Origin of the sequence: Latilactobacillus curvatus JCM 1096 = DSM 20019 (assembly GCF_004101845.1) — a bacterium.
GTDB classification, from domain to species: Bacteria; Bacillota; Bacilli; order Lactobacillales; family Lactobacillaceae; genus Latilactobacillus; species Latilactobacillus curvatus.
The window spans coordinates 1-57,671 of sequence record NZ_CP026116.1 but is presented as its reverse complement, the minus strand read 5'-3'; the positions used below and the strand labels follow the sequence as shown (position 1 = coordinate 57,671).

The 57,671-nt window shown below is 43.1% G+C and carries 46 protein-coding genes, 32 tRNA genes, 5 rRNA genes, 1 pseudogene and 1 riboswitch (1 of these 85 running past the window's edge); of the genes and pseudogenes, 8 read left to right on the top strand and 76 right to left on the bottom strand.

What is annotated here, in order from left to right:
* The 8 genes from LCU_RS00420 to LCU_RS00385 all read right to left on the bottom strand — a co-directional run.
* Positions 1–91 carry the 5' portion of a helix-turn-helix domain-containing protein gene (locus LCU_RS00420; protein ID WP_039099350.1) on the bottom strand. Its footprint begins 833 nt before the window's first position, so 91 of the gene's 924 nt are visible here — the first part of the coding sequence; the start codon lies at positions 89–91; the stop codon falls past the left edge of the window.
* Positions 92–173: 82 nt separating this feature from the next.
* A complete protein-coding gene (ymfI, locus tag LCU_RS00415) occupies positions 174–902 on the bottom strand; it encodes an elongation factor P 5-aminopentanone reductase (RefSeq protein WP_004270241.1) in 729 nt (242 codons plus the stop codon).
* Entirely contained in the window at positions 895–2,205 is a 1,311-nt protein-coding gene (gene yfmH, locus LCU_RS00410) for an EF-P 5-aminopentanol modification-associated protein YfmH (protein ID WP_056965966.1), read from the bottom strand. The genes ymfI and yfmH overlap by 8 nt, the downstream gene beginning before the upstream one ends.
* Positions 2,195–3,466, bottom strand: a complete 1,272-nt coding sequence (gene yfmF / locus LCU_RS00405; RefSeq protein ID WP_004270245.1) for an EF-P 5-aminopentanol modification-associated protein YfmF — start codon at positions 3,464–3,466, stop codon at positions 2,195–2,197. Before yfmF ends, yfmH begins: the two co-directional genes overlap by 11 nt.
* A gap of 259 nt (positions 3,467–3,725) precedes the next feature.
* The gene (locus LCU_RS00400; protein WP_056965968.1) at positions 3,726–6,074 is read right to left on the bottom strand and encodes an FtsK/SpoIIIE family DNA translocase; all 2,349 of its coding nucleotides are present in this window, start codon (positions 6,072–6,074) and stop codon (positions 3,726–3,728) included.
* 141 nt (positions 6,075–6,215) lie between these two features.
* Positions 6,216–6,617 (bottom strand): DUF1149 family protein, encoded by a 402-nt coding sequence (locus tag LCU_RS00395; protein WP_056965970.1) that lies wholly within the window; start codon positions 6,615–6,617, stop codon positions 6,216–6,218.
* A 12-nt stretch (positions 6,618–6,629) separates the two neighbouring features.
* Positions 6,630–7,139: a tRNA (uridine(34)/cytosine(34)/5-carboxymethylaminomethyluridine(34)-2'-O)-methyltransferase TrmL gene (gene trmL / locus LCU_RS00390; protein ID WP_054644125.1), complete on the bottom strand. Its 510-nt coding sequence runs from the start codon at positions 7,137–7,139 to the stop codon at positions 6,630–6,632.
* 253 nt (positions 7,140–7,392) lie between these two features.
* Positions 7,393–8,226: a methyltransferase domain-containing protein gene (locus LCU_RS00385; RefSeq protein ID WP_056965972.1), complete on the bottom strand. Its 834-nt coding sequence runs from the start codon at positions 8,224–8,226 to the stop codon at positions 7,393–7,395.
* A gap of 211 nt (positions 8,227–8,437) precedes the next feature.
* On the opposite strand from LCU_RS00385, the gene LCU_RS00380 reads away from it, so the two are divergent.
* From LCU_RS00380 to LCU_RS00370, 3 genes are all read left to right on the top strand, one after another.
* Positions 8,438–9,394 (top strand): magnesium transporter CorA family protein, encoded by a 957-nt coding sequence (locus LCU_RS00380; RefSeq protein WP_054644123.1) that lies wholly within the window; start codon positions 8,438–8,440, stop codon positions 9,392–9,394.
* 195 nt (positions 9,395–9,589) lie between these two features.
* Positions 9,590–10,567 (top strand): GMP reductase, encoded by a 978-nt coding sequence (locus tag LCU_RS00375; protein ID WP_004270229.1) that lies wholly within the window; start codon positions 9,590–9,592, stop codon positions 10,565–10,567.
* 170 nt (positions 10,568–10,737) lie between these two features.
* Positions 10,738–11,169: a GNAT family N-acetyltransferase gene (locus LCU_RS00370; protein WP_035186296.1), complete on the top strand. Its 432-nt coding sequence runs from the start codon at positions 10,738–10,740 to the stop codon at positions 11,167–11,169.
* 46 nt (positions 11,170–11,215) lie between these two features.
* On the opposite strand, the gene LCU_RS00365 is transcribed toward LCU_RS00370, so the two are convergent.
* On the bottom strand, positions 11,216–12,361 hold the full coding sequence (locus LCU_RS00365; protein WP_054644122.1) for an AI-2E family transporter: 1,146 nt from the start codon (positions 12,359–12,361) through the stop codon (positions 11,216–11,218).
* A gap of 17 nt (positions 12,362–12,378) precedes the next feature.
* The gene (locus tag LCU_RS00360) at positions 12,379–12,768 is read right to left on the bottom strand and encodes a PTS glucitol/sorbitol transporter subunit IIA (protein WP_004271184.1); all 390 of its coding nucleotides are present in this window, start codon (positions 12,766–12,768) and stop codon (positions 12,379–12,381) included.
* A 148-nt stretch (positions 12,769–12,916) separates the two neighbouring features.
* Here LCU_RS00360 and LCU_RS00355 point away from each other — a divergent pair, with 148 nt between their 5' ends.
* Positions 12,917–13,942: a lactonase family protein gene (locus LCU_RS00355; RefSeq protein WP_054644119.1), complete on the top strand. Its 1,026-nt coding sequence runs from the start codon at positions 12,917–12,919 to the stop codon at positions 13,940–13,942.
* 34 nt (positions 13,943–13,976) lie between these two features.
* Here the strand turns inward: LCU_RS00355 and LCU_RS00350 are convergent, their stop codons facing one another.
* Entirely contained in the window at positions 13,977–15,446 is a 1,470-nt protein-coding gene (locus LCU_RS00350) for an MDR family MFS transporter (RefSeq protein WP_056965974.1), read from the bottom strand.
* Between the two features lie 97 nt (positions 15,447–15,543).
* A complete protein-coding gene (gene metK, locus LCU_RS00345) occupies positions 15,544–16,743 on the bottom strand; it encodes a methionine adenosyltransferase (protein WP_039099479.1) in 1,200 nt (399 codons plus the stop codon).
* Positions 16,741–16,826, bottom strand: a riboswitch (SMK box riboswitch). (Overlaps the previous gene by 3 nt.)
* A gap of 98 nt (positions 16,827–16,924) precedes the next feature.
* Between metK and LCU_RS00340 the strand changes: the two genes are divergently transcribed.
* Positions 16,925–17,635 carry a hypothetical protein gene (locus LCU_RS00340; RefSeq protein ID WP_056965976.1) on the top strand — a complete coding sequence of 237 codons (711 nt, stop codon included), beginning with the start codon at positions 16,925–16,927 and terminating at the stop codon, positions 17,633–17,635.
* A 55-nt stretch (positions 17,636–17,690) separates the two neighbouring features.
* On the opposite strand, the gene LCU_RS00335 is transcribed toward LCU_RS00340, so the two are convergent.
* From LCU_RS00335 to LCU_RS00270, 14 genes are all read right to left on the bottom strand, one after another.
* Positions 17,691–17,764: transfer RNA gene (locus LCU_RS00335), tRNA-Asp, on the bottom strand.
* A 3-nt stretch (positions 17,765–17,767) separates the two neighbouring features.
* Positions 17,768–17,840: transfer RNA gene (locus LCU_RS00330), tRNA-Val, on the bottom strand.
* Between the two features lie 7 nt (positions 17,841–17,847).
* Positions 17,848–17,919 (bottom strand) — tRNA-Glu (locus tag LCU_RS00325).
* A gap of 18 nt (positions 17,920–17,937) precedes the next feature.
* A tRNA-Ser gene (locus LCU_RS00320) sits at positions 17,938–18,027 on the bottom strand.
* Positions 18,028–18,037: 10 nt separating this feature from the next.
* A tRNA-Asn gene (locus LCU_RS00315) sits at positions 18,038–18,110 on the bottom strand.
* 8 nt (positions 18,111–18,118) lie between these two features.
* A 5S ribosomal RNA gene (rrf, locus tag LCU_RS00310) occupies positions 18,119–18,235 on the bottom strand.
* Between the two features lie 90 nt (positions 18,236–18,325).
* Positions 18,326–21,244, bottom strand: a 23S ribosomal RNA gene (locus LCU_RS00305).
* Positions 21,245–21,466: 222 nt separating this feature from the next.
* Positions 21,467–23,036, bottom strand: a 16S ribosomal RNA gene (locus LCU_RS00300).
* Together the 16S, 23S and 5S rRNA genes with 5 tRNA genes alongside form the textbook arrangement of a ribosomal RNA operon.
* 351 nt (positions 23,037–23,387) lie before the next feature.
* The gene (locus LCU_RS00295) at positions 23,388–23,825 is read right to left on the bottom strand and encodes a Fur family transcriptional regulator (RefSeq protein ID WP_035187021.1); all 438 of its coding nucleotides are present in this window, start codon (positions 23,823–23,825) and stop codon (positions 23,388–23,390) included.
* A 137-nt stretch (positions 23,826–23,962) separates the two neighbouring features.
* On the bottom strand, positions 23,963–26,020 hold the full coding sequence (locus LCU_RS00290; RefSeq protein WP_056966878.1) for an LTA synthase family protein: 2,058 nt from the start codon (positions 26,018–26,020) through the stop codon (positions 23,963–23,965).
* 217 nt (positions 26,021–26,237) lie between these two features.
* A complete protein-coding gene (locus tag LCU_RS00285; RefSeq protein WP_004271171.1) occupies positions 26,238–26,471 on the bottom strand; it encodes a YkuJ family protein in 234 nt (77 codons plus the stop codon).
* A 71-nt stretch (positions 26,472–26,542) separates the two neighbouring features.
* Entirely contained in the window at positions 26,543–27,421 is an 879-nt protein-coding gene (locus LCU_RS00280; protein ID WP_056966880.1) for an NAD(P)-dependent oxidoreductase, read from the bottom strand.
* A 12-nt stretch (positions 27,422–27,433) separates the two neighbouring features.
* Positions 27,434–28,450, bottom strand: coding sequence for a lysylphosphatidylglycerol synthase transmembrane domain-containing protein (locus LCU_RS00275; protein WP_004271175.1), 1,017 nt, complete (start codon positions 28,448–28,450; stop codon positions 27,434–27,436).
* Between the two features lie 80 nt (positions 28,451–28,530).
* Complete coding sequence (locus LCU_RS00270) at positions 28,531–29,733, bottom strand: glycosyltransferase family 4 protein (RefSeq protein WP_056966882.1); 1,203 nt, start codon at positions 29,731–29,733, stop codon at positions 28,531–28,533.
* Between the two features lie 418 nt (positions 29,734–30,151).
* Between LCU_RS00270 and LCU_RS00265 the strand changes: the two genes are divergently transcribed.
* Positions 30,152–30,583 (top strand): hypothetical protein, encoded by a 432-nt coding sequence (locus LCU_RS00265; protein WP_056966884.1) that lies wholly within the window; start codon positions 30,152–30,154, stop codon positions 30,581–30,583.
* Between the two features lie 380 nt (positions 30,584–30,963).
* Here LCU_RS00265 and LCU_RS00260 read toward each other — a convergent pair whose 3' ends face one another.
* From LCU_RS00260 to LCU_RS00175, 18 genes are all read right to left on the bottom strand, one after another.
* Positions 30,964–31,332 carry a DUF1634 domain-containing protein gene (locus LCU_RS00260; RefSeq protein ID WP_004270721.1) on the bottom strand — a complete coding sequence of 123 codons (369 nt, stop codon included), beginning with the start codon at positions 31,330–31,332 and terminating at the stop codon, positions 30,964–30,966.
* Positions 31,332–32,177 carry a sulfite exporter TauE/SafE family protein gene (locus LCU_RS00255; RefSeq protein ID WP_004270729.1) on the bottom strand — a complete coding sequence of 282 codons (846 nt, stop codon included), beginning with the start codon at positions 32,175–32,177 and terminating at the stop codon, positions 31,332–31,334. The genes LCU_RS00260 and LCU_RS00255 overlap by 1 nt, the downstream gene beginning before the upstream one ends.
* A 24-nt stretch (positions 32,178–32,201) precedes the next feature.
* On the bottom strand, positions 32,202–33,710 hold the full coding sequence (locus LCU_RS00250; RefSeq protein WP_056966653.1) for a DUF438 domain-containing protein: 1,509 nt from the start codon (positions 33,708–33,710) through the stop codon (positions 32,202–32,204).
* A complete protein-coding gene (locus LCU_RS00245; RefSeq protein ID WP_056966651.1) occupies positions 33,703–33,936 on the bottom strand; it encodes a DUF1858 domain-containing protein in 234 nt (77 codons plus the stop codon). The genes LCU_RS00250 and LCU_RS00245 overlap by 8 nt, the downstream gene beginning before the upstream one ends.
* A 20-nt stretch (positions 33,937–33,956) precedes the next feature.
* Positions 33,957–34,700: a 3-oxoacyl-ACP reductase gene (locus LCU_RS00240; protein WP_056966649.1), complete on the bottom strand. Its 744-nt coding sequence runs from the start codon at positions 34,698–34,700 to the stop codon at positions 33,957–33,959.
* Positions 34,700–34,924: a DUF2829 domain-containing protein gene (locus tag LCU_RS00235; RefSeq protein ID WP_039099039.1), complete on the bottom strand. Its 225-nt coding sequence runs from the start codon at positions 34,922–34,924 to the stop codon at positions 34,700–34,702. Before LCU_RS00235 ends, LCU_RS00240 begins: the two co-directional genes overlap by 1 nt.
* A 151-nt stretch (positions 34,925–35,075) precedes the next feature.
* Positions 35,076–35,444: a DUF956 family protein gene (locus LCU_RS00230; RefSeq protein WP_039099040.1), complete on the bottom strand. Its 369-nt coding sequence runs from the start codon at positions 35,442–35,444 to the stop codon at positions 35,076–35,078.
* Positions 35,445–35,664: 220 nt separating this feature from the next.
* Positions 35,665–36,576 (bottom strand): PTS system mannose/fructose/sorbose family transporter subunit IID, encoded by a 912-nt coding sequence (locus LCU_RS00225; protein ID WP_004270733.1) that lies wholly within the window; start codon positions 36,574–36,576, stop codon positions 35,665–35,667.
* A 17-nt stretch (positions 36,577–36,593) separates the two neighbouring features.
* Positions 36,594–37,400 (bottom strand): PTS mannose/fructose/sorbose transporter subunit IIC, encoded by an 807-nt coding sequence (locus LCU_RS00220; protein ID WP_054644529.1) that lies wholly within the window; start codon positions 37,398–37,400, stop codon positions 36,594–36,596.
* Positions 37,401–37,429: 29 nt separating this feature from the next.
* Positions 37,430–38,410, bottom strand: a complete 981-nt coding sequence (locus LCU_RS00215; protein ID WP_039099045.1) for a mannose/fructose/sorbose PTS transporter subunit IIA — start codon at positions 38,408–38,410, stop codon at positions 37,430–37,432.
* A 336-nt stretch (positions 38,411–38,746) separates the two neighbouring features.
* Positions 38,747–40,024, bottom strand: coding sequence for a dicarboxylate/amino acid:cation symporter (locus LCU_RS00210; RefSeq protein WP_039099047.1), 1,278 nt, complete (start codon positions 40,022–40,024; stop codon positions 38,747–38,749).
* Between the two features lie 37 nt (positions 40,025–40,061).
* Positions 40,062–40,748 carry a YjjG family noncanonical pyrimidine nucleotidase gene (locus tag LCU_RS00205; protein WP_056966647.1) on the bottom strand — a complete coding sequence of 229 codons (687 nt, stop codon included), beginning with the start codon at positions 40,746–40,748 and terminating at the stop codon, positions 40,062–40,064.
* A gap of 18 nt (positions 40,749–40,766) precedes the next feature.
* Complete coding sequence (locus LCU_RS00200) at positions 40,767–41,708, bottom strand: dihydroorotate oxidase (protein ID WP_004270727.1); 942 nt, start codon at positions 41,706–41,708, stop codon at positions 40,767–40,769.
* Positions 41,709–42,191: 483 nt separating this feature from the next.
* Positions 42,192–43,007: a WxLIP family cell surface protein gene (locus LCU_RS00195; RefSeq protein WP_052202743.1), complete on the bottom strand. Its 816-nt coding sequence runs from the start codon at positions 43,005–43,007 to the stop codon at positions 42,192–42,194.
* 87 nt (positions 43,008–43,094) lie between these two features.
* The gene (locus tag LCU_RS00190; RefSeq protein ID WP_128486069.1) at positions 43,095–44,369 is read right to left on the bottom strand and encodes a WxL domain-containing protein; all 1,275 of its coding nucleotides are present in this window, start codon (positions 44,367–44,369) and stop codon (positions 43,095–43,097) included.
* Positions 44,370–44,879: 510 nt separating this feature from the next.
* A complete protein-coding gene (locus LCU_RS00185) occupies positions 44,880–45,248 on the bottom strand; it encodes a RidA family protein (RefSeq protein ID WP_056966868.1) in 369 nt (122 codons plus the stop codon).
* A 170-nt stretch (positions 45,249–45,418) separates the two neighbouring features.
* The gene (locus LCU_RS00180; protein WP_039099564.1) at positions 45,419–46,381 is read right to left on the bottom strand and encodes an AEC family transporter; all 963 of its coding nucleotides are present in this window, start codon (positions 46,379–46,381) and stop codon (positions 45,419–45,421) included.
* A 32-nt stretch (positions 46,382–46,413) separates the two neighbouring features.
* Positions 46,414–48,054, bottom strand: coding sequence for a malolactic enzyme (locus tag LCU_RS00175; protein ID WP_076786344.1), 1,641 nt, complete (start codon positions 48,052–48,054; stop codon positions 46,414–46,416).
* A 121-nt stretch (positions 48,055–48,175) separates the two neighbouring features.
* Between LCU_RS00175 and LCU_RS00170 the strand changes: the two genes are divergently transcribed.
* Complete coding sequence (locus LCU_RS00170; protein WP_056966866.1) at positions 48,176–49,075, top strand: LysR family transcriptional regulator; 900 nt, start codon at positions 48,176–48,178, stop codon at positions 49,073–49,075.
* A gap of 53 nt (positions 49,076–49,128) precedes the next feature.
* Here LCU_RS00170 and LCU_RS00165 read toward each other — a convergent pair whose 3' ends face one another.
* The 3 genes and pseudogenes from LCU_RS00165 to LCU_RS00155 form a co-directional block, all read right to left on the bottom strand.
* On the bottom strand, positions 49,129–49,980 hold the full coding sequence (locus LCU_RS00165; RefSeq protein WP_056966864.1) for an alpha/beta hydrolase: 852 nt from the start codon (positions 49,978–49,980) through the stop codon (positions 49,129–49,131).
* Between the two features lie 127 nt (positions 49,981–50,107).
* Positions 50,108–50,422: a SemiSWEET family transporter gene (locus LCU_RS00160; RefSeq protein WP_056966862.1), complete on the bottom strand. Its 315-nt coding sequence runs from the start codon at positions 50,420–50,422 to the stop codon at positions 50,108–50,110.
* A 14-nt stretch (positions 50,423–50,436) separates the two neighbouring features.
* A pseudogene (locus LCU_RS00155) lies at positions 50,437–50,940 on the bottom strand (alpha-L-fucosidase); the annotation flags it as partial.
* 112 nt (positions 50,941–51,052) lie between these two features.
* Between LCU_RS00155 and LCU_RS00150 the strand changes: the two are divergent.
* The gene (locus LCU_RS00150; RefSeq protein ID WP_003592463.1) at positions 51,053–51,982 is read left to right on the top strand and encodes an IS30-like element ISLpl1 family transposase; all 930 of its coding nucleotides are present in this window, start codon (positions 51,053–51,055) and stop codon (positions 51,980–51,982) included.
* A gap of 107 nt (positions 51,983–52,089) precedes the next feature.
* Here the strand turns inward: LCU_RS00150 and LCU_RS00145 are convergent.
* From LCU_RS00145 to LCU_RS10005, 29 genes are all read right to left on the bottom strand, one after another.
* Positions 52,090–52,173, bottom strand: a tRNA-Leu gene (locus LCU_RS00145).
* A 34-nt stretch (positions 52,174–52,207) separates the two neighbouring features.
* A tRNA-Cys gene (locus LCU_RS00140) sits at positions 52,208–52,278 on the bottom strand.
* 34 nt (positions 52,279–52,312) lie between these two features.
* Positions 52,313–52,384, bottom strand: a tRNA-Gln gene (locus LCU_RS00135).
* An 8-nt stretch (positions 52,385–52,392) separates the two neighbouring features.
* Positions 52,393–52,465 (bottom strand) — tRNA-His (locus tag LCU_RS00130).
* A 59-nt stretch (positions 52,466–52,524) separates the two neighbouring features.
* Positions 52,525–52,595, bottom strand: a tRNA-Trp gene (locus tag LCU_RS00125).
* 8 nt (positions 52,596–52,603) lie between these two features.
* A tRNA-Tyr gene (locus LCU_RS00120) sits at positions 52,604–52,684 on the bottom strand.
* A 5-nt stretch (positions 52,685–52,689) separates the two neighbouring features.
* A tRNA-Phe gene (locus LCU_RS00115) sits at positions 52,690–52,762 on the bottom strand.
* A 9-nt stretch (positions 52,763–52,771) separates the two neighbouring features.
* A tRNA-Asp gene (locus LCU_RS00110) sits at positions 52,772–52,845 on the bottom strand.
* A gap of 3 nt (positions 52,846–52,848) precedes the next feature.
* A tRNA-Met gene (locus LCU_RS00105) sits at positions 52,849–52,922 on the bottom strand.
* A 9-nt stretch (positions 52,923–52,931) separates the two neighbouring features.
* A tRNA-Ser gene (locus LCU_RS00100) sits at positions 52,932–53,022 on the bottom strand.
* 31 nt (positions 53,023–53,053) lie between these two features.
* A tRNA-Glu gene (locus LCU_RS00095) sits at positions 53,054–53,125 on the bottom strand.
* An 8-nt stretch (positions 53,126–53,133) separates the two neighbouring features.
* Positions 53,134–53,221 (bottom strand) — tRNA-Ser (locus tag LCU_RS00090).
* 15 nt (positions 53,222–53,236) lie between these two features.
* A tRNA-Ile gene (locus LCU_RS00085) sits at positions 53,237–53,310 on the bottom strand.
* Between the two features lie 6 nt (positions 53,311–53,316).
* Positions 53,317–53,387: transfer RNA gene (locus LCU_RS00080), tRNA-Gly, on the bottom strand.
* A gap of 12 nt (positions 53,388–53,399) precedes the next feature.
* A tRNA-Phe gene (locus LCU_RS00075) sits at positions 53,400–53,472 on the bottom strand.
* A 9-nt stretch (positions 53,473–53,481) separates the two neighbouring features.
* Positions 53,482–53,555, bottom strand: a tRNA-Asp gene (locus LCU_RS00070).
* 2 nt (positions 53,556–53,557) lie between these two features.
* Positions 53,558–53,631 (bottom strand) — tRNA-Met (locus LCU_RS00065).
* A gap of 45 nt (positions 53,632–53,676) precedes the next feature.
* Positions 53,677–53,750: transfer RNA gene (locus LCU_RS00060), tRNA-Ile, on the bottom strand.
* A 15-nt stretch (positions 53,751–53,765) separates the two neighbouring features.
* A tRNA-Met gene (locus tag LCU_RS00055) sits at positions 53,766–53,839 on the bottom strand.
* Between the two features lie 38 nt (positions 53,840–53,877).
* Positions 53,878–53,951, bottom strand: a tRNA-Pro gene (locus tag LCU_RS00050).
* A gap of 5 nt (positions 53,952–53,956) precedes the next feature.
* Positions 53,957–54,030, bottom strand: a tRNA-Arg gene (locus LCU_RS00045).
* 14 nt (positions 54,031–54,044) lie between these two features.
* A tRNA-Leu gene (locus LCU_RS00040) sits at positions 54,045–54,130 on the bottom strand.
* A gap of 14 nt (positions 54,131–54,144) precedes the next feature.
* Positions 54,145–54,216 (bottom strand) — tRNA-Gly (locus LCU_RS00035).
* A 7-nt stretch (positions 54,217–54,223) separates the two neighbouring features.
* Positions 54,224–54,296 (bottom strand) — tRNA-Thr (locus tag LCU_RS00030).
* 35 nt (positions 54,297–54,331) lie between these two features.
* A tRNA-Leu gene (locus LCU_RS00025) sits at positions 54,332–54,415 on the bottom strand.
* Between the two features lie 23 nt (positions 54,416–54,438).
* Positions 54,439–54,511, bottom strand: a tRNA-Lys gene (locus LCU_RS00020).
* Between the two features lie 2 nt (positions 54,512–54,513).
* Positions 54,514–54,586 (bottom strand) — tRNA-Val (locus LCU_RS00015).
* Between the two features lie 10 nt (positions 54,587–54,596).
* Positions 54,597–54,713, bottom strand: a 5S ribosomal RNA gene (gene rrf / locus LCU_RS00010).
* 90 nt (positions 54,714–54,803) lie between these two features.
* Positions 54,804–57,671, bottom strand: a 23S ribosomal RNA gene (locus LCU_RS10005).

The following is a 57,671-nucleotide window of genomic DNA, read 5'->3' as shown; positions in this document are numbered from 1 at the left end:
GTTTTTGGATTTTTGTGATTTGTTGTAAATCATCGAGTGTGTAGCCCTTTTCAATTCGTGCTTCACGTAATTTTTGACCAATTTCATTCATAATCAATTCCACCCACTATTATCCCAGTATCATTATCCATAATTATAGCATATTGGTACGTATGTGCATTATTAAGATTTCTTTATTTTAACCAACCACCATTAACGTACAATGTCTGTCCCGTCATATAATCGGCTGCAGGTGCCATTAAACTCAATACCCAATAGGCAATCTGTGCTGGGGTTGCAAAAGCACCGGCCGGGATCTCCGCTACAACAGCAGCCCGTTCTGCTGTTGTGAACTGATTGTTCATTTTCGTATCAACTGCGCCTGGTGCAACCACATTAATTGTGATTCCAAGCGATGCCACTTCCTGTGCATAGGCGTTCACAAAGGCGGATTGTGCGCCTTTAACTGTACTATATGGCACTTCCATTGCACTGCCCCGGCCACCATAGATTGAACCAATTAAAACGACGCGTCCTAATGGACTTTGCGCTAGTTTCGCTTGCAGCTGCTGCATCAATAGCATTGGTGCTTTAACGTGCACCTGCCATAAGTGATCGAGTGCCGTTGCACTGACCTCTGGCAATAAGCCATACGTCGTCGCACCTGCTGTATAAATGACCGCATCGACTTGAAAAAGCTGGCCTGTCAATTTTCCAACAGCGTCCTCTTGGGTTAAATCAGCTTGAAGCGCAAAAAAATCCTGTTTTGGGTAGTCTTGCAACAATTGCTTTTGCAGCGTCGTAACCCGCGTCTGATTTTGATGATAGTGTAAATAAAGCGACCAACCGTCCGCCGCCATTTCAGTCGCAACCGTCATCCCAATATCACCGGATGCACCGATAATTAAGGCTGATTTAGGCATGGTTTGCTCCCTCCGGTAAGATGTGGCAGACTGTCATCGTTTCAATTTTGAAATAATCGGTTGCCATCTGTTGCAAGTCCGCTAAAGTCACTTGTTCGATCAAACCTAAGACATCAAATGGACTGATTTCGGTAAAGAATTCATCACTATATTGGTTCGCAATGGCTTCTAGCGAATTGAACGCTTGCAAGTATTCACCAATTGCGGCTCTTTTAACCAACGCCAAGTTATCCTCTGAAAAGTCAGGACTTTCCGTGGCATGTTCTAAGATATTAATAATCGCATCCGATAATTCTTGGGCATTGTCCGCATCGCCACCAAGGGTCACAAAATTAAATGACCGTTGAATGGCAAATTCGTAACCAAAACTATCATCAAGTGTGCCATCATCGTACAACTTTTGCACTTGCGTTGATGAATCACCAAATAGCAATTCAAGTAACAAGTTCATCTTCAACTTTGTTTCAAGTGCTAACTCACCTGTTCCGTAATCCGTTAAACCTTTAATCCCGACCATGCTCTTGCTACGCGCAATTGGCATTTCAAGTGACCGATACGGAATGATATCATGACCATCTTCAGCTTCTTCAGGCAATGAACGTACAATTTCTGTTGGTTGGGCAAATGTTTTTGCCGCTTGATTGGCGTTCAACCAATCAACCACTTCATCCGGATCATCAATTTGCCCAACGATAAAGAGGTTCATATTACTAGGCTGATAGAACGTTGCATGTGCTTGATAGAGCGCTTCTGGTGTAATTTGCGCAATACTATCCACCGTCCCAGCAATGTCCGTCCGCACTGGATGACTCGGATAGAGATTGCCAATCACTGTATAGAATAAGCGCCAATCCGGTTCATCATTATACATCTGGATTTCTTGGCCAATGATGCCCTTTTCTTTTTCGACCGTCTCAGTTGAAAAATAAGGTTCCTGCACAAAATCAAGTAGAATATCCAAATTTTCTTGCAAGTGACTGGTTGTTGAAAATAAATAACTCGTTCGCGTAAAACTCGTAAACGCATTTGAGCTTGCCCCGTAGCGACCAAACTTTTCAAACGCATCGTAATCTTTTTTCTCAAATAATTTATGTTCCAGAAAATGCGCAATCCCGTCTGGCACTGTCACATAATCCGTTTCCCCAGCTGGGATAAACGTCTTATCGATTGAACCATAATTCGTCGTTAAGATTGCATATGTCTTATGATAACCGCTCTTAGGGTATATTTTAACGGTCAAGCCATTCTCTAATTCAGTTTCATAGAGGGTTTCACCTAAGCGGGGATTTTGTCTAAGCTTCATCTGTATCGACCCCTTTCAGGAAGTAAATGGCTTGCAATTGCATCTTTGCGGCTTGTTCTTGAACCGCTTGTTTAGAAACCGCCAAGATGGCCTGTGTAAATCGCTCTGCATCAATTTCAGTTTCAGGCACAAACAAACGATTAAATTGTTGTTGCCCCAAATAGGCCGCACTATCGAGACTCGATTTAAATTGATTAATCAAGGCCAACTTAGTTTGTTCAAAGACCGCCTGTTCAAAGTCACCCGCGATAATCCGTTGACGTTGGGCTTCGATAATCTCTAAGACGCGATCTTTTTGGCGACTTTCAATCCCAGTCTGTACCGTAATGACACCCCGAAAAGCATCGATTGCACTTGAGGCATAGTAGGCTAGACTCGCTTTTTCACGCACATTGGTAAAAAGTAACGACAGCGGTGTGCCACCGAATAAGGCGTTCATCACCATTGTGGCATAATAATCAGCTTGATAGAAATAAGCTGGCATTTGATAGGCCATGTTTAACTTGCCTTGTTGCACCGTTTGTACTTCTGTTTTAGTTTGCACTTGTGGATATAATGATTGTTGATAAAAAATCGTTGGCAGTTCAACATTACGCGGTGCAAATGGCAATTGTGCCAAATCCGCGACCGTTTTGGCTTCGTCGATATTACCGACAAACGTCATTTGGACCCGATCGTTTGCAATCATCGATTGATAATACGCATATAGTTCATCCGGTGTGATGGTTGCTAAATCAGCTGCATCCCCATAATTGGGAATTTGTTGCGTCGCATCTTTAAAATAGAGTTTGCGTAATTCAACCGCCGCGTATGATTGCTTATCATCGGCAACACTTTCGATGTAACGCACTAAGTTCTCTTTTTCACGGTTAAAAATGACCGGATTGAACTGGCCATCAACCACATCTGGATGCAATAATAATTGCCCGATAAACGCAATCGCTTGCTCTTGCAAGTCGATTGTATCCCGTAGATATTGGGGGCTCACAATTCGCATTGAGATGCTAAAAATCGCCAAGTTTCCTTGTCGATAGGCATTCATATTAAAGCCGGCACCATACATGGCTTGTAATTCATTCGCAATTGCGACTTGGTCACGATAGGCTTGGCTACTAGCACCTAGAACGCTCGCTAATAATGAGCGTCGGGTCATCCCATCAGCTGTGACGGGCGCAATTAATTGAACGGTTAATCTAATTGTTTTAAATTGGTTAGTTTGTAAAATATTCAGGTAGACGCCATCCGTTATTTTCTGATTCACGTTATATTACTCCTCACTGTTTCAACAGTTAAAATGGCTCTTTTCAACTTATCCTTTTTCATAGCACGGATTCTATCATACCAAAAAAAGAAGGTGAACTCAAAAAAGGCCGCGACAAAAGTATTTTTTGTCGCGGCCTTTTTCATTTAATAGTTTAACCGAGTTCCATCAACCAGCGCCTTTCAGTTAATCCTGAATGTCAATCAATCGCTGACGCGCTTATTCGCCATTTTAGGCGATATTTGACTTATGTCACACGCTATTGTTCTGTTGGTTCTTCTGGTACGTTTTGTAATAACACCTTGCGTGGCTTACTACCTTCTGATGGTCCAATCACACCACGGCTTTCCATCTCATCAACCAAGCGTGCAGCCCGGTTATAGCCGACTCTAAAACGGCGTTGGAGCATTGATACGCTAGCGGTTTGCTGTTTAACGACCAATTCGACTGCCTCTTGGTAATATTCATCTTCTGGTTCTTCAGTTGATTGCTTTTCCTGCTCAGTGGTTGGAATCATTTCTTCGTCGTATTCAGCCGTTTGTTGTGCTTTAATAAACGACACGATACTTTCGACATCCTGACTCGAAATGAAGGCGCCTTGCACCCGTAATGGTTTGCTCATCCCGATTGGCATGTAAAGCATATCACCACGGCCAAGCAGTTTTTCCGCGCCACTGCCATCTAAGATGGTCCGTGAATCAATCCCACTGGATACAGCAAACGCGATCCGCGATGGAATATTGGCCTTAATCAACCCAGTAATAACATCGACAGATGGGCGTTGGGTAGCGACAATCATGTGAATCCCCGCCGCCCGAGCCATTTGTGCCAAACGAATAATCGCACTTTCGACTTCGTTGCTGGCAACCATCATCAAATCAGATAATTCGTCCACGATGACAACGATATAAGGCAGTGGTGCACCTTTAATTTCGCCGTCTTCGTTGTGGCCTTGAATATACTGATTATATTCAATCATGTTCCGCTGACCTGTATCGGCAAATAATTGATAACGTCGTTCCATTTCTTTTACAACCTTGTTCAAGGCGTTCGCAGCCTTTTTGGCATTCGTCACGACAGGAATCAATAGATGGGGCACGCCATTATAGACGTTTAATTCGACCATCTTCGGATCGATTAACATCAATTTAACTTCGTGTGGTTTGGCACTCATTAAAATACTTGTGATAATCCCGTTAATTGCAACGGACTTCCCACTCCCGGTTGAACCGGCGATTAATAAATGCGGCATCTTGGCTAAATCCGACATGATGACCTTACCCGAAATATCTTTACCTAACGGCACAGCGAGTGGTTTGCCTGGATGTGGGGGTTCTTGTTCAATCATTTCTCTAAAGGAAACGGTCGAAACGGTCGTGTTCGGCACTTCAATCCCGACATACGGTTTACCTGGAATTGGTGCTTCAATCCGAATATCCTTCGCCGCTAATGCAAGCGCCAAATCATCCGCTAAGTTAACAATTTTAGAGACCTTCACCCCAACTGCCGGTTGAATCTCGTACTTCGTTACGGCTGGTCCCAGACTAGCACTCTTAACCGTCACATCAACACCAAACGAATCAAATGTTTGTTTCAAGACCTGTTGATTTTTCTCGATAGCTTTATATTCCGCACTCTGATCAGACGCCGGAATTTGCGTTAATAATGCTGGTGTTGGCAATTCGTAATCATCATCCGTCTCGTTCAGTGGTGCGAGTTCTGCCACATCTGGAACATGCTCATCTTCGTCAGCCACCGGTTCGGGTGCAGTTGGTTCTGCTTGCGTCGCAATTGGTTTTGGTAGATCCTTGGGACCGTTTATTTTAAAAGGTTCCAATTTTTGCTTCGGTGCATTTTCTGGACCATCCGTTGCGACCATTTGCTCTTTAGTCTCTGACGTCTCTTCTGCTTGTTCAGTTGCATTTTGAACAGCTTTTTGCGTCTGTTCTTTTAAAGCACTGACTTGCGCTTTACCTTTTTCAGAGACCTTTTGGAACCCTGATTTCGTGTAGCTGCCAACTTTAAAGAGCCCATGCACAAACCGTTGTGTACTCTGAACAACGACGCTGAATGGAATATCTAAGAAAACAAAAACGCCGATAATCACAATCAAGACGGCTATCAGATAAGTCCCCATCTGCGCGAACAAGAAGTGAAAAACACCATACAACGCGGCGCCAATTAAGCCCCCACCAACTTCCGTCGTAACGGCCATCTTCTGGAAGTCTTCCAATAAAAGCTGCCATGTGGCGGCCAAGAAATGGTTATTGACCGCTTGATGGTGCAAGACGAATGCTGACAACCAAATTAAAATCCCGAGATACGCGATTGCAAATCCAAGCGTCTTTTGGTGCCATAAGGAGGGCTGCTTGCCATAAATCAACAAATAGACCCCCAAAAGGGCGAATAAAATAGCACTAATAATGAACGTATCGCCAACAAACAGACGGAATACGTTAGCGCAAAGCGCGCCGATAAAGCCCAGCTTTAAACCCGCAAATAAACTAATTAAAATAAAAATAAACCCGATGATGTTAACTGTGAAATCAGTTTGTTGTTTTTTCTTTTTGCGTGCTGCTGGTTTTCTTTTTTTACTTTTAGTGGCCATGAAAATCTCCTTCAACCTTAAATCCTACTATCCATTATACACGAACATCTGTACTACTAAACCCTTAAATGTCAGTCCCGTACCGTTTTTAATCACGGTACTAAAAAAGGCCACGGCAAAATTGCCGCAACCTTTCGCTGATTAGTCTTCGTTGGCTTGCGCTGTAAATTGGAGTTGAACGCCCCGATTTAAAGCAACCGCCGTCACTTGATACGTCAATGTTTCGATGTATTCAATCAATGGTCGTGAAAGCTTTATCATGTCTTTTTGATCAATTTCATTTGGTTCACTAAAGAAATCTAAGAGTTGAACCACTTGTGAAATTTGACCTGACACTGCAAAGCCACTCTTTTCTGGTGCAACTTGGAAAGGCGTCACAATTTGGTAAATATTCCCCGCGCTCAAATCAGCTTCTTGTAAATATGGATCTTCTTCGCTGATGGTGACTAAGCTGACTTGGATATTTTGTTGTGGTTCTACATCAGGTGAAACACGGTCATAATGAAAAGCATCAACAGTAATTGGATCTTTCTTCGTTTGCATCAAAAACACTCCCTATTTTAATTTATCATTGTCGTACAAATGACTCTTTTCGAGTCCTGGAAAATCTTGTTGGCGCAATGCCTCAAAGATCACTAATGCCGCACAGTTCGAGAGGTTTAATGCTCGAATATGGTCGGACATTGGGATTCGTAAACACCGATCTTCATTTTCACGCATGAAAGTTTCAGGTAATCCGGTCGTTTCCTTACCAAACATAAAATAATGATCAACACTTGTATCCGACACATCTTGATCAGAATAAGCTTGCTTAGCAAACTTCGTAATCAAGTATAAATATTGACGATCGGGCACAGTTGCTAAAAAGGCATCCAAGTTCTTGTGATAATTAATCTTAACTTGGTCCCAGTAATCAAGACCAGCCCGTTTTAAATGTTTATCATCGGTTTCAAAGCCTAATGGTTCGATTAAATCTAAAACAGTATCTGTTCCTGCACATGTCCGCGCAATATTACCGGTATTGGCAGGAATCAGTGGTTCGTATAATACAATATGATTAGTCACGGTCTAAACTTCCTTAAAAAAGATTCAGTAGATTAATTATACAATAGAATTCACAAAAGCTCTACCTTGCTTTGCAAATAAAAAAACGTAGTCCCTCGGTTATTCACGGCGAGAAACTACGTTAGTGTCATTTCATCACTAGCTTTTATCAAAATAAGTTCTGATAAAAGTTAGGGAAAAAATTCCTTAAAAACATTATAGCGCCCTTATTTTAGAGTTGCAATCAGATTTTTAAACTTTCTTTAAATTCTCATCATTTTCCCACTAAAATCGTGACATCTAATGAAATTTCAGGTAGCGCTTCTAACGTGATTGCCGCTAATTGTGCCTTAGAAGCCGTCCACGTCAATGGCGTCATTTCGACCAAATCGCGCAATGTCTCGGGTGTTAACGTCATTGTTTTTTGAACTTGCATTTCTTGATAATCTGGAAAATGTTGCGCAAACAATTCTAAGACCGGACCATGATCATAGCTTTCCTTAGCTTGACCATGATACAGTAACTCCCGTAACTCATGTAAGTAACCCGCATTGGGAATCACCTTAATTAGTTGACCGCCCGGTTTCAAGACACGTTTAAATTCTTGATATTGCGAAGGCGAAAAGATATTGAGCACCGTATCTAACTGGTGATCAGCAAATGGCATCCGCGCTAAGTCTGCTGCACAAAACCACGCATCGGCATTGTAATCACTTGCCAATTGAATCGCAGGTTTAGAAATATCAAACCCGATATAACGCGCGGAAACTTGCGCATTGAGCTGTTGCACTGGCGTTCCTTCACCACAACCGACATCAAGGACTAAACTATCGGGGGTAATCCGTGATGCAATTTCTTTTAAGAACGGTTGAAAGAACCCTGCTTGTAAAAAAGCCCGGCGATGTTGCAACATTTCCTTGGTATATTCAGACTTCATTTGCTTTGCTAAAAAATATAACGTGCCATTTTTAGCGAGGTCAAAACTATGCCCATTGACACAAAGTAATTGGTGCTCGGCTACACTTGCAAATACGTCCTGACAGATTGGACATTGTAATACGGCCAAGTTCGTCGTTAAAAACTGCTTGGCTAGCTCAATTTTTTTCAAATTTCTGATTCTCCTTGATTTAACGTGCTTTCAAAAGCATCCCGTTCCGGTTAGCTACATTAGCCAAACAATCGGCTACGCCGCTTATTCGTCTAATTAGGCTAATCCTCAAAGGATACCCGGTTTGAACGCACTTCTTTTATACCGCACTTTACATTCTTAAAATATCCGGTAGACTTAACAGTAAGTTATTGATGAAGGAAGTGACACCATGCTCGAAACCTATCGCTTCGACAGTGCTAAGAAAAAGCTCACCAAACATGCTAAAATCCAGTCCAACAGTTGGATTAACGTAACTGATCCCTCGACTGAAGAAATTGAGCTTCTCACTAAGAAGCTCCACATCCCATCTGATTTTATCTACTATAGTTTAGATGCTGATGAAAGTGCGCGTGCTGAGCACGATCCTGATTATAATGCGACCCTGATTATTTTCAACATACCAATTCTTGAAAAAGACCCGCAAAAACCAGATAAATACCTCTATAAAACAAGTCCCTTAGGAATTATTGTAACAGATTCGACCGTCTTAACCATCAACAAAACGCCAGTCACCTTTTTACAGAGCTTTGTTGATGGCCAAATTAAAGGTTTCAATCCACAAAATCACCGTAGAAGTGTCCTCCAGATTCTCTTCCGCATTTCATCCATCTATCTCCAATATTTGCGGGACATCAACCGCTCTCGTGAACAAATCGAAACTCGCTTGCAGAGTTCCCTACAGAATGAAGAACTCTTCGATCTGATGACCATTCAACGCGGCTTAGTTTATTTCATGATGTCCTTAAAGACCGATAAAATGGTACTCGCTAGTTTAATGCGGACCAATATGTTAGATCTTAATGAAGATGAAATTGAATTGCTTGATGATATTCAGATTGAAAATCAACAAGCCATCGAAATGGCAGAAATTTCCAACACAATTATTAACGAAACAGCCGATACTTACTCGTCAATTATTAATAATAACATGAATAGTGTTATGAAGTTCTTGGCATCTTATTCAATTATTCTCACCATCCCTGGATTAGTATTTAGTTTTTACGGGATGAACGTGGACCTTCCACTGTCTCACTCTAAAACAAGTTGGTTGATTACTTTATTCATTTCTCTGATCATTTCTGGTGTGCTAGTCTATCGCTTCTGGCGCAAGCGGTACATTAAATAGAGCGTGTGCCAGCTCCTGCGGATTAGAACCCGTTTAACTTACAAAAGGCCCACTATCATCAAACACATTCTCCCATTCTTTGGGTTCGAATGTGTTTTTTATTTGACTTTCATAAAAAAGTTCGTTATTATACGTTATGCACGGATAAATTCCGTGTTATCTAAAATAAATGTTCGTGTTTAAGGAGAATTCCCAATGGACGTATTTGATTACGAAGATGTTCAACTGATTCCCAATAAATGTATTGTGAAAAGTCGGAGCGAGATTGATACTAGCGTCCGCTTTGGCTCAGAAACGTTTAAAATCCCAGTCGTCCCTGCTAACATGCAGACGATTATTGATGAACCGCTTGCCATCTGGCTTGCCGAAAACCATTACTTCTACGTCATGCATCGCTTTCAACCTGAAAAGCGTCCCGCATTCATCAAGATGATGCACGAGCGCGGCTTATTTGCCTCAATCAGTGTCGGGGTTAAAGACGATGAATTCGACTTTATTAATCAACTCGCAACCGATAACTTACTACCAGAATACATTACAATCGATATCGCCCACGGCCACTCACAAGTCGTGATCGATATGATTCAACATATCAAAAAAGTACTGCCTAAGAGTTTCGTCATTGCCGGCAATGTTGGCACCCCTGAAGCCGTTCGCGATTTGGAACGCGCAGGTGCGGACGCAACCAAAGTCGGGATTGGCCCTGGTAAAGTTTGCATTACCAAAATCAAGACCGGCTTTGGGACTGGTGGTTGGCAACTGGCAGCCCTCAGATGGTGCGCGAAAGCTGCTACCAAGCCGATTATTGCCGATGGGGGAATTCGAACCAACGGTGACATCGCTAAATCAATCCGTTTTGGCGCTAGCATGGTGATGATTGGGTCCCTCTTTGCAGGACACGCTGAATCACCTGGCAAATTAGTCGAAGAAGATGGTCAACAATTCAAAGAATATTTCGGGTCAGCTTCAGAATTCCAAAAAGGCACACACCAAAACGTCGAGGGTAAACGCATTTTAGTGCCTTATAAAGGTGCGATTAGTGACACGCTCACCGAAATGCGCCAAGACTTACAATCATCGATTTCTTATGCTGGTGGTAAACGCTTATCATCATTGAAGAAAGTCGATTACGTTCTTGTTCGCCATTCAATTTTTAATGGTGACATGCTTTAAAAAGCAGTTAAAAGAGCCAGACTACCTTTTAAATCGGTAGTTTGGCTCTTTTTAGTTAGGTACCTAAAAACTTCTCTGAAATGGTTGAATCCGACTTGAAACAACTGTATAATTACCCGTGTCGCTTTTAACCTTAGCGTCTACATTGATCAGAAAAGGGTGTGAAACAAATGGATATTAAACATACACTTGGAGATAACAGTGTTATCTTTCGTGATGCAACATACATTAGAAGAACGGTGTTTGTCCGAGAACAAAATATGCCGGAAACCCAGGAAATCGATGCGCACGAAGATCACACGATTCACTATGTAGGTTACCTCAATCAAGACCCAGCAGTAACCGCACGCGTGCACGTCTTAAAAGACGGTGGATTTAGAATTCAGCGCGTTGCTACCATCAAAGCTTTCCGTGGCCAAGGACTCGGCTATCAATTAATCGAAGCCATCATTGAAGACGCTAAACGCACTACAACGCCTTATATTATTTTATTCGCACAGGACCACGCCATTGGTTTCTACGAAAAATTAGGCTTTATTGTCACAAGCGAAGGCGAAATGGAAGCGGGCATCCCCCACCACTACATGAAATTAACGCTCTAAAAACCAAAAAACGCACGATCCGCATTTATTACGGATCGTGCGTTTTTTATTGCTCGTATAAGCCTGAAACTGACTTGAACCATTCAAAAAGGTGACTAATTAATATCTTGATAATCGCATATACTGGAATACCGAGAATCACACCGGCAAGGCCGAATAACTTTCCTGAAGCCAGCAACACAATGATTGTCGTGACCGGATACATTGCCATCTTGCTCCCCAAGACCAATGGGGAAACTAAACGACCTTCCAAGGTCTGTTCAACAGCAAACACGATGAGTACTTTAATCAATAATAACGGCGAGATAAACGCTGCAATAATCACTGACGGGACCATCGCTAGGAAAGAGCCTAAATACGGAATTAAGTTTAAAATCCCCGCTAAAATTCCCAACGTCAACCCGTACTTCATCCCAACAATCCAGTAGCCTACAGTAAACATGACTGCAACCCAAAACGCTACTGTCAATTGGCCGCGGATGTACTGACTGACCTGTGTGTTAATTTCTTCCAACACTTTCCCAGTTGTGGCGCGTACTTTAACCGGGAAGAATTTTAACAAATAGCCTTTCATTCGGTGACCATCTTTTAACATGAAGAATAAAATGAACGGCATCGTTACAATCGCGATGACTACGTTCGTCACCACTCCGACCGCTGTTCCAATATGACTAACGGTCGAAGTCAGCATTTTATTTACTTTACTTGATAAATTACTAAACACATCCGTATTGATATCGTTTAATTGTTTTTGAATCGATTTGAAGGCTGGGTCGTTAAACCATTTCATCGTCTGAGTTTGAATATTCGCCCAATAAGACGGCCACTGATCAATTAAACTCGTTGTCTGGGATTGAATGATTGGAATAATCGTCGCAATTCCCCAGACCAGTAAGCCAACAATTAAAATAAAAATAATCGTAATCGACAATACCCGATTTAAATGCCAACGCCGTTCAAACCAATCAATTAACGGGTTGGTCAAGTAATACAAGACGGCCGCAATAATAATCGGTAACCCAATAATCAACATCAACGACTGAATTGGTTTTAACAGCCAAGCAAGTTTTGTTAATAAAAGTATAATCAGCAACGTTAATAACATGTTTAACAAAACAATCGGTAGCTTCTTATTTAAAAACCATTTAAAGAACCATGAACGTTCTGTTTGTGGCTGTTTATTCTCTGTCACACCAATTCACCTAATTCCTACATAGTTTCTTGATACGTTATCTGCGTTCCTACTTTGAATTCAGGAACAGCCGGAACACCCGCGGCGGCTGGTGTTAAATAAAGCCCACTTTGCAGTTGATCTTCTTGTGGCGCAGGTCCAAAAACTAAAGCGACATGACCAATACTGTTGAGGTTAGGATTTACCAACGCGCCCACATACGTAATCGTATAAGGTTGTTGATTAATAATAACCGCAGAATCTGTCGTCAGTGTTAGCTGTTTTTTGGCCGCTTCGTCCATAAAATGTTGAATCAATGCCACGTTTTGAATGGCAGTTGTCGCATGTTCATCGAATAAAATGACCATCGGTTCTTGATCATCAATGGCGTCGTTGCCAATTGAAATGACTTCTGCTTGCGTGTTCATAATGAAATCTCCTCTTAGTTAAGATAGTATCATTGTAGCATATTCGCGACTTAGTTTTAGCGACTAGTGAATCCTTTTAGTAACAAATTAAACCGTTTTCGCAGGAATATGCTATACTCAAAGAGTATTTGACGAAGGGAGTCTGATTATGACAGAAGAAGTTTTAATTGGTGGTTATACCCGCCGGATTGGTAAAGGGATCTACCGCGGAATTTTCGATGCAACAACTGCAACCGTGAGTGACATCCAACCATTCATTAATCTCGATAACGCATCCTATTTAACGATTTCAAACCGTAACATCCTCTACACCGTCATTAAAGATGGGGACCAAGGTGGGATTGCTGCCTATGACTTAGCTAGTGGCACCCCTGTCTTTTTGAACGCGGTCTTAGCAGCCGGCGCACCACCAGCATACGTGGCAGTCGATGAAGACCGCCAACTCGTTTATGCAGCCAATTACCATAAAGGCGAAATACTCGTTTATCAAATCCAAGCCGATGGCAGTTTAACCTTAGCGAGCACGACAGTTCATGAAGGCCACGGTCCGCGTCCTGAACAAGCTAGCGCCCACGTACATTATACCGACCTAACACCTGACCACCGCTTAGTGGTCTGTGATTTGGGCACCGATGAATTAGTAACTTATGCCGTCGACAATGCTGGTCAATTAACCAAAGTAGCAATTTACAAGAGTGAACCTGGTTTTGGCACACGGCATTTAGTCTTCCATCCCAATCACAAGACAGCTTACCTATTGGGTGAATTGTCCAGTGAAGTGACGGTCTTAGATTATCATGCAGCCGATGGGACTTTTAGCGCGGTTGCTACCTACTCAATGTTACCTGCAGATTGGCACGAAGCAAACGGCGGCGCTGCAATCCGTGTTTCCAAAGACGGTCGTTTCCTTTATGCTTCCAACCGTGGGTATAATTCAATCGTTGTGTATGCCATCAGTGATGACAGTCGCCAACTACGAGCAATCCAACAAATGTCAACGGATGGTGAATTCCCCCGTGACTTCAATCTTTCCGCTAACGACGATTTTCTATTAGCCGTTAACCAAAATAGTGATAATGGTACGCTTTATCGGCGCGATGCCCAAACTGGTTTATTAACCGCCTGTCAAAAAGACTTAGAAACACCTGAAGGCGTCTGTGTCTTATTCCATTAAAATAAAAAAGATTGACCGTATTGGTCAATCTTTTTTATTTACTTCTTTTACGATCCATTAAATTAATAATAATTGCAATGGCAATTAACACAATTGACGCAAAATAAATGAAGTGTAAACCATTGTATAGAATATGGCGTAATGTTGGTAATAATTGTTTAGGTAAGTTCAAAGCAGTTTCTGGATTAATCAATTCATTTAACATGTTTTGATCTAATCGACCATCACCAGCAATCCCTTTTGCCAATTGCCGATTCAAAATAATCCCATAAACTGAAACCATCAAGGTTTGACCTAAAGTTCGACTTAACGTATTAAACGACGTTGCAACACCAACTTTGTCAGCACCAGCAACGCTTTGTGCCGTAACAGTCGTCGTGGTAATGATTAAGCCAAAGCCAATCCCTAAACCAGCAGCAACTAATAAGAAGAACCAAAACGGTGTGGTTTGTGGGACCAATGCTAAGATGAAGCTCCCAACAAGTAAAATACACAAACTACCGGCTAGAATTGTTCGTGGTGCGTGCTTAACAAGTAATAGGCCTGCCCATAATGAGGCAAAAATCCACATCACAGAACTAGGCGTCACAACAAACCCCCCCATCGAGGCTTTCAATCCGAGGATCCCTTGCATCCACATTGGCATATAGACTTCAAAACCAATTAAGAAACCACTCACTAAAGCAGCCACTGCATTTTGGACAACAAATGTTCGATTTTTAAATAATGATAATGAGATAATCGGATCTTGTGCATGTTTTTCAACGCGGATAAAGAGGTAAAAAGCAACCACTGCAATCACGAGCATTGACCCTAAAACGAGCACTGACGGTTTGGCTTCACCCATGACTTGGAAGCCATATAGTAAACTCAAAAGGGCCGCCATCAACCATAAACTGCCCCAATAGTCGACTGGTTCAGCACTCGTCTTCTTCTCTTCTTGAAGGAAGTACCAGATTAAACCAATCGTAATAATCCCAATCGGTACATTGATGAAGAAAATCCAATGCCAGGTCAACTTATCAACAATGAAGCCCCCTAAAAGCGGCGCAATGATGGAGGCAATCCCCCATGCTGACCCATTAAAACCCAAGACTTTCGCCCGTTTTTCAATCGGATAAATATCAGCAATAATCGTAAATGATACCGGCATAATCGCCCCGGCTCCCAAGCCTTGAATTGCCCGGGAAATAATTAACGTCCCCATATGATTTGACAATCCACATAAGGATGATCCGATGACAAACAAGGCCAAACCAAAGATGAAGATTGGTTTACGCCCAATCCGATCTGCCATCTTACCATAGATTGGCGTCATCATCGCATTCGTTAATAGGTAGATTGAAAAGACCCAGTTCATCAATTTCATACCGTGTAAATTACTAATGATGGTTGGCATTGCCGTTGAAACAATCGTCCCTTCAATGGCTGTCATGAAAGTTGCGACGAAAATCGCAATCGTCACGAGTAATACATTCGTTTTTCTTCCCTTACTTTGTTCCATTCTTAGCTCCCTCTCTTATTCTTGGGCATAAAAAGAGCCTTTTCTTAACTCAAATAAGCTAAGGAAAGGCCGCCTCTTTTACTCGTCTAATAATACATTAGGCATTTAGTTTAGCAATACTTGCCTTTAAGGCATCCACTTTATCTAAACGTTCCCATGGAAATTCGACATCTGTACGCCCAAAGTGCCCATATGCAGCTGTTTGCTTGTATATAGGTCTTTGTAGATCTAACATTTGAATAATCCCTGCTGGTCGTAAATCAAAGTTTTCACGAATTGCAGTTTGAATCTTTTCTTCACTGACGGTCCCTGTTTCGAAAGTATTTATTGAAACAGAAACGGGTTGCGCTACACCAATTGCATAGGCCAATTGCACTTCACACTTGCGCGCTAACCCAGCCGCTACAATGTTTTTAGCAATGTAACGGGCTGCATAACTTGCTGAACGGTCAACCTTAGTAGCATCTTTCCCTGAGAAAGCACCGCCACCATGACGTGCATAACCGCCGTAAGTATCAACAATGATCTTACGACCAGTTAAACCTGAATCGCCTTGTGGTCCACCGATGACAAACCGACCAGTTGGATTAATGAAATACTTGGTTTGATCATCCAAGTATTTGGCTGGAATAACGGTTTGAATCGCTTGTTCAAGCATATCCTTTTGAATGGTTTCTAAAGTCACATCTGCATCGTGTTGGGTACTGATAACGACGGTATCGACACGAACAGGTTGTTCGTTTTCGTCGTATTCAACAGTGACTTGCGCCTTAGCATCTGGTCTTAGATAAGCGAGTTGCCCGCTCTTTCTTAACTCAGCGACTTTGCGCATTAAACGGTGTGAAAGGGCAATTGGTAACGGCATTAGTTCTGGTGTCTGATCGACAGCAAACCCAAACATTAACCCTTGATCCCCCGCACCAATCTTATCAAGTGGATCTTCATCCTTTGCACGAGATTCAACTGAATCGTCGACCCCTTGTGCAATATCAGGTGATTGTTCATCAAGTGCAACAATCACAGCACAGTTATCGCCATCAAAGCCATAATGCCCATCACGATAACCAATCCCTTTAATAGTCTCTCTGACCACTTTTTGGATATCAACGTATGCCGTTGTTGAAATTTCGCCGACAACTAGGACTAACCCAGTTGTAACGGTTGTTTCACAAGCAACTCGTGCTTGTGGATCTTGTGCTAACATCGCATCTAAGATGGCATCACTAATTTGATCCGCAATCTTATCTGGATGGCCTTCAGAAACGGATTCCGAAGTAAATAAATGTCTTTCTTGCATTTCTATGTTTCCCCCTATATATGTGTCGGTTACAAGGCCTCTTCACGGTGTGTGAATCCTATCGGGAACTTCTTATAACTCTACTATCCTAGCACAAAATACAATCCATTTCAAAAGCCGTTGACCTTCTTTTCAAAAAAAGTTAAGATGAGACACATATTCTAAGAAAGAAGTGTTGCTATTGTTCTACCTTAACCAACAACATCTAAAGGCTTCAACTCAGCCACAATTACTGACTTTGTTTAATTATTTAAATCTCGGTTTAATCGTCGGGCTGACAATGTGGTCTTTTCCAAAGCAATTCGGGCTTTCATTTTATCTAACTGCGATTCTAGGGGCGCTATTAGCCATTTTACTCGTCTTATCACCCCGGTATAAACCAAAGCGAATAATTGCAACTGCTGCCCTTTTAGTCGCAATTATTCTAGCCGCAATCATCGGCTGGCGTGATCTACCTTTGATTGGGCTTCTATCAGGGATTACTAGCATTTTTGTTCTAATCCCTTTTATCTACCCAGACCAGTTCAAAGACCGTACGTTACGGTTATCATTTCAATTCTTACTAGCCCCATTTTTCTTTTTAATTACTCAGATTTTCAGTGGCATTCACTTTATCCCCGAGGATTTACTCGTAAAATTAGGCCTATTCTTAATCATCATTTATCTTCTCGAACTAACGACTCACAATCGGATGATTACTATCCTCAGTTATGTAGTATGGGCGTGCATTATTATTGTAGTGATTTTAACGCATTTAATTCACGGTTGGCATTTAATTCTCTTTGCAGGTGGCCAGTTATTATTAATTGCGTTACAACTCGGCCTAATCAAACGTAACTGCTATTTACAAGAGTTTGGATACTTGCTATTAATCACTGGCGTCTTTAATTAAAATGATTAAACAACAAAAAAGCGTAAGCAATAAATTGCTTACGCTTTTTTTAAGACGGTCACAACGGGACTCGAACCCGTGATCTCCTGCGTGACAGGCAGGCGTCCTAACCAGCTAGACCATGCGACCGAATGGAGGTTACAGGGCTCGAACCTGTGACCCTCTGCTTGTAAGGCAGACGCTCTCCCAACTGAGCTAAACCTCCAAAAAAATGACCCGTACGGGATTTGAACCCATGATACCGCCGTGAAAGGGCGGTGTCTTAACCACTTGACCAACGGGCCATGTCATTTATTATTTAACGGAGAGTGAGGGATTCGAACCCTCGAAACAGGTTAGACCCATTTACATGATTTCCAATCATGCTCCTTCGGCCGCTCGGACAACTCTCCAAATAATTGACTCCGGTTGTCAGGCTCGAACTGACGACATCATGATTAACAGTCATGCGCTCTACCAACTGAGCTAAACCGGAATGAAAAAGCGCGGCAACGTCCTATCCTCGCAGGTAGTTTCCCACCAACTACTATCGGCGCTAAGAAGCTTAACTTCTGTGTTCGACATGGGAACAGGTGTATCCTTCTTGCTATCGCCACCACACTATTTTGTGCTTGCGCACTGAGAAGAACTTCGTTCTCTCAAAACTGCATAATAAGTAATATTTCATTTCAAAAGCCTAACATTGCACCTTTGGTTAAGTCCTCGACCGATTAGTACTAGTCCGCTCCATACATCGCTGTACTTCCACTCCTAGCCTATCTACCTGATCATCTTTCAGGGGTCTTACTTCCATAAAGGAATGGGAAATCTCATCTCGAGGGGGGCTTCACACTTAGATGCTTTCAGCGTTTATCCCGTCCATACATAGCTACCCAGCGATGCGCCTGGCGGCACAACTGGTACACCAGAGGTATGTCCATCCCGGTCCTCTCGTACTAAGGACAGCTCCTCTCAAATTTCCTGCGCCCGCGACGGATAGGGACCGAACTGTCTCACGACGTTCTGAACCCAGCTCGCGTACCGCTTTAATGGGCGAACAGCCCAACCCTTGGGACCGACTACAGCCCCAGGATGCGATGAGCCGACATCGAGGTGCCAAACCTCCCCGTCGATGTGGACTCTTGGGGGAGATAAGCCTGTTATCCCCAGGGTAGCTTTTATCCGTTGAGCGATGGCCCTTCCATACGGAACCACCGGATCACTAAGTCCGACTTTCGTCCCTGCTCGATTTGTCAATCTCACAGTCAAGCTCTCTTATACCTTTACACTCTACGAATGATTTCCAACCATTCTGAGAGAACCTTTGAGCGCCTCCGTTACACTTTAGGAGGCGACCGCCCCAGTCAAACTGCCCACCTGACACTGTCTCCCGCCACGCTAAGTGGCGCGGGTTAGAGTGGTCATACAGTTAGGGTAGTATCCCACCAACGCCTCCATCGAAACTAGCGTTCCGATTTCTACGGCTCCTACCTATCCTGTACAAACTGTACAAACACTCAATATCAAGCTACAGTAAAGCTCCATGGGGTCTTTCCGTCCTGTCGCGGGTAACCCGCATCTTCACGGGTATTATAATTTCACCGAGTCTCTCGTTGAGACAGTGCCCAAATCATTACGCCTTTCGTGCGGGTCGGAACTTACCCGACAAGGAATTTCGCTACCTTAGGACCGTTATAGTTACGGCCGCCGTTTACTGGGGCTTCAATTCTGGGCTTCGCTTACGCTAACTCATCCTCTTAACCTTCCAGCACCGGGCAGGCGTCAGCCCCTATACGTCATCTTTCGATTTTGCAGAGACCTGTGTTTTTGATAAACAGTTGTTTGGGCCTATTCACTGCGGCTGACCTGACGGTCAGCACCCCTTCTCCCGAAGTTACGGGGTCATTTTGCCGAGTTCCTTAACGAGAGTTCACTCGCTCACCTTAGGATATTCTCCTCGACCACCTGTGTCGGTTTACGGTACGGGTAGTTTATTTCTCACTAGAAGCTTTTCTTGGCAGTGTAACATCAGGAACTTCGCTACTTAATTTCGCTCCCCATTACAACTTGTCCTTAAAGAATCAAGCATTTCACTCAACTCAAGACTTGTTGCTTAGACACACATTTCCAGTCGTGTGCATTCCTTAGCTTCCTGCGTCCCTCCATCGTTCAAACAAAATAAACTAGTACAGGAATCTCAACCTGTTGGCCATCGACTACGCCTTTCGGCCTCGCCTTAGGTCCCGACTAACCCTGGGAGGACGAGCCTTCCCCAGGAAACCTTAGTCATACGGTGGATCAGATTCTCACTGATCTTTCGCTACTCATGCCGGCATTCTCACTTCTAAGCGCTCCACTAGTCCTTACGATCTAGCTTCATCGCCCTTAGAACGCTCTCCTACCGCGGACACTTACGTGTCCACCCACAGTTTCGGTATTATGTTTAGCCCCGGTACATTTTCGGCGCAGCGGCACTCGACTAGTGAGCTATTACGCACTCTTTAAATGGTGGCTGCTTCTGAGCCAACATCCTAGTTGTCTGTGCACCGCCACATCCTTTTCCACTTAACATAAATTTTGGGACCTTAACTGGTGATCTGGGCTGTTTCCCTTTCGACTACGGATCTTATCACTCGCAGTCTGACTCCCGGAACTAAATCAATGGTATTCGGAGTTTATCTGAATTCAGTAACCCATGACGGGCCCCTAGTCCAAACAGTGCTCTACCTCCATGATCCAATATTCCGAGGCTAGCCCTAAAGCTATTTCGGAGAGAACCAGCTATCTCCAAGTTCGATTGGAATTTCACCGCTACCCACACCTCATCCCCGCCATTTTCAACTGACGTGGGTTCGGTCCTCCAGTGTGTTTTACCACACCTTCAACCTGGACATGGGTAGGTCACTTGGTTTCGGGTCTACATCTATATACTCACTCGCCCATTTCAGACTCGCTTTCGCTACGGCTCCAGCTTTTCACTTTAACCTCGCATATAAACGTAACTCGCCGGTTCATTCTACAAAAGGCACGCCATCACTCATTAACGAGCTTTGACTAATTGTAGGCACACGGTTTCAGGATCTATTTCACTCCCCTTCCGGGGTGCTTTTCACCTTTCCCTCACGGTACTGGTTCACTATCGGTCACTAGGGAGTATTTAGCCTTGGGAGATGGTCCTCCCGGATTCCGACGGAATTTCACGTGTTCCGCCGTACTCAGGATCCAGAACGGAGGTTAAGTTGTTTAATCTACGTGGTTATCACACTCTTTGACTCAGCTTCCCAGCTGATTCGATTACAACTTAACTTGGTAACTCCAATGTTCTGTCCTACAACCCCAAGAAGCAAGCTTCTTGGTTTGGGCTCTTCCCCGTTCGCTCGCCGCTACTTAGGGAATCGATTTTTCTTTCTCTTCCTGCAGGTACTTAGATGTTTCAGTTCCCCGCGTCTACCTTCATTAAGCTATGTATTCACTTAATGATAATACCCGACTAAAGGTATTGGGTTCCCCCATTCGGAAATCTCCGGATCAAAGCTTACTTACAGCTCCCCGAAGCATATCGGTGTTAGTACCGTCCTTCATCGGCTCCTAGTGCCAAGGCATCCACCGTGCGCCCTTTATAACTTAACCTAACTTTACCTACGGTAAAGGGTTATTATTTGAGTTTAGCGATATGAACTAATTCATATTTCTATTAAAAAACTCTTTAAAACGCAATGTTTTCTCGGCTTTTAAAACTAATATATTACTTATTATCCAGTTTTCAAAGAACAAAGTTTGAGAGTAGACCTCTCAAAACTAAACAAAGTTTCGACTTCGCAAATGTACAAGGTTTTCCGTATTATTCCTTAGAAAGGAGGTGATCCAGCCGCAGGTTCTCCTACGGCTACCTTGTTACGACTTCACCCTAATCATCTGTCCCACCTTAGACGGCTGGCTCCCGAAGGTTACCTCACCGGCTTTGGGTGTTACAAACTCTCATGGTGTGACGGGCGGTGTGTACAAGGCCCGGGAACGTATTCACCGCGGCATGCTGATCCGCGATTACTAGCGATTCCGGCTTCATGTAGGCGAGTTGCAGCCTACAATCCGAACTGAGAATGGTTTTAAGAGATTAGCTAAACCTCGCGGTCTCGCGACTCGTTGTACCATCCATTGTAGCACGTGTGTAGCCCAGGTCATAAGGGGCATGATGATTTGACGTCGTCCCCACCTTCCTCCGGTTTGTCACCGGCAGTCTCACTAGAGTGCCCAACTAAATGCTGGCAACTAGTAATAAGGGTTGCGCTCGTTGCGGGACTTAACCCAACATCTCACGACACGAGCTGACGACAACCATGCACCACCTGTCACTTTGTCCCCGAAGGGAAAGCTCTATCTCTAGAGTGGTCAAAGGATGTCAAGACCTGGTAAGGTTCTTCGCGTTGCTTCGAATTAAACCACATGCTCCACCGCTTGTGCGGGCCCCCGTCAATTCCTTTGAGTTTCAACCTTGCGGTCGTACTCCCCAGGCGGAGTGCTTAATGCGTTAGCTGCGGCACTGAAGGGCGGAAACCCTCCAACACCTAGCACTCATCGTTTACGGCATGGACTACCAGGGTATCTAATCCTGTTTGCTACCCATGCTTTCGAGCCTCAGCGTCAGTTACAGACCAGACAGCCGCCTTCGCCACTGGTGTTCTTCCATATATCTACGCATTTCACCGCTACACATGGAGTTCCACTGTCCTCTTCTGCACTCAAGTTTCCCAGTTTCCGATGCACTTCTTCGGTTGAGCCGAAGGCTTTCACATCAGACTTAAGAAACCGCCTGCGCTCGCTTTACGCCCAATAAATCCGGACAACGCTTGCCACCTACGTATTACCGCGGCTGCTGGCACGTAGTTAGCCGTGGCTTTCTGGTTGGATACCGTCACTACCTGATCAGTTACTATCAAATACGTTCTTCTCCAACAACAGAGTTTTACGATCCGAAAACCTTCTTCACTCACGCGGCGTTGCTCCATCAGACTTTCGTCCATTGTGGAAGATTCCCTACTGCTGCCTCCCGTAGGAGTCTGGGCCGTGTCTCAGTCCCAGTGTGGCCGATTACCCTCTCAGGTCGGCTATGCATCACGGTCTTGGTGAGCCTTTACCTCACCAACTAACTAATGCACCGCGGGTCCATCCTAAAGTGATAGCCGAAACCATCTTTCAACCTTGCACCATGCGGTGCTAGGTTTTATGCGGTATTAGCATCTGTTTCCAAATGTTATCCCCCACTTTAGGGCAGGTTACCCACGTGTTACTCACCCGTCCGCCACTCACTCAAATGTTATCAATCAGAAGCAAGCTTCTTCAATCTAACGAGAGTGCGTTCGACTTGCATGTATTAGGCACGCCGCCAGCGTTCGTCCTGAGCCAGGATCAAACTCTCGATTAAAAGTTTGTAGCTCTTGTTTTGTTACTTAATTTATTTGCTAGCGAAATTGACTTTGCAAATATGTTTTGTGCCCCGAAGGGCGACCCTACACATTTGGTTTGTCGAAACTTTGTTCAGTTTTCAAAGATCTACTGTGTTGAAACAGCTTAATTAATATATCATTTCTAACGAACACTGTCAAGCGATTTTTATAAATATTTTCTGAATATTTATTCAATCTCGTTTGACCCGTTATTTCGTTAGCGATGAGCTTTTCTCTCGCTGACAACATAGAATACTATACCAACATCTAAATCTATCGTCAAGTAAAATTTGCATAAAATTCATCTTTTTTTTAAATATTCAAACAACTTAGTTATTTGCAAGCTTTGCTTGGCATTCTGGACAGATACCATGCACTTCCATTCGGTGCCCAGTTACCATAAACCCCGTTAGATTCTCAGCAATCACTTCTACATCATCTAACTCCGGATAAAAAACATCAACTACTTTTCCACAGTTCTCACAAATAGCGTGATAATGCTTGGTCTGCGCAAAATCAAAATGACTGGATGCATCTCCATAAGCCATTTCTTCAATAATCCCTAATGAGGTAAACAGACGCAAGTTATTATAGATTGTCGCAACACTCATATTCGGAAAGCGCCCTGCTAGCGCCTTATAGACATCGTCTGCAGTCGGATGCATATGAGTGCCAATCATGAATTCCAAAACAGCTTGCCGCTGTGGCGTGATCCGTACGTTGTGTTCTTTGAGTTTCCGTAACGTTTGTTGCACGATGTGACTCATTTTGCCACCACCTTTCGCTAATGATAATCATTATCATATATCCTTATTGCTGTAATCGTACCTTTTTTTGACGAGACTGACAAGTATCTTTGCTCAAAAAAAGACGTTACGCGAGTCCCGTAACGTCTTTACATACTTTACTTCAATTCAGGTGCATCCGTTTCATAAAGGTCCATTGTTGACTTACCATTATTTTGCTGGATAACACTCGTTTTATTGTTACTGTCTTTCAACTTAGCTTTAGCATCTTTCACCTTGTAGCTAATCTTAGACTTATCTGGTTTTTCGAATCCTTGTGGTGTATAGAATCGAAGTAGATCGCCGGTGATTACCTTGTCAGAAAGTGACAATTCTTCCGTTACATGTTCACTGATTGCCGTTAATTGCTTCTTCTGCGCTGCCGTTAAATTCGTCAGCGTCTTCCCATTAGTCGTATCGTAATAGGTGCTGCCTACCTTCGTATACTGTGGTGTGACAAAGTCCCCATTTCTAAAGACAACCGTCTGATTGCGGTTAGGCGCAAGTAAATCCGAACCAAATTGGATGGTATCGTCATTTTTTACACCTAATAGGTTCAATAAGGTTGGTAAAACGTCAATTTCACCACCATAGGTATGGTTAACGCCACCTTTTAACCCATCCATATGCACCATGAACGGTACTTTTTGGAATTGCGCATTATCAAAATCAGTAAATTTATCCTGATTCAATAACTTCGCAACAGCCTTCTTATGGTTCCCTGAAATCCCATAATGATCGCCATATAGAACGAGCATACTATTCTTATCTAAGCCAGTCTTTTGTAACCAAGCTAAGAATTCACCAATTGATTGATCCAAATACTTAGCGGTTTGCACATAACCATCAACTGTATCATCACCAGTATCGGTCTTAGCAATTGATTGATTTTGTTTATCCAATAAGTATGGATAGTGATTTGTCACGGTGATTAATTTAGCATAGAACGGTTGTGGTAATTGTTCAATGTATTGGGCTGAGTCTTGCATGAAGATCTTATCTTTCAAGCCATAACCCACGTTGTAGCCTTTACCTTCTTTAAAGTATTGAGAACTGAAGAAGTAATCATAGCCCCATGACTTGTAGGTATTATCCCGATTCCAGAAACTTGGCACATCCCCATGGAATGAAGCGGTTGTGTAACCTTGTTGATCTAGAATTGATGGTGCTGCTTGGAAGGTATTGGTTGTCCCTTGAGTGACCATGGCGGCCCCTTCAGGTAACCCGAACAATGAGTTTTCGAGCATTAATTCAGCATCAGCCGTCTTACCTTGACCAACTTGGTTAAAGAAATTGTCGAAACTGAGGGTGTTTTGGTCGTGATATAGCTTATTGATATTTGGTGTGACTTCTTGACCGTCCCACTTATAATCAATTAAAAATTGTTGGAAACTCTCTAAATGGATAACAAAGACGTTCTTACCCTTAGCCACGCCAGTGTATTCAACATTGGGTGCAACCCGGTTGTCCTTCATATACTTCAAGACACTGCTCATACTACTACTATCAGCATTAGCCTTAATCGCATTATTCTTGGTCGTCTTCACGCCATCATAGACAGTGTATGCATTCATCCCAAGATACTTAATGATGTAGTTGTTATCGAACGTCCGGGTTAATAACCCAGAACGATCTGCTTCTGCAATCCCGAGGTTGGCACCGAATAACACAACAGCTAACCCAGTAATTGCAAATGCATTCCGCTTCATAAAGACACGGTGATCAATCTTCACTAACTTAGTAGCCAATAAGATGATTAGCAATAAAACATCAGCGAAAACTAGGAAATCAGAATATTCAATAATCCCAGCAATACTCTTGCCCAAGTTATTTGATACCGCACCAGAGCCCTTCATTAAGTTAAACGTTAAGAAGTCTGAAAATTCACGGTAATACAAAATATTCGAGAATAACCAAGTTGAGGTTATTAAATCAATAATAATCAACGTAATGTATGACTTTCGGCCATTCATAAACAAGGCAATCCCAAATAGCAATAAGGTTGTTGGAATGGGATTAATCGTCATTAAGAAGGCCTGCATGCCACCTTTGACGCCTAAGTTAAATTTTGTTTGATATGCGTAAATTGTTTTAAGCCAGAATAGCGCAACTGCGAAAAGGAAGAATCCCCATCGTGTGCTTAATCCTGATTGAATTTTATGACCAATTTGTTTCATCGATACAGTAGCCTCCGTTAAAGGTCGTTGGGCTTTAAAAGCCGTTGACAATCTGAAAGTTAGTTTACACATCCGTGAAATGAAAAGCAATATGTAACCGGCTTGAATGCCAAATATTAAACCATTTTTAATAATCTGAGTCGCAACTGAGCAAGGCTATCACCTGCTTAAGTAGCAAAAAAACCATCAAGTAATTCGATACTCAATGGTTAATTAACTAGTCTGCTAATAAATCGTATAGTTCCATTGCAACTAAATCAATATTGTCAAATTGGAATTGTTGATGTGTGTTGCTGTCTTCAAGTTCAAATGCTTGAGCTTGAGGATCATAGCTAACAGTTGCTTTTAAATCGCCGTCCTTTTCAAAACGTCTTTCTTGAACCTCAGCGCTTTGATCTTCTTGCATTGCTACCAGACGTTTGATAATCGCAACTAACTGTGATGATTGCATGGCGAAGCCTCCTTTAATAACTAACTATCAGTTTATCAGAAAAAGAGCACTTCTGCACCGTTTATATCCAATTATTTTGCAGAAGGCCACCATAATTTAATTAAAGCTTGGGTGCCATCGTCGCCTAATTGTTTATCATTAACGAGCTGCGCATAGAGTTTCTTAGCTTGAAGCGTAGCTGGTAAATGGAGCCCCATCTTTTCGGATTCCGTTAATGCAATCTTTAAATCCTTCAAAAAATGTTTTGCGAAAAAGCCTGGTGTATAGTCTTGCGCTAGAATACGTGGACCATAGTTTGCAAGGCTCCAGTTCTGAGCACTCCCACCATTAACCGTGTTTAAAACCGCTTCTAGTTCTAATCCGGCTGCTTTAGCATACACTAACATCTCTGTCATTCCGGTCATTGTGCCAGCAATCATGATTTGATTGGCCATCTTTGTATGTTGGCCTGTCCCGGCAGCACCGAAGCGATGGACAGTCTTACCCATTGCTTCAAAAACGGGTAATGCCGTTTCATAGGCAGCTTGATCGCCACCGACCATAATCGTCAACGTCCCGTTTTGGGCGCCGATATCGCCACCAGAAACAGGCGCATCTAATGCTTGCAGACCTTTGTCAGCTGCTGTTTTGGCAATTCTCTGCGCCAATGTTGGCGTGCTGGTCGTCATATCCACCAAAATCTGATCAGGTTGTGCAGCACTAAAAATTCCGTCTTCACCATAATAGATGGCTTCGACATCTTGCGGATAACCGACGATTGATAACACAATCTGACTTTGCGCGACAACCGCTGCTGGTGAATCAGCCCATGTTGCACCGAGTGCCACAACTGCATCCGCTTTTTGTTTTGTCCGGTTATACACGACAACTGGATAGTCTGCCTTCAATAAATTCTTGACCATGCTACTACCCATGACACCTGTTCCAATGAAGCCAATTGTTGGTTGCATCAAAAACGCCTCCTACTTTTTATCAGTTACTCGTGGTTTAACTGCTAACGCCCCAATCCCCATGAACATCCCGAGATAGTACGTAAACAATCGCCAGAGCAACATGCCTAACACCAGTTTACTTGAACTCGGGATAAAAGTGGCAAATAACGTCTTAAAACTATATTCTGCCCCACCAGAACCGCCTGGAACTGGAAAGAGCGAGACAATCATGACAATCATGATGTGTAAGACCATCACCTCTAAATAATTAACATGCGGGATGCCAAGTGCCAATAAGACAAAGTATGGCACACTATAATAGAAAAAAAGTTGCCCAAGGGTTAAAATACAGCCCTTGATTAGTTTCTTTTTCTCGCGTTTAAGGTGTAGACTCTCCGCGTAAAAGGTATCGATTTTGGCCATTAACATTGTCCGCCATTCCGTCACCCGTTTTTGGGAGACGAACCAGCCCACCGGAATTAATAACCAGTGCACTAACTGTTTCGTAAATCGATTGTAATACATGATTAGCAACAATACGGCTAACACAACCACATGCACGATTAATCCGAAAGTAATCAAAATCGACAGCGTCCCAAAATGCTTGGAAACTTGCGAGAAACCAATCATCATACTTAATAAGAAATTCACCAGTACCATGAATTGGTAAACAATAAACTTCATCAGCAGTACTGAGCTAGCTTGCCCAGCTTCTACACGGGATTGCATCAACGCTACCAGTTGTGCCGGTTGTCCACCTGAAGAAAACGGTGTAATCGCATTGAATAGTTGTGCAATCAACGGAATCCGAAGCGCATTGTATAAAGAAAAGTGTTCTGTGCGGTCTTTTAGAAAGACGCGTAAGACAAGTGCTTCGAAAAACCACGAAATTAACATACATAATAAGGCGACCAACAGCCACCAAAGTTTCAGATGACTAATATCGATAAACAGCTGTTTCAACGCCAGCGTGCGACTTTCATAGGCAAAAATCCCACACCCAATCAACAGCATGACTGCAAAAACAATCTTATTCGTTCTACTCATAAACGACCCTTTTTCTTGTTATTAGCAACGATATGAAAAAACTGTTGATTAAATGATCAACAGTTTTCCGCCAACGCGACTTATTTTTTAGTATCTAAATCTTCTAATTCCAATAAATCATCTTGGTCTAACTTTAATTCGTCATATAATAGCTGTGATTGCTTATAGAAATGAATCATCTGTTCCGCAAAGTAATCCGCCGAAATAGCATGCAACTTCTTTCGGCGCGGTGCTGGATCATCAAATGCATGTGGATGATTCAAATAATTCGATACTTGATGGATCATTTCATCTTCGTTCGTAAATGTCGTCCCAATTGAAGGATCAGTTAATAACTCAGCCGCATATGGACTTGTCATGACGACAATCTTGAGTTCAGCGGCCATCGCTTCAATATAAGTTAATCCTTGTGATTCAGAGTCACTGGCGGAGACAAAAAGATTCGCCATATGATAATAATTTGCAACTTCATCGTTATCAACCATTCCAGTGAAAATCACGTGGTCGGTCATGTTTAACCTGGCAACCTGAGCTTCTAAATCTTCTCGAGCTGGACCTTCACCAACAATCACTAACATTAAATCTGGTGTTTGGGCGACTAGTTTGGGTAACGCATCAACTAAGATATCAATCCGTTTTTCATAAGCAACGCGACTCAATGATAAGAGCACAGGTTGTTCTGGCGTCAAGCCCAATTCGGCCCGTATGTCGCGGGTCACTTCGCGCTCAAAGCGACTAATATCGACCCCGGTCGGAATAATCCGGATGGGGGCCTTCACTTGATAGCCATTTAAGGTTTGAGAAACCCGCTCTGATGGTGCCACGATGCCTGACATGTGATATAAAAAGGCCTTTGTCATTTGCTTAACATGGTATGGCCGTAATAACTTCCCGTTTAAAACATAGTGTAAATAATCCTCGTACATCGTATGATACGTATGTAAACAAGGAATTTTTAAATTTTTAGCGACAAACTTCCCGATGTAGCCCATCGAAAATTCGGTCTGGGTATGCACGATATCGAGATCCAATTCCTTAGCCACTTGATAAGCGTGAAATAAGCCGCGCACAGCAATTCGCCGATCCGTAAATGAGACAAACGGGACACTAGCAAACCGGAAAATATTCGGTTCGACTGCATCTTTGTCAACATGTGGATCGGTCGTTGTAAATATGTAGACCGAATGCCCTTGTTTTTCTAGGGCTTCTTTTAATGTTTTAATGGAGGTTGCCACACCACTGACTTGTGGAAAGTAGGTGTCCGTAAATATCCCAATATTCAATTGGTTTCCTCCTCCTTATCTTTGGACATTTGATTTCATTATAATAATTACATCGCCTAGATGCAATCAATGTCACTAATTGTAATCTATTCATACTAGCATAAAAACCGTCTTTAGACCTAAAAAACAGCCAATTTACGTTAAAAAACGGGCACTGCACAGTTTTTGTGCGGCGCCCGTTTTTTTATTTTAGCGTAACCAATACGTAATTGAGAAGATTATTAAACACCAAATCGGTAATGCCACTAACAGGCCGTTGCGAATACCCATAAAAAATTTCATCATCCCACCTCATTTCATAAACCAATACGAACAGCTTGCTATTTAGGGTCACTGTCTACTATGATAAAGGTAAGTTTAGGCTTCATTTATTAAGAACTACCGTGCTTTTACTTAAGAATGATTAAAGGAGCAAGCGATGCAAACTTATCTCATTAAAAAACCTCAAAAACTCGAATTAACCTATGACGAAAATATCCTAACAATTCACTATCCCGGACTGTTTAAGAAGAAACAAAACCAGGATCGTGACATTCCGTTTAGCAAATTAAAATCGGTCCGCTTTTTTGAAGCGACTTATCGGCATGGTCATCTCCAAATTCTCTACCAAAAACCCAACCACGCCCTCGAAAAAATCGTCATCAGTTTCGAACCCGACGATAACCTCGCTGTGCGCAAGTTATACACAGCCTTAGCGGACTTCCTCGAAAAACCAACCGTTGAAGAAGAAGACCTCAGTTACGTTAAAACTGGTGATCTCATTATGGCCTACCTCAAAATGCGCGACGATGGCCTAATGACCCACGAAGAATTCGAAGAAAAAAAGAAAAGAATACTAGGAATGGAATAGAGTGCGCAGTAAGCCCGGTTATCTTCTGAGGATTAGCTTAATCAGGCGGATTGCCGACAAAGTCGGTGATTTGACTGATGTCGCTAACCGGAAGAAGATGGCTTACGGAGCACGTTTCAAAATAGAGTGCGACGGCAGACGATTATACGCTGAGGATTAGCCTAATCTCGTGAATAAGCGACGACGTCGATTGTTTGCGGGACGTAGCTAACCGGAAGCGGATGTCTGTCGGAGCACGTTTTAAATCAGAGTGCGCAGTAAGCCCGGTTATCTTCTGCGGATTAGCCTAATTCACCACAAAAAAAAGGGCCAACGACAAACATGTTTGTCGTTGGCCCTTTTTTTAATCCTCGCGAGATACTGAGCTAATAAACCACTCTTTATTTCTTTATAAAACCAATTGCCATCCCGATGATTAAGATGACCAACACAATAACCGTAATCCAAACGTAGAGGTAATCCCCTTCTTTAGCAAATGCGTAGATTGATACCACCACACGCAAGACTGGCGTTAAAATGAGGCAGAATAAGCCCAACATAATCACAGCGCCAGCCTTAAATGCAGCAATGCCACTGAAAATTTCGGTAAAGGTCGTTGGAAATTGATATTCTGAATAACCTGTACCGCCATGAATAATCGCAAGTAACATGCCAATAATGAGCAGCGTTGCTGAAACCGCCACCCCAATGCGTAAAATTTTACCGATGACGAGTTCAATTTGAGCCATCTCTGCTTTTTTATCTGTCATTAAATATGCACCCCGAATCCTTTAAGCACCATTTGTAAACCTGTGTATAACAAAATGGGGATAAAAATCATGCGAATCACACGTGGTTGCAAATACTGCATAATCCGTGAACCCACAGTGGAACCTACCAAAATTCCGATTGCTAACGGTGCAGCAACGCTGGGAATAATCGCACCGCTGAAGAAATAAACAGTGGCCGAAGCTGCTGCCGTAACCCCCATCATCAAATTACTCGTGGCACTTGATGGTTTCAATGGCATCTTCATAATCGTATCCATGGCGGTCACTTTGAATACCCCACTCCCGATACCGAGCAAGCCAGAAGCAATGCCGGCCCCGAACATCATGGCAAAGCCGCCTGGTACTTGTTCAACAGCGTAGTCGACTTGTTCTTGGTTGGCCTTATCGTAGTAAGTGCCATTTAAGTTCAACTTCTTGGCCCACTTATCTTCACCAGCGCCGACGTGTTGTTCTGCAACTTTACCACGTAATTTTTGAATCATGTTGTACGTTGAAAATAGCAAGAATGCGCCGAATAAGATGAATAAGAATCCAGTTGGTACGATGCCGGTCAATAACGCCCCGATAATCGCCCCGACGGTCGTTGCAATTTCTAGGAACATCGCCACTCGTAAGTTGAGCATATCATCTTTCAAATAGGCGATAGTTGCACCAGAACTTGTTGCAATCACGGCAATAATGCTGGCCCCAATCGCGTATTTAATATCTAGGCCAATCGCTAGCGTTAATACGGGGGTTACAATGATCCCGCCACCAATCCCTAAGATTGAACCCAACACGCCGGCTAAAACACCGACGGCAAGTAATAAAATAATTTGTTGCATCTCTTTTCTCCTCTTAATGCATTTTTATAACCGTTTTTCGCCTGTTAGTGCACGGAGTTCCGTTAAATCCTGACTGACTTCTAAACAGCCTAAGTATTGTCCCTGTGGATCACGAACCGCAAAATAGCGAATATAGACGAACATCCCGCGGAAGTTCAACCAAAAATCAGCATGGTCTTCTCGCCCCGCATGAAAGTCCGCTAAAATTTTCTCAACCTTATCCACACTCTTTGGTGGATGGCAGTTCACAACCGCGCGGCCAATCACTGCCCGGGTTCTTGGGAAAATACGATGCTCGTTATCTGAGAACCACTGCACAATATCGTTTTGATCGACAAAGGTTAAATCAAGCGGTAGTACTTGGAGAATCGCCGTCAATTCACTAATATTCATCGACCCAGATGGTAGAACGATTTTAGCTTGGTTATCCACGCCAATTTCGATATGGGGTTGTGGTGCTTCTCGACGTGCTTGAACCTTCGCTTTTGGTGCCGCTTCTTTTTCGTCAGCTAACATTGCCTTCACAAAATCAGGCATTTCTGGTTTTCCTTCATCTTTTTCAGCGGGGGCTTTTGGTACAGGTTGTCCGTGAATTTCAAACGGAATATTAGCCGCTGCCGCCATCGAAGTTGGTGCCGGTTCTGGTGGCGTTGTTTGGGTCGTCATTTGCGCATCCGCCAACGATTGCGCCATCGCATTCAGTTCTTGCGCAATCTTCGGCACGGTCCGCTTTTCGGCCGCCGCAATAGCTTCAGCACTTGGTTGCCATGGTAATGGGTCTGGAATTAAGGTATACCCGATTGGTTGGCTTTCAGAAGCAATTAGTCCCCAGTCAGCTGGTGTAAAGACTTCATTAACCATCGGAATCATGATTTCTTCTTCTTTGAAAATCATTTCTTGAATTTCTTTGCTCATCTTTTCAACGGCTGCTTCAATTGCATATTTATCCGGAATTGGTTCCGCAGTTACCATTTGATAGGCCGTCTTCACCAACCCCCGAATTTGATCATCCACACCCCACATCACTTTGGGTGGTGCAGTAATTCCATATTGATCCATCAACGGAAAAATTAAGTTTTCTTTCCGTAAATAGTGGCGGTCGATCAACTGTAAATCTTTTAACGCTTGTTGCATCCGCACGAGATAATTTTGATCAGTCCCTGACTGCTGCCATTTCTTCAAACATGGCAGTAATTCATCATTTAAGAGCGAGTTCATGACCAAATTTTCTAATTTCATCACAGCGACTGGGTGTCCTGGCTGTTCTTGTTCCGGCGTTTCAGCCCCGTTTGAATTAATCGCCCCCTTGAAAACCGCAGCATGGACATTACACAAATGTTGAATCTCCATCGGGTTCAAGCCACTGGCAATCAATTCCCGTTCAGCAGACGTAATTTCAGACACATCAACCCCAGAGAAGGACTCATCAAAAATCCGCTTAGCCTCTTCAAACGAGCCACCTTCATGCAGCATTTTTAAGATCTCCACGATTCGTTTTTGGCGGTACGCACTGCTATACTGTTGCTCAGTCATCAGCTAACACCTCGAATCCTTGTGCTTCTAGACTAGCGATAATCGTCGTCAAAGGAATTTGCTTCATCTTAGCCCCTTTAGGCAATGTCATAAAACGCCCCGCAGTATTCAAAAGCGCTGGGTTCGTGACCCCATCAAGTCCGATTTCAACAAGCACTGGCACCACTTCAGGATAGGCCGTTACCAATTCATAAACGGTTTGACTTAATTTAATTTGTTTTGCCATCATAATCTCCTTAGTCAGCGTTATTTTTCAATCCAGCCACCATCAATTGGAACGACGGTACCATGAATGTAATCCGCAACCTCACTCGCCAAGTAAACACTTAAGTTCGCAACTTCAGTTGGTTGCGCCCAACGCCCCGCTGGTGTCTGACGGGCAACTTCTTGTGCCATCTCACCAGTCCCCGCAAAATCGGCTGCGTTCATCGGCGTCTCAATCGCACCTGGGGCGATACAGTTGGCGCGAATCCCTTTAGCGGCGTAATCATAATCAAGCTGCTTTGTATAGCCAATGATGGCGTGTTTCGATGCCGTATAAGCCGCACCACCGCCACCAGCAACTAGCCCAGCAATCGAAGCCATATTAACGAATACCCCACGCTTTTGCGCAACCATTGTTGGCAAGATCGCATTTGTTACAAGATATTGACTTTTTAAATTCGTTGCCATAATTCGATCCCAATCCGCACTACTGGTATCAAGCGTTGGTGCATAAGCATCCAACACACCTGCCGTGTTGCAGACCACATCGATTGGGCCATATTCTGCCAGTAAAGTCGCTAATGTCATTGTTAATTGCGTTTCATCACAAACATCAACCTGCGCTGTGATGCACCGACTATCAACAGGGACTTCAATCGGCTGGCGATCAAGTGCTAACACCAATGCCCCCTCTGCTAAAAAAGCGGCCACTTGAGCGCGCCCAATTCCCGATGCCGCCCCGGTAATTAAAATGGTTTTAGTCGCTAAATCTGCAAAATGCCCCATTAGTCGACCAATTGCCAATCATCAGCCAATACATCACACGATGTTGGTTGGAACATTGAGTATGCTGGTGTTTCGGTTGTTTTAATTAATAGGTAGGGACTAATTGCTTGCCCCTCGAATGTCCCATCGGCCACTTGGAAAATAAATAATTCTGGACCATCCCAGCCAGTCCGTACCACTTTTTTGCCAGCCTTAATTGCATTAATCGCTTCATCAAATCCCATGATCATTACCTCATTTAACTTAATTTTTTAAAATGTTGAACAATCAACCTTATATGATATTCTAGCACGCCACTCAAATCGGTACCAATTAAAATCACAGGCAATTCGATTCAAAAAAGGTGTGACCAATATTGGTCACACCTTCCTGAAGTTAATTTGATTTGCGTTTAAACACACGCTTAATCACATCCCAGACCCCTAGTGATTGAACTAAGCGTTCTGCGGGCACATACTCGCGAATGGCGCGGAGCAATTTTTTGGGTTCCTTTGAAGCAAAAGTATACGTCCCATTTTTCTTTGTTTGGATAGCATAGCGGGGAATCCACTTGCCTTTGAACATGACTGATGCAATCACATAGTCAACTTCTTCCCATGGAATTTGAATAAATTGTCGTGCGTCACGATCATTGAAAAATTCAAACCCTCTATCCCCGATCATGATTTGTCCATAATCAGAGAGTGCTGTAAACGACGTGGCTTTAATCACTAAGTCCACCTTTGTATTAATCGATTGAACCATAATATCGACTCCATTTCCAAAAACTTACTTTCATTATACGCTTTTATAAAAAGGAGGGGCTAGGACAAATTGACTTTGTCCTAGCCCCTCCTTTGTTTTCTAAACGTGCTTCAGTAGGCATATTCCTGCGGTTAACCAAATTTGCCAAATCACCGACTTTGTTGGTAATTCGCCTGATTAGGCTAATCCTCAGAAGATACCCAGCTTATTGCGCACTCTTTTACATTAAGTGTAATAGATGGAAGACAATTCCGACTACGAATAAGCCAAGAATAATCACGATTGGTGAGACTTTCTTCTTAAGTAACCACATACAGAATAATGTTAATCCTAATGCAGCTAACCCAGGAATCAAGCTGTCCAAGTTGTCTTGCAACGTTGTCACTTTATTGCTTGTCAATGACAAACCTTGAGCCTGTTGTTGTAAGGCTGATTGAATGCCCTTAGCACCGCTAGGTAATTTATCCCAGTCGATGAATGCGCCTTTGTCCAACTTAACAGATGAAACAACTGGCGTAAACTTGACAGATACCCAACGGTTAACCAACGAACCTAAGATGAACATCCCAAGGATTGAAGCACCCTTTGTGATGTCTTGCAAAATACCACCAGATAAATCTTCTGTAATCTTTGAACCAGCACGGTAGCCGAATTCTTGTGTATACCACATGAATGACATCCGGATAGCATTCCAAGCGATAAAGTAAATGATTGGGCCAAGAATGTTACCACTCATAGCAAGTGAAGCAGCCAAAGCACCGATGATTGGTTTAACAGTGAACCAGAATACGGGATCGCCGATACCAGCCAAAGGTCCCATCATCCCAACTTTAACCCCTTGAATTGTAACATCATCAATTGGTGCACCATTAGCACGTTCTTCTTCAAGTGCCAAAGTTACCCCGATTATTGGTGAAGCAACATAAGGATGAGTATTAAAGAATTCCATGTGACGAACTAAAGCAGCTGCCCGGTCTTCTTTTGTTTTGTATAATTTCTTAATTGCTGGGATTAATGAGTAAGCCCAACCACCATTTTGCATACGTTCGTAGTTCCAAGAACCTTGAAGGAAAGTTGAACGTAGCCAAACAGAAATACGATCTTTACGCGTTAATTTTAATTGTTCTGCCATAATTGTTAGCCTCCTTCTTAGTAGTTGTCGATAATATCGCCAAGTGGGTCACCAGTATTTGAACCGCCGCCATTACCTGAGCCGCCTTGTTTTGAAAGGGCTAAGTATAATAGGGCAAGTGAAACACCGATTGCACCAAGGCCGATAAGTGTCAATTGTGAGATAGTAGCAAGTACGAAACCAATTGCGAAGAATGGCCATACTTCTTTAGTTGCCATCATGTTGATAACCATTGCGTAACCAACGGCAACGACCATCCCACCACCGATTGCTAAACCGTCTGTTAACCAGATTGGCATTGCTGTCAACATTTCTTTAACAGGGCCAGCACCGATTGCTAAGATTAAGCCTGCAGGAATAGCGATTCGTAAACCTTGCATGATAATAGCGATATATTGCCACATTTCGATCTTACGGAAGTTACCTTCTTTAGCAGCAGCATCCATGATGTGCACGATACCAGTTGCTAATGTCCGTACGATGATTGTTAATAATAACCCGGCTACGGCAAGAGGAACAGCGATAGCGATAGCTGATGTAACGCCGGCTTTTCCTTGGCCACCAAGTATTAAAATAATTGCAGATGCGATTGATGCCAAAGCAGCATCGGGTGCAACAGCGGCACCAATGTTAGCCCAACCTAAGGCGATCATTTGTAATGTCCCACCTAAGATAAGACAAGGTAGTAATTGACCGGTTACAAGACCGATTAGTGTACAAGCAATAACTGGCTGATGGAAATGGAATTGATCTAAGATACCTTCCATACCAGCTAGAAATGCGATAAAAATGACCAAAATCACTTGAATGAAATTCAAATCCATGATTATTAATCCTCCAATTTCTTCTGATGTTATTTGTTATTTTGTTTGTCTAGTTCTGCTTGTGCTTTTTTAAGGATACTATCCATGTTACCGTTTGAGTCACTTGGCACTTTACGAACATCGAACTTGATGCCCTTAGCTTTTAGTTTTTCAAAGGTATCAATATCATCTTGGTCAAAAGCCAAAACAGTATTTGGTTGCACTTTACCAGTTGAGTGCGCCATTGAACCAACGTTAATTGTTTCTAATGGAACGCCACCTTCAACTGCTCTAAGTGCATCTTGTGGTGATTCAAATAATAACAAAGCACGTTCCTTACCAAAGTGTTGGTCATCTTTTGCCAATTTAATCATTTGATCAACTGGCACGACGTGTGCTTTGATGCCACTAGGAGCAGCTTGTTTAATTAAGTTTGTCCGTAATTCATCTTTAGCAACGTTATCTGAAACAACGATAATCCGTGTTGGGTTAGTTGTCTTCGACCATGTCGTTGCAACTTGACCATGTAATAAACGTGAATCAATTCGTGCCAAGACATATTTGAACTTACCAGGTGTGCCTGAGTTTGAAGTCGTTTGTGCGGCTTCTGCCTTAGGTGCTTCTTCTGGTTGTAGTTCTTCAGGTTTAACCCGTACCCCTGCTTTAGCTTCATCAATGATATGTGCTGCGATTTCATGAGCAGATGTCATAGATAAACGAGATGCGTAAGCTTCAATCAACATTGGTAAGTTTAATCCTGTAACGATTGCCCACTTATCTTTATGTGCTTCGAACAACCCATTAGCTTGATTAAATGGTGAACCTCCCCAAAGATCAACTAAGAATAAGACGTCATCATCTGCATCAAACGTTGCAACGGCAGCTTCTAAATGCGCTTTCAAATCATCTGGTCCTTCATTTGGCATAAAAGTAACAGCTTGTACTTTTTCTTGTTCGCCAAAAATCATTGAGCCAGATTGCATGATTCCTTTAGCAAACTCCCCGTGACTTGCAATAACGATTCCAACCATTCACAAAAACCTCCTTAATAAAAATAGTTGTCATACTCATCAATAAAACGCTATCAATTAATATAAAAAAATAATGGCTTAAACATTATTGACTGAGTTAACAGTTCCACGTTTTTATTTTTTAAAACGCTTTACTGAATTAATTTTACCACAAAATTCTAATCTGTCTAATCATTTTTTAGATTATCTGCGAAATTGGTCTAGATAATCGACAAAAAAGCGCTAAAAGTCGCATTACTTAAGCTTTTATAATTAGATACCGCTAATGTTTGCGGTGTGCTAAAATCGTTTTTTATACAAAAAAGACCTTAAATCGATTGATTTAAGGTCTTTGCTTTATTTAAGTTCATTGCCACTCATATATTGTTGATATTTTTGTTCATCAAATTCGTTCTCTGACTTGGCAATAATGACTGCTGCTAATGAGTTTCCCATTACGTTAACGGCAGTTCGTCCCATATCCACAATCCGATCAATCCCCGCAATGAAGGCGACACCAGCAGCCGGAACGCCGATTGTGGTGATTGTTGCTAATAAGACAACGAATGAAGCACCAGGGACCCCAGCCATCCCTTTAGAGGTAATCATCAAGACCACCAATAGAGTAATTTGTTGGGTGAGGCTTAAATGAATGTGATAGGCTTGCGCCAAAAACAGCGCCGCTAGCGATTGGTAGATTGCCGAACCGTCCAAGTTAAATGAATAACCCGTTGGAATGACAAAAGAAGCAATCCCTTGACTAACACCGTAATTTTGCACTTTTTCCATTACTTTGGGTAACGCTGCTTCTGAACTCGCCGTTGAAAAGGCTAGCACCAATTCTTCTTTGAAAACTTTCAAGATTTCAAAGATATTGATGTGCCAAATCCGCGCGACCAACCCAGCCACAACAACCACGAAAAATGCCATCGTTGCGTAACAAACGATGATGAAATAGAGCAATGGTTTCAAAGCTTCAAATCCGAATTGGGCAATTGTAACCCCGATTAATGCAAACACCCCGATTGGTGCTAACTGCATAATCCAGTTTGTCATCTTGAACATAACCTCTGAAATCATTTCAAAAGCATCGATGAGCGGGGTTGCCTTTTTACCAAAGGTCGCCAACCCTAAACCGAACATGACCGTAAAGAAGATGACTGGAATCATTTCACCAGACCCCAAGGCCGCAAAGAAATTCGTTGGCACGATATCCATGATGATATCACCCAAGCCATGATTTCCAGCGGTCTTAGCGGCTGCTGTGTACTGACTAATTGAGCCATGTGCCAAACTATGAATGTCAATCAGCGCTCCTGGTTTAGCAATATTGCCGACAGCTAATCCGAGAATAATTGCGAAGGTCGTCATCACTTCGAAATACAATAACGTCTTACCACCAATTCGGCCAAGTTTTTTGATATCACCCATCTTGGCAATCCCAACGACCAAACAGGAAACAACAATTGGTAACACAATCATCTTAATTAAATTGATGAACAAGGTTCCAATTGATTGTAAGATTGAGATAGCGGTTTGATTATGGTAGAAAAACCGACCAACCACTAACCCTAGGCCGATTCCAATTAAGATTCGCCAACCTAGGCTAATTCTAAAATATCGTTGCTTTTTCATGTTTTATCCACTCCTCTTGAATGCCGCAAATCGGCTTTTAAATTGCCAATAAGTCCATTAAGTGTTCAATTTCGTGTGTTGGCTGTATGTCTGTCATTTGATTTGCTAGCTGGTTCGGGTTATACCACGCTGTGGCGACACCCACGTTCTGCCCACCTTGCACATCTGAAGTAAGTGAATCACCGACAATCAAAGCTTCTGCTTGTGAGATCCCCTCTAATTGTTGGAAGACACTTTGGAAATACCGTGGATCTGGTTTTTGATATCCCAACTCTTCCGAAACAAAAACGGCATCGAAATATGTGATTAATCCTGAATCTTGTAACCGCCGATATTGCGTGTTGGCAACCCCGTTGGTTGTGACATATAGCTTAATGTTAGCTGCTTTTAACGCCTTTAACAGAGCTTCTGCTTGTGGCATTAAATCATGGCCTAATGCCAAGTTGTCTAAATAATTTTGGGACAATCTTGGTCCATCAACTTCCTGATTAAACTGTTCTTTAAAGAAGGTTGCAAAGCGTGTGTTCAATAATATTTCCCGGGTTAACGTACCTTCTTCATACTGCCGCCACAAGTTTTGATTAAAGGTCTGATAAGTTGTCTTAATTGTTGGGATCAATTGAACCCCTTGATCTTTGAATAATTGGGCCAAAGCTTGATCTTCATCCGCATCAAAATCGAATAAAGTATTGTCCATGTCAAAAAATAAATAACGATACTGCATTGTAAATCCTCATTTCAACTAATCTAAATATTGTAATTTGCCTCTAAAGTCAGACAGTTTAGTATAACCTTTTTGAGCCATGCTTGTCTGTAATTCGCGCGTTAAACGTTCAAAAATAATGGGGCCTTCTTTTTGAAGCGCTGTCCCAACTTGGACCATGCTAGCCCCACATAAAATATGTTCAAATGCATCTTGACCAGATTTAATCCCACCAGTCCCAATAATTTGAATGGCTGGATTCAAACGCTGATAGAAGGCATGGACATTCGCTAAGGCGGTTGGTTTGATATAATCGCCACCGATGCCACCGAAACCATGCTTAGGTTTAATCACAACCCGTTCAGTTGCCACATCAATTTTCAAGCCATTTCCAATGCTATTCACCGAATTGACAAACGCTAATGGAAATTGATTCAAAATCGCCGCCATCTGATCAAAATGCACGATATCAAAGTACGGCGGTAATTTAACGCCTAATGGACCGTGATAAACCGTAAAAACTCGCGTTAGAATTCGTTCCACCATTTCAAAATCATAGCCCGTTTGCGGCTTCCCCGGTACGTTCGGACAAGATAAGTTCAATTCCACCACACCTTTAAAATCAGAAGCACTAATCTGTGCCAACAGTTGCTCGTCTTCTTCAATATTAAATCCCGTAATCGATTGAAAGTATGTCTTGTCTGGCACTGCCTTTTGCTGTTGACTCACATAGTCTAAATAATAAGGTAGGCCTTCATTCGGCAAGCCCATTGAATTGATACTGCCTAAACGCGTTGGTTGATAACGTGGTTCTGGATTTCCAGAGCGGGGCATAACGGTGGCACTCTTGGTCACGAAAGTCCCTGCCATTGAAGCCTGCACTTGATTTAACTCAGCAGCATCATAACAATAAACCCCCGCCGCGTTCATGAAACAGTTATCAAAGTGGTACCCAGCTAGTGTCGTTTCAGTCGAAATCAATATTCTTGCCTCATCTCTAATTTGTTTTTAATTTATTATACGTTAAATGGCATCAAAAAACCACTGTTTATGAATATCATTCGTAAATAACGTGATATAAAATCCATTCCCTCTTTTTTAAACCTAATTAACCGAACAACCAATAACGCAGCACATATAAAAATCCCTTGGTAGTGAATAGAGATAATACTTCCATCTATTCATTATCAAGGGATTATTTTCGAATCCATTCTAATCGATGACGCGCTCAGGATTGGGACTTCATTGAATCAGGCTTTTTTCGCTTGTCGTTTTAGAAAAATAATATACCCAACTAAGAGCACCAGGAATATGCCACCGCATGATATACCACCAGTTAATGGTTGTTTTTTGTAAATCAACGGCTTGGTCATTAGCTTGATGGGCTTTTTGCTCTGTAATATTAAACCGACTCGTAAAATACCACTAACCGCCCGACTTATCAGTGGCGGTTAGCTTAAGCATTTATTTGCCCGGCTTCAGCGCTTCATTATCCCAGTTGATGGCGTACTCAAAGTTCGAATTCGGTGCCATCGCAATGTCTGATTTGACTGTCCGGTGAAGCACTTGATCAGAGCCTAACTTGGTAACCACCGCATCAACTTTCAAGCCTCTGATCATAACAGCCTTTGTATTCTGTAAATTAGCCGTAATTGCTGTCCGATAGTTAACGAGCCCCGCTTTGATGTGATTCAGTTTCAGATTTGGCGCAATAATGGCATCACTTTCGGTCACTTTCAGACCGATTACATAAGCGAATTGGTTACGCAATGTCACGCGATTCTTTTGCTTTTTAACGGTAGGCTGCCCTTCACGAACAATATTAAAACCACCTAATAAAGTACAATGGAACTTCTTAGCAGGCATTTTAATTTTAAAAATGGCGTCCTTGCTACTGTGAGCCGGCACCGTTACTTTTTTATCCCCCGTAATCAGTGAGGCAATATTAGCAGGCGCCGTTTCATCCGCTTTTTTCTTTGACTGGCTATAATCAACGACCCCGTTTTGATTAGTCACCGCCGTATTCGGACTGATGTTAAAGATATGCGCTTGGTTATCCTTATTTTGCACCGTGATACTAATCGTCTCTTCCTGATTAGGTGCCAGCCTTAAATCAAAATACGTTACACTTTGATTGTTTTGACTGCTGGGTAAATTCGCTTTAACTTGGTAATTCATACTCTGATCAGCCGCTTGGACGGTCGTTGTATTCAACCACAACGCGATGCCGCCCATTAAGATGACGACGCTGATTCTTTGTAAAATATGCATCCATTTCATTTTTGAAGTCCCTCTCTTTAATCACTTTGCACATCGATTAAAATTTAGTCCGTTGCAGTAACGACTTAACACTTGCCTCTTTCAAATTTAGCGGCTGCTGCCAGCTAATTGAAGCGGTGTATCCCCAAGTGTCCAGGTCAAATCAGCATTATAGCTGCCAGCATAAGCGCCACCAGCGATATCCAGTGTAATGCCGTCAGTTGTCATCACATCTGCCCATGTTCCCATCCCTTTATCTTTATCAGCACTCATCAAGATTTGCGCATTATCCAACCCATCAGCAGGAACAGTAATCGCTTTAGCTGTTGGTGCAGCAGTATTCGTTGAATCACTAGCGACTACTTTACCGACTGGAAAATTAATCTGTGCGCCTTTTAAGATATGCGTTGAATCCGTTGTGTCTTTAAATTCTGAACTTTTAACGGTAATATTCCAGCCAGCGCCAGTTCCCCGTTTATCGGTGACTTGTACGTTAGGATCTTTAACGATATTCTTAACGTTTTGCGCGCCACCAGTCAGTTTCACCTTATCAAAATCAAGTGATGTTAAATTATCAATCGTGATATCCCCTGTTGCGCCAGTTGGTCCGTTTCCGTTTCCATCTGTCCCTGGCACAATTGGTGGGTTAGTCGTTGTTGTGTCCCCTGCTTCTAGTGCAATTTTCCTCGTAGTTGTTTCATTCGATGTTGTCGCAGCCTGTACACTTGGTGCCATCACGATATGGCCTAATGTTACTAATGATAAATAATCACCATTTTGCGGTTTTTGAAGTTGTAGATGGTTTAGCGCGTACAAGCGACTTGGTAAACGCTGATATGCACTATCTTGTCCTGGAAAATTATAAGCAACATGGCCTCTATCTGGGCCATCATTGGGTAGCAAACCGTCAAAATCATTGCCATTATGGTACGTATCGAATTCAACGGCAAATGACTTGGCGATTGCTGAGTTATCTTTTACCCAAGAAAATGGATTCCGCCAAACACCAAGGGCGCCACCGGTCACTTGCTGCCAATTCTTAACCTTGTCTGGGTCATTCATCATTGCAAAGGCCATCCCGTCAACCGATTGCGCTTTTTTGTCCCCTAAATTGACATACATTAAACTTGTAAAATTATGTGTCAAATCAATCTTATACTGCTCTTCCGACCAAATTGCCCCCTTCTTGTTCTGGCTATCTGGTGTCACTTGCACAATTCCACCTGCTTGAACGGAACTATCTACCCCAATGGAGGGTTTAAAGATGCCATCGATTGGAATATGGGCGGGTATCGCTGCTTGAGTACGACCACTATTGATACAGATAAACGTCAATAACATGGTCAGCATTGTTGCACCCAGCGCTAATTTTCTTCTATCCATCGTCTACCTCCATATGATTTTTCTATTTTTCCATTCATCACTACACCTTTGGTACGATCTAGTTATCAATTGGGATATCAAAGATTCAATCAATTAATCACCAATTGGACTTAATGTTTTTTTATTCTGACAAGCTATTAAATTGTGTACAAGTTGTTTTAAAACGAATCTGTTAAATCTTTTAAAGAGATAATCCCTATCTATGATTATGCAACATGTGTAAACTTCTTTAATGCCGATATTTGTATTCGGTTCCATGTCATCAAAATGGTCGCGCTGGAGCTTCATTTTATTCGCAATTTTTATCATCTAATTTTAATCTTTTTCTAATTAACATTGGTAGAATATTTTCACAACAATGCTTATATATCAGTATTTGTACCCATAAACATCACTTTAAACATTAAATTTCAGGCATGCAAAAAAGCCCCCAGAGATGGTTAAATGAAATGCATTTAATTTCCTCTGGAGGCTTTTTTCAAATGGTTGTTTATTCAGTCAATTACGGCATTAACGAATTGCAACTGCTTCTATCTCAACAATTGCGCCAGCTGGTAGTTTATCAACTTGAACGGCACTTCTAGCCGGTGCGATATCACCGAAGAAGCGCGCATATACTTCATTGAATTCGTTAAAGTCATCCAAATCAGTTAAAAAACAATTGGTTTTCACAACGTTTTCTAGGGATAATCCTGCTGCCGCTAACACGTGTTGCATATTCGTGATTGCTTGTTTTGTTTGACTCGCTAAGTCTGGTGCCAATTGGCCATCTTTTAATCCGAGTTGCCCTGACATAAAAACCAGTTGATCCGTTGCAATCGCTTGACTGTATGGTCCCAATGGTTCAGGTGCTAAGTTGGTGTAGATTTTCTCTGTCATGCTGTCGTCCCCTTTACATTATTGAATCCGTTTTCATTGTAATGCACTTTACCGCCTTTGACAACATTCTTTGTGTTTCTTTGCACAAAAAAAGCGCCGTCTCAATTAATTGAGACGGCGCAATGGGGGTAAAATTTAGGGGAGTGTCAGCTGAACGACACATTTAAGCTTTAGATATATTGAACAATTTGCATTAAGATTGGGACAACAACTACGAACAAGACAGTACTTGTTGTGACAACATTCGTTGCATATTCAACATCACCATGTGATTGGCCAACTAAGATTGGTAAGACAGCCAAACCAGGTGTTGCAGCTTGAATAATCAATGTGCTTTGTTCGATTGATGGGATTGAGGTTGTGTTCTTGAAGAATAGCATGATGGCAATCATGATGGCTGGTGCCACAACGAAACGGCCTAATAACGCAAGGACTGTATCGCGGTCGAAATGGATTGATTTCAAACCAGCATCAGCTAAGATAATCCCAATGTAGATCAATGACATTGGTGTTACGATGCCACCGACCATTGAGAATGTCTTATCAACAAGTTCTGGTAATGGTAAACCAGTTAGAAGATAAATTAATGCGGCTAAGAAACCGATTAATGGAGAAGGTAATAATTTACGCCAGTTAAATTTGCCTTTAGCAGCGCCTTTTTCTTTGGTTGGATCATCATTTGAGATGAAGAAGACCCCGATTGCCCATGTTGAAACCGTATTGGCCACATAGTAGATCAAGAAGTAAGGTAAACTCTTGTCACCGAATAGTGCCAAGTTCAATGGTAACCCAATGAAGATGGTATTGGCATTAACGAACATATTGATAAATGTCCCACGACGACCTGGCCGAATTCGGAAAGCCTTGGTTAGTAACCATGCCACGAGATAACCGAGGGCGAAACTAATTAAGACGTAAATCAAGCCGCCAGATAAACCGACCAACTTTTCACGGGTTAAGTTATCTAGAACTGAGACGAAAATTGATAATGGTAAAGCGACATTCATGATTAAAAATGAAATTGTGCCTTTAAAATTATCATCGAATTTTTTTGAACTCCGTAGCCAAAACCCCAATGCAATGACTAAGACGATTTCGACAACGCTTGATAATGATGTTAGAAATGCTGCCAACTCTTTCACGCTCCTACCGATTTATATTTAAATTATAGTGCTTTGTATTCTGGTTCCCATTTCATGTCTGCGACGGCTTTTTGCACGTCAGCAATTGGTTCTTTATTCAAACCTTGATCAACAGCGCTTTGAGCAACAGCGTTCGCAACCGTTTGTGAGAAGATATCTAGTTTTGTCACAGGCGGTAAGACAGCTGCGCCAGGTTCTGTTGGATCAACGATGCCACCCAATGAGTGAGCTGCTTTGCTAATCATTTCGTCATTTAAGACTTTCGCAGTTGACGCGATTGTGCCTAAACCAAGCCCTGGATAGACTAAAGCGTTGTTTGCTTGACCGATTTCATATGTGACACCGTTGTATTCAACAGGTGCAGCAGGAATCCCAGTCGCTACTAAAGCTTTGCCGTCAGTCCACTTGATTAAGTCTGCAGCAGTTGCTTCAGCTAATTTCGTTGGGTTTGACAATGGGAAAATAATTGGGCGTTCTGTGTGAGCAGCCATTTCCTTCACGATTGATTCTGTAAAGGTCCCAGGTTGGGTTGAAGTCCCCACTAAAATAGTTGGGTGGATTGCTTTGACAGCAGCTTCTAAAGTTGTTAATTCATCAGCATTCGCGAATTCACTCCGTTTGCGCGCAAATGGTTTTTGTTCTGGTGTTAATTCTGGATCATCATCAAACAATAGCCCTTGCTTGTCAACCATGTAGAAACGGCTACGTGCTTGTTCTTCAGTTAAACCTTCTTGTAACATTTCTTCGAAGATGCGATGGGTAATCCCAGCACCCGCAGTCCCAGCACCAAAGCTCATGTAAACTTGGTCGGTCATCTTGCCACCAGAGATATTTAAAGCGCCCATAATCCCAGCTAATGTGATAATCCCTGTGCCTTGGATATCATCATTGAACGTCACGATTTGATCTTTGTACTTGTTCAAAATATTAGCAGCATTGCTCCGGCCAAAATCTTCAAAGTGAAGATACATATTAGGGAATAGGTCTTCAGCTGTTTGCACGAATTGATCGACGAAATCGTAGTAACGATCGCCGCGAACCCGTTCATGACGGTTGCCTAAGTATAACTCATCATTGAGTAAGCTTTCACGGTTCGTCCCAGCATCTAAAACAACTGGTAAGACTTGACTAGGATCAATCCCGGCAGCAGCCGTATAAACCATTAATTTACCAACTGAGATATCCACACCTTGTGTGCCCCAGTCGCCAATCCCTAAGATTCCTTCGCCATCAGTCACAACGATTAATTTAATTTCGCGACCATCAGCAGCGTTTGCCAAGGTTGTCTTCATTGAATCAGGATCGTCGATTGATAAGAAAGCAGCGTTTTGGGGGTTCACATATAAAGCACTGTAGTTTTCGATTGTGTCAGCGATCGTTGGATCGTAAACCACTGGCATGAATTCAGCAACATGTTGGCTGAATAATTTAAAGAACAACACACGGTTTTCATTAAAAATTGACATTAAGAAAATCCGTTGTTCAAGCATGTTGGCTTTTGATTGATATTGGGCATAAGCTTGTTTAACTTGTTCATCAATGGTTTGCACGTGAGGTGGTAACATCCCCGTTAAACCAAATTGTGCACGTTCTTCAGCAGTGAATGCTGTACCCTTATTTAAAAATGGATCATTTAAAATTTGTTGTGCTTTCATATTAAAAATCTCCTTTTCTTTTATATCATGTTGGTCACTATACACGCCTCAACATTTGATAGTCAAAACTTACATTTATGATAAAATAGATTTATATGAAACGTCTAAACTGCATTAAACAGGAGTTTTTATGAAGATTAAAGATTTGGCCTATTTTGCTGCGCTAATTAAATTAAAAAATTTTACGGCAGTCGCTGATCAATTCAAGGTCAGTCAACCGACGATCACTTACGCGGTCAAACGCCTTGAAGATGAATTCGCGACCAAACTCATTCAGCGCGATCAATCACACCAATCATTGATTATTACCCCTGGTGGTGAGCAACTTTATCAACATGCCGCGCGAATATTAGCGGAGATTGAACTAACAAAGGCCGACATGCTCAATCTCAACGCTACTGATTTGCGTTTTGGCTTGCCACCAATTATCGGCACTTACTACTTCTCAAAATTAGCACAAAAGCTAGCCGCTAACGGCACGATTCAACATTTTAAGACAGCTGATGGGGGTTCCAAAGAATTGTTGGCTTCATTAGAAGCCGGTGAACTAGATGTCGCGCTTCTTGGCTCTGCGACGCCACTTCAAACCGATACCATCACAGCTAAAGTCATCGAACGTCACCATTTTAAGATTGTAGTTGCACCTGATAGTCCCTTAGCCCAGAAACCAGCGGTCGCCTTTCGTGATTTAGCCCACGAGAAATTTATTATGCTCGCGGAAGGATTCGTGCATCCCGTGGTCTTCAAGAACTTATCGGACGTCAATCAAATCAAACCCGAAATTATTTACCGCACCAATGACGTTAGTGTCTTAAAAAGTATGATTCACGAAAATGTCGGCATCGGTTTTCTAACTGAAACCAGTATTACGCCTGCTGATGACTTAGTGGTACTTGATTTATTGGATGAACCACAACCAATCTTTTATATCTCGTTAGCCTATCGTAAGACCCAGTTCTTCTCGCCAAAACAACAAGCTCTCATTTCGAATCTCGAACAAGCAGCGCGAGACTACCGTCTTGAACATTAAAAAAGTGGTGGCGACAAAATTAATTTTTGTCGCCACCACTTTTTAAGTATGTTTTACCATAAAAACGCTAAGACAGTTTGATTGACTGCATGATTTTCGTGTAATTGACTATGCTGCGCTTTTTTACCAGTAAACTTCTTTTCTTGATAGGTCTTCGCACCAGGCGTCACCAAATACCGCAACGACTGTGACGATGCATTACTAACACGTCCGTCAGAATGCGTCCCATCGCCTAAATCCCCATAGATATTCAACACCGTAATCGATTTAGCAGGGAGCTGGTTACGCAGTCCCATCAGTTGCCGATAAGTCGCGTTCATTTTTTGTGGTTGGCCATCCTTTTTAACCTGGTTTTGATTAGGCTGATCATCCATCCCGATAATCCCATCAAAATGACCCGCAATATTCACCATCTTCGCCATACGGGGTAACTGTTTATCAGTCGCATGATTCAATAAATAATAAACAGCCGTCAAGTTGCCCATCGAATGTGCCACCACGTTGAATCGTTTGAAGCTGTGCTGCCGATTAACCGCGACTAAGACGTTTTTAAACCACTCACCATCTTGTTGATAGTCAGGATTGCGATTATCTTCGAAAACAACTTGCACGATTGGTCGTGTCGTTTTAGCTAACCAACGCCCCTGTAAATCAACTGAACCATCCTTACGAACGGTTGCAGTGAGAACCTGTGTCGCATTCTTTTGTTCGCGAGCAGCTTTGATCATGCTATCAGTCGAACGAGCCGAACCGCCATAACCATGCAAATAAAAAGTGGGCTGTTCATTTTCTGTTTGCTTGATTTGCTGCGCTTTTTGCGTCGTTGCATGCCCTAAAAGCCACCATCCACTGCCAATCAAAACTCCTAAACCAATGATGATTATTATCCATTTAGAACGTCGCATGCGCCCGCATCCCTTCGCTTTTCTAATTACGCCTATGGTACCATACCATTCATAAAGGGTGTCAATTAATTTAGCGTAAGTTGATCAAAAAAATAACCCGGGTCAATTGACCCGGGTTATTTTGCTATTAATGGTAATAAATTGTAATTAATGTTACCAGCCCAAATATGATTCCTGGGACATTTGAAATGATGATTGGCCAATCTTTATGTGGTTTAAACCAACCGTAACTAAACCACAAAGTCGCATTAACCATCGCAACGCTTGGTTGAATCGCCGACACAGGGTGCCCAGCTAAATTAGCCATAATTTGTTGGATATATGACACGTACATCAAGAAACATGTCCCAACTGCTATCTTTCCAAGCCAAGCCAGTTGATTGCGATCACTATGAACCGTCGCTGTTTTTTGATACCTAATCGTTACATCTTTTGTTTTCATCTTCTACCTCGTCACTAGTCTTCGACAGTTATAGTGGCTACGCGATCAATTAAATGTGTCCCATATTGAAAAGCATTGGCATAAATTGTTAGCGTCCCGTCTAAAGCCTGCTCAAACTCAAACAACGCTTGATTATCTAACCAAGTGATGCTAGTTACGCGTTGCGGATATTGATTAAACACTATCTTCCGCGCCTTTTCGCCACCCAGCACAACATTACTATTACCTATATTACCTAAACCATAGACAAACAGATAGTTTCCTTTGATAAAATCGGTTGTCTCGCCACTTGCCAAGTAGGTCTGATTTTCATAATGATTTGTCGCATAAATTGCTTCTCCATAAACTGACATCCATTGTCCGACAATCTTCAATAACGACTGTGAAAATGCTGGAATGGCACCGTCAAATTCAAGCCCGGTATTAATTAATAAATTAGCACCGACTTTTCTGGAATTACAAATTTGATCAATAAGTTGCTTCGGTGACACATAGTTAATGTCATTTTTAGCAACCCCCCAATGCTTATTAGGTAGATTGTAAAATTAATCCGAACGCTGTTCGGACAAAAAAGATCAGCTTCCTTTAAAATGGTGTTTACCACAAACCCATCTTTTAGGAGCTGATCTTTTGTCTAGTATAACCTATTCCGAACGAATTAAAATCGAAACCTTTTGTGAACTAGGGCTGTCCAATATCCAAATGGGCGTTCGGCTGAACCGATCACCGTCAACAATTTCTTATGAATTATCTCGATGTCAACCTTATCAGGCTGAATTAGCACAAACAGATGCCGAATACAAGCGATCACGATGTGGTCGGAAAACTAAGCTGAGCGATGAGTTAAAGCAAAAAATTCTCAACCATTTACGTCTAAGCTGGTCACCAGGAATGATTGCTCACGAATTTAAACTAGCTACTAAATCTATTTATAATTGGCTAAATCAGGGGAGAATTGGTTTCTCCTTGAATGATCTACCTGAACATGGCGTACGCCAACGGCGTAACGTTGACCAACGATCCAAATATAATCAATCTTTGGGGCGATCAATTGAACAGCGTCCCATGATGATTAATCAACGTAAGCGCATCGGCGATTTTGAACTAGATACAGTCGTTGGTCCTCGTGGGCATAGTAAGGCAGTTTTATTAACTTTAATCGATCGCAAATCACGGTTCCTTTGGGCATACCGGTTAAAAGATCGGACGACAGCGACTGTTAATGAAGCACTAACTAAGTTCCTAACCACTTTTAATGGTCCGGTGCACAGCTTTACTGTGGACCGTGGCACTGAGTTTAGTGGGCTAGTATCACTTGAATCACAATATGGTATTAAGACCTATTACTGCCATGCTTATACTCCAGCTGAACGTGGTAGTAATGAACGCTTTAATCGGAATTTACGTTATTTTTATCCTAAAGGGACTCGTTTTGAGCACATTAGTGCTCAAGATTTAACGACGACGTTACTCCAAATTAACCAGCGACCGCTTAAAATACTCGACTGGCAAACACCGTATCAGGTTATGCTGACAAATTTGTCCAAAAATTCGGATTAAATTTGCAATCTACCAATTAACTATTAGTATTCAAAAGAACCATGGTATTAACGCAACAAAAAAAGCCCTATCTCTAAGGCTTTTTAAAACTGTATAATGTTCAATTATACCGGTGATCGGGGTCGAACCGATACTTCCGTGAGGAAACGGGATTTTGAATCCCGCGCGTCTGCCAATTCCGCCACACCGGCATTTTGACCAATTAAGGTTAGCGCCTAAACGCAAAGGCGGTAACCGGATTTGAACCGGTGATAAAGGTTTTGCAGACCTCTGCCTTACCACTTGGCTATACCGCCATAAAAGAACAAATCCTGTCCCTTAAAAAGTAAATTGGGCTAGCTGGATTCGAACCAGCGCATGACAGGATCAAAACCTGTTGCCTTACCGCTTGGCCATAGCCCAAGAATAAAGGCGGTATGTGGGAATCGAACCCACGTATGTCGGATCCACAAACCGATGTGTTAACCACTTCACCAATACCGCCATCATTAACATGAATAATTATACTACATTCACACATAATATGCAAGCTATAATATAAACAGGGATAGTAGGAATTGAACCCACACTGACGGTTTTGGAGACCGTAGTTCTACCTTTAAACTATATCCCTAAAAAATATGGAGGAGAGTGGATTCGAACCACCGAACCCGAAGGAGCGGATTTACAGTCCGCCGCGTTTAGCCACTTCGCTACTCCTCCAAAAATGGCGCAGGACAGAATCGAACTGCCGACACATGGAGCTTCAATCCATTGCTCTACCAACTGAGCTACTGAGCCATTTTGAAACGGTCACAACGGGACTCGAACCCGTGATCTCCTGCGTGACAGGCAGGCGTCCTAACCAGCTAGACCATGCGACCAAATTGCGGGAGTAGGGTTTGAACCTACGACCTTCGGGTTATGAGCCCGACGAGCTACCAGACTGCTCCATCCCGCGATAATATAAAGGAGAATGAGAGATTCGAACTCTCGCGTGGGCAGAACCCACCTGACGGTTTTCAAGACCGTTCCCTTCAGCCAGACTTGGGTAATTCTCCATAAAACATATAAAATGTAACATTGTTACAATGACCCGTACGGGATTTGAACCCATGATACCGCCGTGAAAGGGCGGTGTCTTAACCACTTGACCAACGGGCCATACAAAACGGAGAAGGAGGGATTTGAACCCTCGCGCCAGTTTCCCGACCTACACCCTTAGCAGGGGCGCCTCTTCAGCCACTTGAGTACTTCTCCATATTATTTAGATAATGGGCCTAAATGGACTCGAACCATCGACCTCACGCTTATCAGGCGTGCGCTCTAACCAGCTGAGCTATAGGCCCATGAAAAGCGGGTGACGAGAATCGGACTCGCGACAACAGCTTGGAAGGCTGTGGTTTTACCACTAAACTACACCCGCATATTCATGATATGGCGCAGGACAGAATCGAACTGCCGACACATGGAGCTTCAATCCATTGCTCTACCAACTGAGCTACTGAGCCATTTTGAAACGGTCACAACGGGACTCGAACCCGTGATCTCCTGCGTGACAGGCAGGCGTCCTAACCAGCTAGACCATGCGACCAATTGCGGGAGTAGGGTTTGAACCTACGACCTTCGGGTTATGAGCCCGACGAGCTACCAGACTGCTCCATCCCGCGATAATATAAAAATATTATAACCACCTACAAAATCTCACCAAACGATGGACCTTGTAGGACTCGAACCTACGACCGGGCGGTTATGAGCCGTCTGCTCTAACCAACTGAGCTAAAGGTCCAAGTTTTTTGAAAAATAGCGGCGAAGGGGATCGAACCCCCGACCTCCCGGGTATGAACCGGACGCTCTAGCCAGCTGAGCTACACCGCCAAAAAACTTAAATTTATAATATGTAACTTACGTTACAATCGGGAAAACAGGATTCGAACCTGCGACCCCCTGGTCCCAAACCAGGTGCTCTACCAAGCTGAGCTATTTCCCGTTATATGCACCCAGTAGGAGTCGAACCTACAACCTTCTGATTCGTAGTCAGACACTCTATCCAGTTGCGCTATGGGTGCATTTTTCATTATGATGCCGAGGACCGGAATCGAACCGGTACGGTAGTCACCTACCGCGGGATTTTAAGTCCCGTGCGTCTGCCAGTTCCGCCACCCCGGCTTAATCATAATGAAAGCGGAAGACGGGATTCGAACCCGCGACCCCCACCATGGCAAGGTGATGTTCTACCACTGAACTACTTCCGCATCTTAATGCCGACTAGACGATTCGAACGCCCGACCCTCTGATTACAAATCAGATGCTCTACCAACTGAGCTAAGTCGGCATAATAAGATAACTTTCATTGAATATTCAATTGAATGCGGGTGAAGGGACTTGAACCCCCACGTCTATATAGACACTAGAACCTAAATCTAGCGCGTCTGCCAATTCCGCCACACCCGCATTTTGGCGTGTAACTTGGCCGATGAGTCGTGACAGGCTCGAACTGTCGACCCTCTGATTAAAAGTCAGATGCTCTACCAACTGAGCTAACGACTCAATGGAGGTTACAGGGCTCGAACCTGTGACCCTCTGCTTGTAAGGCAGACGCTCTCCCAACTGAGCTAAACCTCCATCAATAAAAGCGCGGCAACGTCCTATCCTCGCAGGTAGTTTCCCACCAACTACTATCGGCGCTAAGAAGCTTAACTTCTGTGTTCGACATGGGAACAGGTGTATCCTTCTTGCTATCGCCACCACACTATTTTGTGCTTGCGCACTGAGAAGAACTTCGTTCTCTCAAAACTGCATAATAAGTAATATTTCATTTCAAAAGCCTAACATTGCACCTTTGGTTAAGTCCTCGACCGATTAGTACTAGTCCGCTCCATACATCGCTGTACTTCCACTCCTAGCCTATCTACCTGATCATCTTTCAGGGGTCTTACTTCCATAAAGGAATGGGAAATCTCATCTCGAGGGGGGCTTCACACTTAGATGCTTTCAGCGTTTATCCCGTCCATACATAGCTACCCAGCGATGCGCCTGGCGGCACAACTGGTACACCAGAGGTATGTCCATCCCGGTCCTCTCGTACTAAGGACAGCTCCTCTCAAATTTCCTGCGCCCGCGACGGATAGGGACCGAACTGTCTCACGACGTTCTGAACCCAGCTCGCGTACCGCTTTAATGGGCGAACAGCCCAACCCTTGGGACCGACTACAGCCCCAGGATGCGATGAGCCGACATCGAGGTGCCAAACCTCCCCGTCGATGTGGACTCTTGGGGGAGATAAGCCTGTTATCCCCAGGGTAGCTTTTATCCGTTGAGCGATGGCCCTTCCATACGGAACCACCGGATCACTAAGTCCGACTTTCGTCCCTGCTCGATTTGTCAATCTCACAGTCAAGCTCTCTTATACCTTTACACTCTACGAATGATTTCCAACCATTCTGAGAGAACCTTTGAGCGCCTCCGTTACACTTTAGGAGGCGACCGCCCCAGTCAAACTGCCCACCTGACACTGTCTCCCGCCACGCTAAGTGGCGCGGGTTAGAGTGGTCATACAGTTAGGGTAGTATCCCACCAACGCCTCCATCGAAACTAGCGTTCCGATTTCTACGGCTCCTACCTATCCTGTACAAACTGTACAAACACTCAATATCAAGCTACAGTAAAGCTCCATGGGGTCTTTCCGTCCTGTCGCGGGTAACCCGCATCTTCACGGGTATTATAATTTCACCGAGTCTCTCGTTGAGACAGTGCCCAAATCATTACGCCTTTCGTGCGGGTCGGAACTTACCCGACAAGGAATTTCGCTACCTTAGGACCGTTATAGTTACGGCCGCCGTTTACTGGGGCTTCAATTCTGGGCTTCGCTTACGCTAACTCATCCTCTTAACCTTCCAGCACCGGGCAGGCGTCAGCCCCTATACGTCATCTTTCGATTTTGCAGAGACCTGTGTTTTTGATAAACAGTTGTTTGGGCCTATTCACTGCGGCTGACCTGACGGTCAGCACCCCTTCTCCCGAAGTTACGGGGTCATTTTGCCGAGTTCCTTAACGAGAGTTCACTCGCTCACCTTAGGATATTCTCCTCGACCACCTGTGTCGGTTTACGGTACGGGTAGTTTATTTCTCACTAGAAGCTTTTCTTGGCAGTGTAACATCAGGAACTTCGCTACTTAATTTCGCTCCCCATTACAACTTGTCCTTAAAGAATCAAGCATTTCACTCAACTCAAGACTTGTTGCTTAGACACACATTTCCAGTCGTGTGCATTCCTTAGCTTCCTGCGTCCCTCCATCGTTCAAACAAAATAAACTAGTACAGGAATCTCAACCTGTTGGCCATCGACTACGCCTTTCGGCCTCGCCTTAGGTCCCGACTAACCCTGGGAGGACGAGCCTTCCCCAGGAAACCTTAGTCATACGGTGGATCAGATTCTCACTGATCTTTCGCTACTCATGCCGGCATTCTCACTTCTAAGCGCTCCACTAGTCCTTACGATCTAGCTTCATCGCCCTTAGAACGCTCTCCTACCGCGGACACTTACGTGTCCACCCACAGTTTCGGTATTATGTTTAGCCCCGGTACATTTTCGGCGCAGCGGCACTCGACTAGTGAGCTATTACGCACTCTTTAAATGGTGGCTGCTTCTGAGCCAACATCCTAGTTGTCTGTGCACCGCCACATCCTTTTCCACTTAACATAAATTTTGGGACCTTAACTGGTGATCTGGGCTGTTTCCCTTTCGACTACGGATCTTATCACTCGCAGTCTGACTCCCGGAACTAAATCAATGGTATTCGGAGTTTATCTGAATTCAGTAACCCATGACGGGCCCCTAGTCCAAACAGTGCTCTACCTCCATGATCCAATATTCCGAGGCTAGCCCTAAAGCTATTTCGGAGAGAACCAGCTATCTCCAAGTTCGATTGGAATTTCACCGCTACCCACACCTCATCCCCGCCATTTTCAACTGACGTGGGTTCGGTCCTCCAGTGTGTTTTACCACACCTTCAACCTGGACATGGGTAGGTCACTTGGTTTCGGGTCTACATCTATATACTCACTCGCCCATTTCAGACTCGCTTTCGCTACGGCTCCAGCTTCTCACTTTAACCTCGCATATAAACGTAACTCGCCGGTTCATTCTACAAAAGGCACGCCATCACTCATTAACGAGCTTTGACTAATTGTAGGCACACGGTTTCAGGATCTATTTCACTCCCCTTCCGGGGTGCTTTTCACCTTTCCCTCACGGTACTGGTTCACTATCGGTCACTAGGGAGTATTTAGCCTTGGGAGATGGTCCTCCCGGATTCCGACGGAATTTCACGTGTTCCGCCGTACTCAGGATCCAGAACGGAGGTTAAGTTGTTTAATCTACGTGGTTATCACACTCTTTGACTCAGCTTCCCAGCTGATTCGATTACAACTTAACTTGGTAACTCCAATGTTCTGTCCTACAACCCCAAGAAGCAAGCTTCTTGGTTTGGGCTCTTCCCCGTTCGCTCGCCGCTACTTAGGGAATCGATTTTTCTTTCTCTTCCTGCAGGTACTTAGATGTTTCAGTTCCCCGCGTCTACCTTCATTAAGCTATGTATTCACTTAATGATAATACCCGACTAAAGGTATTGGGTTCCCCCATTCGGAAATCTCCGGATCAAAGCTTACTTACAGCTCCCCGAAGCATATCGGTGTTAGTACCGTCCTT

What these genes read in the sequence shown, in the direction of transcription:
- ymfI (WP_004270241.1), bottom strand. Translation starts at nt 902, where the DNA reads ATGCCTAAATCAGCCTTAATTATCGGTGCATCCGGTGATATTGGGATG.
- yfmH (WP_056965966.1), bottom strand. Translation starts at nt 2,205, where the DNA reads ATGAAGCTTAGACAAAATCCCCGCTTAGGTGAAACCCTCTATGAAACT.
- LCU_RS00400 (WP_056965968.1), bottom strand. Translation starts at nt 6,074, where the DNA reads ATGGCCACTAAAAGTAAAAAAAGAAAACCAGCAGCACGCAAAAAGAAA.
- LCU_RS00395 (WP_056965970.1), bottom strand. Translation starts at nt 6,617, where the DNA reads ATGCAAACGAAGAAAGATCCAATTACTGTTGATGCTTTTCATTATGAC.
- LCU_RS00380 (WP_054644123.1), top strand. Translation starts at nt 8,438, where the DNA reads ATGCTCGAAACCTATCGCTTCGACAGTGCTAAGAAAAAGCTCACCAAA.
- LCU_RS00375 (WP_004270229.1), top strand. Translation starts at nt 9,590, where the DNA reads ATGGACGTATTTGATTACGAAGATGTTCAACTGATTCCCAATAAATGT.
- LCU_RS00370 (WP_035186296.1), top strand. Translation starts at nt 10,738, where the DNA reads ATGGATATTAAACATACACTTGGAGATAACAGTGTTATCTTTCGTGAT.
- LCU_RS00360 (WP_004271184.1), bottom strand. Translation starts at nt 12,768, where the DNA reads ATGAACACGCAAGCAGAAGTCATTTCAATTGGCAACGACGCCATTGAT.
- LCU_RS00355 (WP_054644119.1), top strand. Translation starts at nt 12,917, where the DNA reads ATGACAGAAGAAGTTTTAATTGGTGGTTATACCCGCCGGATTGGTAAA.
- LCU_RS00350 (WP_056965974.1), bottom strand. Translation starts at nt 15,446, where the DNA reads ATGGAACAAAGTAAGGGAAGAAAAACGAATGTATTACTCGTGACGATT.
- metK (WP_039099479.1), bottom strand. Translation starts at nt 16,743, where the DNA reads ATGCAAGAAAGACATTTATTTACTTCGGAATCCGTTTCTGAAGGCCAT.
- LCU_RS00295 (WP_035187021.1), bottom strand. Translation starts at nt 23,825, where the DNA reads ATGAGTCACATCGTGCAACAAACGTTACGGAAACTCAAAGAACACAAC.
- LCU_RS00290 (WP_056966878.1), bottom strand. Translation starts at nt 26,020, where the DNA reads ATGAAACAAATTGGTCATAAAATTCAATCAGGATTAAGCACACGATGG.
- LCU_RS00285 (WP_004271171.1), bottom strand. Translation starts at nt 26,471, where the DNA reads ATGCAATCATCACAGTTAGTTGCGATTATCAAACGTCTGGTAGCAATG.
- LCU_RS00280 (WP_056966880.1), bottom strand. Translation starts at nt 27,421, where the DNA reads ATGCAACCAACAATTGGCTTCATTGGAACAGGTGTCATGGGTAGTAGC.
- LCU_RS00275 (WP_004271175.1), bottom strand. Translation starts at nt 28,450, where the DNA reads ATGAGTAGAACGAATAAGATTGTTTTTGCAGTCATGCTGTTGATTGGG.
- LCU_RS00265 (WP_056966884.1), top strand. Translation starts at nt 30,152, where the DNA reads ATGCAAACTTATCTCATTAAAAAACCTCAAAAACTCGAATTAACCTAT.
- LCU_RS00260 (WP_004270721.1), bottom strand. Translation starts at nt 31,332, where the DNA reads ATGACAGATAAAAAAGCAGAGATGGCTCAAATTGAACTCGTCATCGGT.
- LCU_RS00255 (WP_004270729.1), bottom strand. Translation starts at nt 32,177, where the DNA reads ATGCAACAAATTATTTTATTACTTGCCGTCGGTGTTTTAGCCGGCGTG.
- LCU_RS00250 (WP_056966653.1), bottom strand. Translation starts at nt 33,710, where the DNA reads ATGACTGAGCAACAGTATAGCAGTGCGTACCGCCAAAAACGAATCGTG.
- LCU_RS00245 (WP_056966651.1), bottom strand. Translation starts at nt 33,936, where the DNA reads ATGGCAAAACAAATTAAATTAAGTCAAACCGTTTATGAATTGGTAACG.
- LCU_RS00240 (WP_056966649.1), bottom strand. Translation starts at nt 34,700, where the DNA reads ATGGGGCATTTTGCAGATTTAGCGACTAAAACCATTTTAATTACCGGG.
- LCU_RS00235 (WP_039099039.1), bottom strand. Translation starts at nt 34,924, where the DNA reads ATGGGATTTGATGAAGCGATTAATGCAATTAAGGCTGGCAAAAAAGTG.
- LCU_RS00230 (WP_039099040.1), bottom strand. Translation starts at nt 35,444, where the DNA reads ATGGTTCAATCGATTAATACAAAGGTGGACTTAGTGATTAAAGCCACG.
- LCU_RS00225 (WP_004270733.1), bottom strand. Translation starts at nt 36,576, where the DNA reads ATGGCAGAACAATTAAAATTAACGCGTAAAGATCGTATTTCTGTTTGG.
- LCU_RS00220 (WP_054644529.1), bottom strand. Translation starts at nt 37,400, where the DNA reads ATGGATTTGAATTTCATTCAAGTGATTTTGGTCATTTTTATCGCATTT.
- LCU_RS00215 (WP_039099045.1), bottom strand. Translation starts at nt 38,410, where the DNA reads ATGGTTGGAATCGTTATTGCAAGTCACGGGGAGTTTGCTAAAGGAATC.
- LCU_RS00210 (WP_039099047.1), bottom strand. Translation starts at nt 40,024, where the DNA reads ATGAAAAAGCAACGATATTTTAGAATTAGCCTAGGTTGGCGAATCTTA.
- LCU_RS00205 (WP_056966647.1), bottom strand. Translation starts at nt 40,748, where the DNA reads ATGCAGTATCGTTATTTATTTTTTGACATGGACAATACTTTATTCGAT.
- LCU_RS00195 (WP_052202743.1), bottom strand. Translation starts at nt 43,007, where the DNA reads ATGAAATGGATGCATATTTTACAAAGAATCAGCGTCGTCATCTTAATG.
- LCU_RS00190 (WP_128486069.1), bottom strand. Translation starts at nt 44,369, where the DNA reads ATGGATAGAAGAAAATTAGCGCTGGGTGCAACAATGCTGACCATGTTA.
- LCU_RS00185 (WP_056966868.1), bottom strand. Translation starts at nt 45,248, where the DNA reads ATGACAGAGAAAATCTACACCAACTTAGCACCTGAACCATTGGGACCA.
- LCU_RS00170 (WP_056966866.1), top strand. Translation starts at nt 48,176, where the DNA reads ATGAAGATTAAAGATTTGGCCTATTTTGCTGCGCTAATTAAATTAAAA.
- LCU_RS00165 (WP_056966864.1), bottom strand. Translation starts at nt 49,980, where the DNA reads ATGCGACGTTCTAAATGGATAATAATCATCATTGGTTTAGGAGTTTTG.
- LCU_RS00160 (WP_056966862.1), bottom strand. Translation starts at nt 50,422, where the DNA reads ATGAAAACAAAAGATGTAACGATTAGGTATCAAAAAACAGCGACGGTT.